The sequence below is a fragment of the Sphingomonas sp. HF-S4 genome, assembly GCF_032911445.1.
In the GTDB taxonomy this organism is placed as follows: Bacteria; Pseudomonadota; Alphaproteobacteria; order Sphingomonadales; family Sphingomonadaceae; genus Sphingomonas; species Sphingomonas agrestis.
This window is the reverse complement of sequence record NZ_JAWJEJ010000001.1, coordinates 1718992-1776662: the sequence shown is the minus strand read 5'-3', so window position 1 is coordinate 1776662 and position 57671 is coordinate 1718992. Positions and strand designations below refer to the sequence as shown.

At 64.9% G+C, this 57671-nt stretch carries 39 protein-coding genes and 1 riboswitch (1 of these 40 running past the window's edge); of the genes, 27 read left to right on the top strand and 12 right to left on the bottom strand.

The features are described from left to right. The 17 genes from RZN05_RS07720 to RZN05_RS07640 form a co-directional block, all read left to right on the top strand. Positions 1-515: the 3' portion of an amidohydrolase gene (locus RZN05_RS07720; RefSeq protein ID WP_394804792.1), read on the top strand. Its footprint begins 1078 nt before the window's first position; 515 of the gene's 1593 nt are visible here — the last part of the coding sequence; the start codon falls outside the window, past its left edge; it ends in the stop codon at positions 513-515. Between the two features lie 45 nt (positions 516-560). Next, positions 561-3044, top strand: a complete 2484-nt coding sequence (locus RZN05_RS07715) for a zinc-dependent metalloprotease (RefSeq protein ID WP_317226033.1) — start codon at positions 561-563, stop codon at positions 3042-3044. Between the two features lie 53 nt (positions 3045-3097). Further along, positions 3098-3206, top strand: a riboswitch (SAM-I-IV-variant riboswitch). A gap of 54 nt (positions 3207-3260) precedes the next feature. Further along, positions 3261-4322 carry a threonine aldolase family protein gene (locus tag RZN05_RS07710; RefSeq protein ID WP_317226032.1) on the top strand — a complete coding sequence of 354 codons (1062 nt, stop codon included), beginning with the start codon at positions 3261-3263 and terminating at the stop codon, positions 4320-4322. 896 nt (positions 4323-5218) lie between these two features. Further along, positions 5219-10978 carry a M10 family metallopeptidase C-terminal domain-containing protein gene (locus tag RZN05_RS07705; protein WP_317226031.1) on the top strand — a complete coding sequence of 1920 codons (5760 nt, stop codon included), beginning with the start codon at positions 5219-5221 and terminating at the stop codon, positions 10976-10978. 348 nt (positions 10979-11326) lie between these two features. Then, positions 11327-11539, top strand: a complete 213-nt coding sequence (locus RZN05_RS07700) for a hypothetical protein (protein ID WP_317226030.1) — start codon at positions 11327-11329, stop codon at positions 11537-11539. 158 nt (positions 11540-11697) lie between these two features. Further along, positions 11698-12249 (top strand): PRC-barrel domain-containing protein, encoded by a 552-nt coding sequence (locus tag RZN05_RS07695; protein WP_317227586.1) that lies wholly within the window; start codon positions 11698-11700, stop codon positions 12247-12249. Then, the gene (locus tag RZN05_RS07690; protein WP_317226029.1) at positions 12246-15362 is read left to right on the top strand and encodes a helicase-related protein; all 3117 of its coding nucleotides are present in this window, start codon (positions 12246-12248) and stop codon (positions 15360-15362) included. The genes RZN05_RS07695 and RZN05_RS07690 overlap by 4 nt, the downstream gene beginning before the upstream one ends. Before the next feature lie 151 nt (positions 15363-15513). Next, positions 15514-16122, top strand: a complete 609-nt coding sequence (locus RZN05_RS07685; RefSeq protein WP_317226028.1) for an SRPBCC family protein — start codon at positions 15514-15516, stop codon at positions 16120-16122. Then, the gene (locus RZN05_RS07680) at positions 16122-17312 is read left to right on the top strand and encodes a zinc-dependent alcohol dehydrogenase (RefSeq protein ID WP_317226027.1); all 1191 of its coding nucleotides are present in this window, start codon (positions 16122-16124) and stop codon (positions 17310-17312) included. Before RZN05_RS07685 ends, RZN05_RS07680 begins: the two co-directional genes overlap by 1 nt. Positions 17313-17319: 7 nt before the next feature. Then, positions 17320-18105, top strand: a complete 786-nt coding sequence (locus tag RZN05_RS07675; protein WP_317226026.1) for an SDR family NAD(P)-dependent oxidoreductase — start codon at positions 17320-17322, stop codon at positions 18103-18105. Between the two features lie 5 nt (positions 18106-18110). Further along, positions 18111-18266 (top strand): hypothetical protein, encoded by a 156-nt coding sequence (locus tag RZN05_RS07670; RefSeq protein WP_317226025.1) that lies wholly within the window; start codon positions 18111-18113, stop codon positions 18264-18266. A gap of 116 nt (positions 18267-18382) precedes the next feature. Continuing rightward, the gene (locus RZN05_RS07665; RefSeq protein WP_317226024.1) at positions 18383-20470 is read left to right on the top strand and encodes a catalase; all 2088 of its coding nucleotides are present in this window, start codon (positions 18383-18385) and stop codon (positions 20468-20470) included. Next, positions 20467-20886 (top strand): hypothetical protein, encoded by a 420-nt coding sequence (locus RZN05_RS07660; RefSeq protein ID WP_317226023.1) that lies wholly within the window; start codon positions 20467-20469, stop codon positions 20884-20886. Before RZN05_RS07665 ends, RZN05_RS07660 begins: the two co-directional genes overlap by 4 nt. Before the next feature lie 80 nt (positions 20887-20966). Continuing rightward, positions 20967-21968, top strand: a complete 1002-nt coding sequence (locus RZN05_RS07655; protein WP_394804791.1) for a glycosyltransferase — start codon at positions 20967-20969, stop codon at positions 21966-21968. A 20-nt stretch (positions 21969-21988) separates the two neighbouring features. Further along, the gene (locus RZN05_RS07650) at positions 21989-22957 is read left to right on the top strand and encodes an acyl-CoA dehydrogenase (protein ID WP_317226021.1); all 969 of its coding nucleotides are present in this window, start codon (positions 21989-21991) and stop codon (positions 22955-22957) included. After that, positions 22954-23613 (top strand): PIG-L deacetylase family protein, encoded by a 660-nt coding sequence (locus RZN05_RS07645; RefSeq protein ID WP_317226020.1) that lies wholly within the window; start codon positions 22954-22956, stop codon positions 23611-23613. Before RZN05_RS07650 ends, RZN05_RS07645 begins: the two co-directional genes overlap by 4 nt. After that, positions 23595-24182 (top strand): class I SAM-dependent methyltransferase, encoded by a 588-nt coding sequence (locus RZN05_RS07640; protein ID WP_317226019.1) that lies wholly within the window; start codon positions 23595-23597, stop codon positions 24180-24182. The genes RZN05_RS07645 and RZN05_RS07640 overlap by 19 nt, the downstream gene beginning before the upstream one ends. 79 nt (positions 24183-24261) lie before the next feature. On the opposite strand, the gene RZN05_RS07635 is transcribed toward RZN05_RS07640, so the two are convergent. The 6 genes from RZN05_RS07635 to RZN05_RS07610 all read right to left on the bottom strand — a co-directional run bounded on the left by RZN05_RS07635 (position 24262) and on the right by RZN05_RS07610 (position 31629). Next, positions 24262-24441, bottom strand: coding sequence for a hypothetical protein (locus RZN05_RS07635; protein WP_317226018.1), 180 nt, complete (start codon positions 24439-24441; stop codon positions 24262-24264). 115 nt (positions 24442-24556) lie between these two features. Continuing rightward, on the bottom strand, positions 24557-25414 hold the full coding sequence (locus tag RZN05_RS07630) for a transglutaminase family protein (RefSeq protein WP_317226017.1): 858 nt from the start codon (positions 25412-25414) through the stop codon (positions 24557-24559). Beyond that, positions 25411-26418 (bottom strand): extracellular catalytic domain type 1 short-chain-length polyhydroxyalkanoate depolymerase, encoded by a 1008-nt coding sequence (locus RZN05_RS07625; RefSeq protein WP_317226016.1) that lies wholly within the window; start codon positions 26416-26418, stop codon positions 25411-25413. The genes RZN05_RS07630 and RZN05_RS07625 overlap by 4 nt, the downstream gene beginning before the upstream one ends. Positions 26419-26667: 249 nt before the next feature. Further along, positions 26668-29340: a TonB-dependent receptor gene (locus RZN05_RS07620; protein WP_317226015.1), complete on the bottom strand. Its 2673-nt coding sequence runs from the start codon at positions 29338-29340 to the stop codon at positions 26668-26670. A 130-nt stretch (positions 29341-29470) separates the two neighbouring features. Then, positions 29471-30559 (bottom strand): ABC transporter ATP-binding protein, encoded by a 1089-nt coding sequence (locus RZN05_RS07615; RefSeq protein WP_317226014.1) that lies wholly within the window; start codon positions 30557-30559, stop codon positions 29471-29473. Beyond that, on the bottom strand, positions 30556-31629 hold the full coding sequence (locus RZN05_RS07610; RefSeq protein WP_317226013.1) for a LacI family DNA-binding transcriptional regulator: 1074 nt from the start codon (positions 31627-31629) through the stop codon (positions 30556-30558). Before RZN05_RS07610 ends, RZN05_RS07615 begins: the two co-directional genes overlap by 4 nt. A 222-nt stretch (positions 31630-31851) precedes the next feature. Between RZN05_RS07610 and RZN05_RS07605 the strand changes: the two genes are divergently transcribed. From RZN05_RS07605 to RZN05_RS07580, 6 genes are all read left to right on the top strand, one after another. Further along, the gene (locus tag RZN05_RS07605) at positions 31852-33090 is read left to right on the top strand and encodes a hypothetical protein (protein WP_317226012.1); all 1239 of its coding nucleotides are present in this window, start codon (positions 31852-31854) and stop codon (positions 33088-33090) included. Then, complete coding sequence (locus RZN05_RS07600) at positions 33087-34370, top strand: ABC transporter substrate-binding protein (RefSeq protein WP_317226011.1); 1284 nt, start codon at positions 33087-33089, stop codon at positions 34368-34370. The genes RZN05_RS07605 and RZN05_RS07600 overlap by 4 nt, the downstream gene beginning before the upstream one ends. Further along, positions 34367-35245, top strand: a complete 879-nt coding sequence (locus RZN05_RS07595) for a carbohydrate ABC transporter permease (protein ID WP_317226010.1) — start codon at positions 34367-34369, stop codon at positions 35243-35245. Before RZN05_RS07600 ends, RZN05_RS07595 begins: the two co-directional genes overlap by 4 nt. Further along, positions 35242-36090, top strand: coding sequence for a carbohydrate ABC transporter permease (locus RZN05_RS07590; protein ID WP_317226009.1), 849 nt, complete (start codon positions 35242-35244; stop codon positions 36088-36090). The genes RZN05_RS07595 and RZN05_RS07590 overlap by 4 nt, the downstream gene beginning before the upstream one ends. Positions 36091-36103: 13 nt before the next feature. Continuing rightward, positions 36104-37162, top strand: coding sequence for a glycoside hydrolase family 130 protein (locus RZN05_RS07585; RefSeq protein WP_317226008.1), 1059 nt, complete (start codon positions 36104-36106; stop codon positions 37160-37162). A 579-nt stretch (positions 37163-37741) separates the two neighbouring features. Continuing rightward, on the top strand, positions 37742-39241 hold the full coding sequence (locus RZN05_RS07580; protein ID WP_317226006.1) for a globin-coupled sensor protein: 1500 nt from the start codon (positions 37742-37744) through the stop codon (positions 39239-39241). 114 nt (positions 39242-39355) lie between these two features. Here RZN05_RS07580 and RZN05_RS07575 read toward each other — a convergent pair whose 3' ends face one another. Together RZN05_RS07575 and RZN05_RS07570 are read right to left on the bottom strand one after the other, a co-directional pair. Continuing rightward, positions 39356-39979 carry a response regulator transcription factor gene (locus RZN05_RS07575; RefSeq protein ID WP_317226005.1) on the bottom strand — a complete coding sequence of 208 codons (624 nt, stop codon included), beginning with the start codon at positions 39977-39979 and terminating at the stop codon, positions 39356-39358. 73 nt (positions 39980-40052) lie between these two features. Continuing rightward, a complete protein-coding gene (locus RZN05_RS07570; protein WP_317226004.1) occupies positions 40053-41570 on the bottom strand; it encodes a two-component system sensor histidine kinase NtrB in 1518 nt (505 codons plus the stop codon). Between the two features lie 241 nt (positions 41571-41811). Between RZN05_RS07570 and RZN05_RS07565 the strand changes: the two genes are divergently transcribed. The 3 genes from RZN05_RS07565 to RZN05_RS07555 all read left to right on the top strand — a co-directional run bounded on the left by RZN05_RS07565 (position 41812) and on the right by RZN05_RS07555 (position 45932). Then, complete coding sequence (locus RZN05_RS07565; RefSeq protein ID WP_317226003.1) at positions 41812-42468, top strand: response regulator transcription factor; 657 nt, start codon at positions 41812-41814, stop codon at positions 42466-42468. A 400-nt stretch (positions 42469-42868) separates the two neighbouring features. Then, a complete protein-coding gene (locus RZN05_RS07560; RefSeq protein WP_317226002.1) occupies positions 42869-44632 on the top strand; it encodes a putative bifunctional diguanylate cyclase/phosphodiesterase in 1764 nt (587 codons plus the stop codon). A 145-nt stretch (positions 44633-44777) separates the two neighbouring features. Further along, on the top strand, positions 44778-45932 hold the full coding sequence (locus RZN05_RS07555) for a GGDEF domain-containing protein (RefSeq protein ID WP_317226001.1): 1155 nt from the start codon (positions 44778-44780) through the stop codon (positions 45930-45932). A 74-nt stretch (positions 45933-46006) separates the two neighbouring features. Here the strand turns inward: RZN05_RS07555 and RZN05_RS07550 are convergent, their stop codons facing one another. Next, a complete protein-coding gene (locus tag RZN05_RS07550) occupies positions 46007-47065 on the bottom strand; it encodes a serine hydrolase domain-containing protein (protein ID WP_317226000.1) in 1059 nt (352 codons plus the stop codon). Positions 47066-47184: 119 nt separating this feature from the next. Then, a complete protein-coding gene (locus RZN05_RS07545) occupies positions 47185-47766 on the bottom strand; it encodes a helix-turn-helix transcriptional regulator (protein WP_317225999.1) in 582 nt (193 codons plus the stop codon). Between the two features lie 1077 nt (positions 47767-48843). On the opposite strand from RZN05_RS07545, the gene RZN05_RS07540 reads away from it, so the two are divergent. Then, positions 48844-54963 carry a DUF3320 domain-containing protein gene (locus RZN05_RS07540; protein WP_317225998.1) on the top strand — a complete coding sequence of 2040 codons (6120 nt, stop codon included), beginning with the start codon at positions 48844-48846 and terminating at the stop codon, positions 54961-54963. A gap of 540 nt (positions 54964-55503) precedes the next feature. On the opposite strand, the gene RZN05_RS07535 is transcribed toward RZN05_RS07540, so the two are convergent. Both RZN05_RS07535 and RZN05_RS07530 read right to left on the bottom strand, forming a co-directional pair. Further along, positions 55504-56259, bottom strand: a complete 756-nt coding sequence (locus RZN05_RS07535; protein ID WP_317225997.1) for a hypothetical protein — start codon at positions 56257-56259, stop codon at positions 55504-55506. 165 nt (positions 56260-56424) lie between these two features. After that, entirely contained in the window at positions 56425-57540 is a 1116-nt protein-coding gene (locus RZN05_RS07530; protein ID WP_317225996.1) for a hypothetical protein, read from the bottom strand. Between the last annotated feature and the right edge of the window lie 131 nt (positions 57541-57671).

The window sequence follows — 57671 nt, the reverse complement described above, 5'->3', positions numbered from 1 at the left end:
CGCAGACCGCCAACGGCCTCAAGCTCAAGCCGCTCGAGACCGAAGTCGGCAAGCTTTCGACGCCCGAGAGCCGCGGCGAATCGATGGGCGGCGGCTCGGACGATATCGGCGACATCATGTGGACCGTGCCGACGATCACGATCCGCTTCCCCTCCAACATCCCCAGCATGATCGGCCACAACGTCACCTCGGCGATCGCGATGGCGACGCCGATCGCGCACAAGGGCGCGGTGTCGGGCGCCAAGGCGGTGGCGATGACCGTGCTCGATATCGCCACCACGCCCAAGCTGGTGACTGCCGCCAAGGGCTATTTCACCGATGTCCAGACCAAGGAGGTCAAATACGCCCCGGTGCTGAGCGCCGAGGACACGCCGGCGATCTGGCTCAACGAGAAGATCATGAAGGAGATGCGCCCCGAGATGGAGAAATATTACTACGATCCGGCCAAGCACCCGACCTATCTCGACCAGCTCGGCATCAAATATCCGACCCTCGAGACCGCTGCACCGAAATGACCGGCTGAGCCGTCCTTCCGATCCCACTAGCTGCCGAGGAACATCATGCCGCGTTCGACGAATTCCCGCCTTCGCCGATTTTCCGTCCTGCTGTTCCTCGGCACCGCGCTGGCGCCGCTGCCTGCGCTCGCCCAGACCGCGCCGCTCGGCGCGATCGCTAAGCGGACCGCAGGGCTGGAGCGGTCTGCCGGCTTCCTGCCCTTCTGGTTCGATGCCAAGGCGGGCAAGCTGCTGCTCGAAGTTCCGCTCGGGCAGGACATCCTGTACTATGTCTCGGCGGCGAGCGGCGGCGGCTCGGTCGAGCTGCCGCTCGATCGCGGCATCCTAGAGACCGCAGTGATCCGCTTCGAGCGCATCGGCAGCCGCGTCCTCGTTCGCCAGGTCAACACCGACTATCGCTCGCTGCGGGGCGATGCCGCGCATGCCGAAGGCGTCGCCGAGTCCTTCCCCGGATCGGTGCTCGCGGTGCTGCCGCTGGAGGCGGAGGGCGACGGCCGGCTCGTCGTCGACGCCACCGGGCTGTTCCTGCGCGACGCCGCCAATATCGAAGGCGACCTCAAGCGCGCCAACCAGGGCGGCTTCCGCTACGACGCGGCGCGCAGCAGCTTCTACCCCGCGCGGATGAAGGGCTTCCCCGAGAATACCGAGATTGAGACGCTCGCGACGTTCGTTGCCGATACGCCGGGCGGGCTGGTCGCCAATGTGACCCCCGACGCGCGCATGGTCAGCCTGCGGGTGCATCACAGCTTCCTCAAGGCGCCGAGCGGCTACACCTCGCGCGCGGCGGATCCGCGCATCGGCGTCAGCACGCTTTCCTTCCATGATTATTCCAAGCCGTTCAGCGAAGGGCCCGAGACCGAATGGATCACGCGCTGGCGGCTGGAGAAGAAGGATCCTGCCGCAGCGCTGAGCGAACCGGTCAAGCCGATCGTCTTTTATTTTGATCCCGCGATCCCCGCGCCGATCCGTACCGCGATGAAGCAGGGCCTGCTCTGGTGGAATAAGTCGTTCGAGGCGGCAGGCTTCGTCAACGCGATCGAGGCGCGCGACGCCGCGGCCGACATGGACCCGATGGACATCCGCTATGCCTATGTCTTGTGGATCAACCGCGACGAGCGCGGCTTTTCGAGCGGTGGCACGTATCGCGATCCGCGTACCGGCGAGATCCTCGGCTCGAAGACGCGGATGGACACGCACCGCATCCGCACGATCGCCAATTATTGGGACGCCTATGCCGGCGGCCTTCCCGGCGACGGCAGCGGCATCACCGTCGCCGATCCGGCGATGCTCACACCCGGCGCGTTCGAAGGCATGCCCGCGGGCCAGCGCGACATGGTGCTGCTCCGCCAAGCGCTGCTCACTGCGCACGAACTCGGCCATGCGCTCGGCTTCGGGCATAATTTCGCGTCGAGCCTCAACGATCGCGCCTCGGTGATGGAATATCCGACGCCGCGGGTGAAGGTGACCGATGGCCGGATCGACCTGAGCGACTCTTTCATGAAGGCGATCGGCGCCTATGACACTGCGATGGTACGGTATGCCTATACGCCGCTCGCTCCGGCGGGAGAAAAGGCGGGGCTCGATCGCGTGATCGCCGACATGCGCGGCGCCGGCCTGCTCTACGTGCCGCAAAGTGACCCGCGCTGGACCTGGTACGACGATCGCGCGACGCCGACCGAGAATCTGCGCGAGGCGATGGCCGCCCGCGCGATCCTGCTCCAGACCTATGGCGAGGCAGGCACGCTCCAGCCCGGCGAGCCGACCGGATCGCTGCGCAACGCGCGGCTGTGGATGGTCTATCTGCACCACCGCTATGCGATCGAATCCGCGATCAAATATGTCGGCGGGCTGTTCACCAACATCACGGTGAAGGGCGACACGCTGCCGCCGACCGAGTTCATCCCCGGCACGTTGCAGCGCGAGACGCTCGAGCTGTTGCTGGCCGCTATCGAGCCGCGCAACCTGGCGCTACCGGAGGCGCTGCTCGCGCGACTGACGCCCGATCCCGGCAACAACCTAGAGGACCTCTCGAAGGACGATGCGTTCGACCAGCTTCGCTCCGCGCGTATCCTCGCCGCGATGGTGATTGCGCCGCTGTTCGACGGCGACAAGGCGGCGCGGATGATCGCGCTCGGCGCGCGGCAGAAGGATGCGGTGACCTTCGCACAACTGGTCGACGGCGTGTTCGATCGCACCTGGGGGGCGACGGTTCCTGCCGGCGCCGGCGAGCAGGCGCTGCTGCGCGTCACCCAGAGCGTCGCGCTCCAGGCGGCCGAGATGCTGGCGGCCGACGCCGATGCGCCCCCGGAGGCCCGCGCCTATGTCCTCCAGAAGCTGGCAGGCTTGGCCGACGGCCTGCGGCGGCGCTCGGGCAGCGACGCGTTGGCGACCGCCTTCTACCGCCAGACCGCGCTCGACGTGGATCGCTACCTGGCCGACCCGATCACGCACGCGCCCAAATCGGTCGAGCCGCTATGGGGCAAGGGCCCGCGCTCGCGCTTCCCGCAACCGCCTGGGCCGCCGCTATGACGGTTGGGTTTCTCCGTCGGGTTGCAATTTCGGATCGCCGCCCGTACCGCGCTGCCATGCATCAAGAGTCGGGCGGCGCCCGACACCAACCTGCTCCCGGGCAAGGTGGTGCTTGCGTGAACACGCAAGGATGTGGCCTTAGTGGCAACCCCCGGGTGTTCTCTAAGCCACGCGTCGCACGGTTCCTGATGCTAGGACCAGTATGAGAGAGCGCGCGTGACCTACGAACCCCAACAATTCGCCAGCGACAATTACGCCGGAATCTGTCCCGAGGCATGGGCTGCGATGGAAGCGGCCAATGGCGGCCACGCGCCTGCCTATGGCAACGACGATTGGACCCAGCGGGCCGCCGACGCCTTCCGCACCTTGTTCGAGAGCCCGTGCGAAGTCTTCTTCGCCTTTAACGGCACCGCGGCCAATTCGCTTGCGCTCGCCTCGCTCTGCCAGTCGTATCACAGCGTGATCTGCTCGTCCTCGGCGCATGTCGAGACCGATGAATGCGGGGCTCCCGAATTCTTCTCGAACGGATCAAAGCTTCTCGTCGCGAGCAGTGTCGATGGCAAGCTCACCCCGGACGCCATTCGCGCGCTGGCGACCAGCCGATCCGATATTCACTTCCCGAAGCCGCGCGTCGTCACCATCACCCAGCCGACCGAGACGGGCCAGGTTTATACGGTCGATGAGATCCGCGCGATCGCGTCGGCATGCCGTGGGCTCGGGCTGAAGCTCCATATGGACGGTGCCCGCTTCGCCCAGGCCTGCGCCTATCTAGGCTGCGAACCCGCGGACATCACCTGGCGCGCCGGAGTCGACGTGCTGTGCTTCGGCGGTACGAAGAACGGCATGGCCGTGGGCGAGGCGATCCTGTTCTTCGATCGCGCGCTCGCCGAGGATTTCGACTATCGCTGCAAACAGGCCGGGCAACTCGCGTCGAAGATGCGATTCCTGGCTGCGCCCTGGGTCGGGATGCTCGAGAGCGGCGCCTGGCTGCGCAACGCCGAGCACGCCAATCGTTGCGCGACCCGGCTGGCCGCTGCGATCGCCGATGTGGCCGAGGTCGAGCCGATGTTCCCGGTCGAGGCCAATGCAATATTCCTCCGCGCGCCCGATCCGTTGCTCGACGAACTGCGCACGCGCGGCTGGCGCTTCTACACCTTCATTGGCGGCGGCGCCCGCTTCATGTTCGCCTGGGATGCCGAGGTCGCTCGCGTCGACGTGCTGGCGAAGGACATCCGCGCGGCCGCGATGGCGACGGCCCGAACCGTGCAAGCGGCCTGAGCGGCATGTGCGAGCCGTCGGCATGAGCCAGCGAAAAGACGAAGCGGAGGAGCCGCTGCCGGGTGACCCGGCAGCTCATTTTTTCTGGTTGGCCGAAGCGCCAATGGGGTTGGGGGCCGCTAGGTCCGGGGTCGGGCGAGCCTGGGGGCCGCCGGGGCGGGCGGCCGCGACCTCGGCATATCCGCCACAATACTCGGCGCCTGCCTGGTCGCCGAGCACCTGCCTGCCGCAGTATTTCTTGCGCCGCATGACGACATTGCGGAGGACCAACGCGTTCCCGTCGTTCCGCTTCACGGTCAGTAGTCCGTCGGGGCCTATCCCTACGAAGGCGGTCGACAGAGTGCGGCGACCTTCTGCCTCTGCGGACAAATCGGTCGGCAGGGCAGGGGCAGGATTTTCTGCAGCGGAGATCGGCTGGACGGCCGGGCCCAGGGCAGCCGCTTCCTGATCTACGCTGCCTTGCGCCGCGGAGCGGGGGGCGCTTGCCCCAGCCTGGCTCATGCTGCTTGGCGCAGTCCGGGGATCTTGGCTGGGGCTAGGCATGGCGGCATCCTGGGAAGAGGGCGAGCATGCAGCGAGCGCCGCTGCGAAAGATGACAAGATACGGATCACCGCGCGCCTCCACCACCTCGAACGCATTCCTGATACGCCAACCCCGGCGCCGAGTCACATCGGTCGTTGGTTCCGAGTCGCTGGCTCCAGCGTGCCGCAACGGATCGCGCCATCCGGGCTTGCGGACGCAAATCGATCCGAATGTCCCTCGCGCGATCGGTGGCGCTTGACAATGTTAAAATTTAGTCAAGCATGGAGCTACTTGGCTCCGTCCCGCAAGTGACTGCAAAGTTGCGCTGCGCGGCATGGAACTATGCAATCGCGCGTCGCACAGGGGACCACGCATGAGCACTTCCGAATTCGGCAACAACAATTCCACCGGCCAGCTGTCTTGGGATACATTAGGGGAGATCACCCATGTCGAGGCTGTTGCGGGGTGCGGTTGTGCCGCCTGCCAGGACTTCCGTGCCGACAAGAAAGACGATGATGACAACGCGGCCGGGGGCGGCAGCCCCAACGGCGCCAATCCCGAGGGCAACAATCTCGGCGTGCTGCTGCCGCTGGTCACCAATTCGGACGGAAGCAAGTCGTTCACCGGTATCCGCAACATCGATGCGGTCCTGATCGGCGCGAAGTGGGGCACGCAGAACCTGACCTACAGCTTCCCGACGTCGGGCACGAACTACAACGGCTCGGGCTATGACACCAATGGGGTGAGCAGCTATCAGCTTGAGCTTGGCTCGCTGCAGCAGGCGGCGGCGCGAGCAGCGTTCGCGCAGATTTCGGCGGCGACCGGCCTGACTTTCACCCAAATCAACGAGACCGACGCGGTCCACGCCAATATCCGCATCTCGCAGACCGCCGACACCGACGTTGCGTCGGCCTATGGCGGGTTCCCCTCGGACACGCGCGGCGTCGCGGGCGACATATGGTTCGGGCGGAACAACCAGCCCTTTTACGACATGGCGGCGCAGGGCACCTGGGGCTTCGCCACAATGATGCACGAGATCGGCCACACGATGGGGCTGAAGCACGGGCACCAAGACTATACCTTCAGCGACCTGTCTTTCTATTTCGGCGAGTTCCCGCGCTTCGGCACCCAGTCGCTGACTCCGGACCGTGATGGCCAAGCCTGGTCGCTGATGACCTATACCCCTGCGCCGTTCACCAACAGCAACTTCGCCGGCGAGAAGGTCAACCAGCCCCAGACGTACATGCAGTACGACCTGGCAGCGCTGCAGTACATGTATGGCGCCAACTACACGACCAACGCCACCGACACCGTCTACACTTGGAGCGCGACTACCGGTGAGATGTTCGTCAACGGCGTCGGCCAGGGCGCGCCGGCCGGCAACAAGATCCTGATGACGATCTGGGATGGCGGCGGCAACGACACGCTCGATCTCAGCAATTATGGCAAGGGTATTACGGTCGATCTGCGCCCGGGCGCCTTCTCGACTTTCGACCAGGACCAGCTCGCCAACCACCTCGCCTATCAGGGCCTGACCGCGCTGGCGCCGGGCAATGTCGCGATGTCGCTGCTCTACAATAACGACGGCCGCTCGCTGATCGAGAATGCCAAGGGCGGTATCGGCAACGACATCTTCGTCGGCAACGTCGCCAATAACATCCTCGATGGCGGCGCCGGCAGCGACACGGTGATCTTCACCAATACCACCGGCATCACCGTCACGCTCAACGATACGAACGCCGACGTCATCGTCATCCATGATGGCGAGACCGACACGCTGCGCAGCATCGAGAATATCGGCGGCACCAGCGGCAACGACAACATCACGGGCAACAGCCAGGCCAACGTCCTGGTCGGCGGCTCGGGCGGTGCTGACGTCCTCACCGGCCTCGGCGGCGACGACCGCCTGATCGGCGGCGGCTTCACCACCACCACGACCTACTCAGCGCCCTCGCAGGCGGACATCACCAAGGCGCAGTCGACCAGCAACGGGTCGATCGCCACTGCGGTGGACACGACTGGCGCCTTCGACGTGGATACTGATCCGAACATCACCAGCTCCACGACGTTGCCGCACGCGACGATCAATGCGACGGCTGCCGGTGGCGTGCTCGAATATTACAAGGTAGTCGTGACCCAGGCGGGCGCGCAGGCCGTGTTCGACATCGACGGCGAGGGCACGCTGGGCGACAGCATCATCGAACTGGTCAACAGCTCGGGCGTGCTCCTGGCAACCAACGACACCGGCCCGGGGGATCCCGGCTCGACGATCAATGACGATGCCTACATCACGTACACTTTCGCAGCGCCTGGCACCTATTATATCCGGGTCGGCCAATACAACCCTGCCACGGGCAGCGTCGCTCAGCCACTAAGCGCAGGGCAGACCTATCAGCTCAACATCTCGCTGCAGGGTGCCGCGGTCGTCACCACGACGGTCAGCGCCAACAACACCAGCAGCGCAGTGCTCGATGGCGGGGAGGGCAACGACTTCCTCCAGGGCACGATCGCCAACGACGTGATCATCGGCGGCAACGGCAATGACACTGCGTCGTTCGTCAATGCGTTCAGCGGCGGCTCGACCACGGGCGTCACCGTCGACCTCAACCTCCAGGGCGCGGCGCAGAACACCGTCGCGGCCGGTTCGGACACGCTGACCGGCATCGAGAATCTGGTCGGCTCGGCGCTGAACGACACGCTCACGGGTGACGGCAACAACAACGTCATCGAAGGCGGTCTCGGCAACGACGTGCTGGTGGGCGGCGGCGGCATCGACACCGCGTCCTTCGCTGGCGCCGCGAGCGGCGTGACGGTGAGCCTCGCCCTGCAGGGTGCGGCACAGAACACCGGTGCCGGCTCGGATACGCTCAGCGGCTTCGAGAACCTTGAGGGCTCGGGCTTCAACGACAGCCTGACCGGCGACGCCAACGCCAACACCATCACCGGCGGTTTGGGCGACGATACGCTCAATCCGGGCGCAAACACGGCGGGCGTGATTGATCTGCTTGATGGCGGGGCGGGCAGCGACACTGCGTCGTTCGGCGGCAGCACTTCGGCAGTGACGGCGGTGCTGACCGGCGCGACCGACGGCATCGCCTTGGTTGGCGGCATGATGGTCGCCACCCTGCGCAGCATCGAGAACCTGCGCGGCGGCTCCGGCGCCGACTTCCTCGTCGGCGACGCGAACGCCAATGTGATCGACGGGGGGCTCGGCGACGACGTCCTGAACGGCGGCGATGGCATCGACACGCTCTCCTTCGCAGGCAGCGGCGTTTCGGGCATCACCGTCAATCTGGCTACGTCGGCCGCCCAGAACACCGGCGCGGGTACCAAGACGATCATCGGGTTCGAGAATGTCCGCACCACCGCGGGCGCCGACACCGTCACCGGCAACGCCGGCGACAACGTCTTCTACGAAGCCGGCGGTGCCGACTCCTATAACGGCGCCGAGGGCTCGGACACGGTGGATTATTCCGCCGCGACCTCGTCGGTGAGCGTCAACCTGAGCCTCGCCACGGCCCAGAACACCGGCACGTCCACCGGCCTCGATACGCTCACCAATATCGAGAACCTGGTCGGCGCGGCGGCGTTCGCCAACACGCTGCGGGGCAACACGGGCGCCAATCGTTTCGTCGGCGGTAGCGCCGCCGATTACCTGGAAGGCAATGCCGGCGACGACACGCTGGTCGGCGGCGATGGCGCCGACATCCTGAACGGCGATCTCTACAACTCGCTGGCGAGCGGCAACGACACCCTCGAAGGCGGCGCAGGCAACGACTTCCTGATCGGCGGTGCCGGCAACGACATTCTGCGCGGCGGCGATGGCGACGACACGCTGATCGGCGGCATCGCCAACGGCACCACCCTCGGTGTGTCGCAAGTCTTCACCAACGACGGCGGCCAGGACACGTTCGATGGCGGTGAAGGCACCGATACTGCTTATGCCTATTACACCGACCAGACCGGCGGGATCGCGTTCGACCTGGCCAACGTGGCCGGCAACAGCGCCATCACCATGGGCGGCGTCGCGGCGGGCTCTTTCACCAGCATCGAACGCGTGATCTTCCGCGGCGGCACGGGCAATGACGTGGTGCGCGGGACAGGCTTCGTCGACACGCTGGTCGGCAACGCCGGTAACGACGTGCTCGACGGCTGGCTCGGCAACGACACGCTGTCCGGCGGGCTCGGCGACGATACGCTGAACGGCGGCGAGGGGCTCGACACGGCCACCTATGTCAATTCGACGGCTGGCGTGAACGTCGATCTGCGGATCGCCGGCGCGCAGGACACCGGCGGCGAGGGCGTGGATACGCTGATCAGCATCGAGTATCTGACCGGCTCGAACTTCGGCGACACGCTGCGTGGCAATGACGCCTTCAACCTCTTGATCGACAATGCCGTGTCCGGCGCGGCGGGGCAGACCGACTCGCTATTCGGCTATGGCGGTAATGACAGCATCCTCGTGACTCGCGTCGCCGGGACGGTGGCCACCAACGTCAACATGGACGGTGGCGACGGCGACGACTTCATCGAGTTGCGCTCCGGGACGCTGTCCTCGGCGCTTGCAGCCAATGCCTCGGGGCTGATCGGCAACACCTATGCGGCGTTGGGCGCGACGTCGAACGATCGTAACCTCGACACCGTGACCGTCGATGGCGGCGCGGGCGATGACCGCATCATCCTCACCGGCGTCGCCAGCGCGACGGTGAATGCCGGGTCGGGCGCAGACGTGGTCAGCATCAGCATGCGCGGCGCCTCGAGCGTGAACAATTACCTGCTTACGCTGGGCACCGGGGCCGACATCATCCAGTTCGGCGTCGGGGCGTCCGCCGCGACTTCGACCGACGTGGCCACTACGGCCCGTACCAACCGGGTCACCGATTTCGAACGGGGCGACGCCGGCGACAAGTTCGAAATGTCGGACTTCCTGTCGCGGGGGCTGGTCGGCTATTCGGCGAGCGTAGGCGCGTTTGCCAGCGGCCATCTCCGCCTGGTCCAGTCGGGGACCGACCTGCTGCTCCAGGCCGACCGCGACGGGGCTGGCGCGACCAACAGCTTCGTGACCATTTTCGCGATCACGAACGGCTACACCGGCGGCTTCACGGCTTTCAACTTCGACGGCTTTATCGGCGACTTGGTCCTCACGGGCTTTGCGTCCGATGAGACCATCACCGGCGCCACCGGCAATGACGTCCTCAGCGGCGCGGGCGGCAACGACGTGCTAGTCGGCCTGGCCGGCAACGACACGCTGGACGGCGGCGAGGGCAACGACACGCTGATCGGTGGCGCGGGCAACGACGTCCTGATCGGCGGTGGGGGCACGGATACCGCCAGCTACGCCGATGCGACTGCCGGCGTGACGGTCAATCTCGGCCTCGCCGGCGCCCAGGCGACCGGCGGAGCGGGTTCCGACACGCTCAGCGGCATCGAGAACCTGACCGGGTCGGCGTTCAACGACGTGCTGATCGGCAATGCTGGTGCCAATCGCATCGACGGTGGCGCCGGGCTCGACACGGTCAGCTACGAGGCGTCGACCCAAGCCGTGATCGTCTTCCTAGCCGAGGCCGGCATGGGGGATATGGTCAACGGCTATGGCGGCACCGCGACCGGCGACCAGCTGGTCGATATCGAGAACGTCACCGGGTCCGCGTTCAACGACACGTTGCTCGGCAACAGCGTCGCCAATGTGCTCTCCGGCGGTAACGGCCGCGACACGCTCTTTGGCCAGGGTGGCGACGATACGCTATACGGCGGCGCCGGCCAGGATACTCTGCTCGGCGACGAGGGTAGCGACTGGCTCAACGGCGGCGTCGGCGACGATCTGCTGTCCGGCGGGGCAGGCAACGACGTGTTCGCGTTCACCGATCTCGGCGGCCTGGACCGGATCCTCGACTTCAGCATCGGACAAGACAGGATCGACCTGACCGGGATCGATGCGAACAGCGGAACCGTCGCCGACGATGCGTTCACCTGGATCGGCTCGGGCGCGTTCAGCGGCGTGGCGGGCCAGCTACGGACCTATAACGACCAAGGCGAATATTTCGTCGCCGGCGATGTCAATGGAGACGGCATCGCCGACTTCATCGTCGGATTGGGCAACGTCCAGGTCACGCAGAGCGACTTCTTCCTCTAAGGGGAAGCAAGGAGGGGCGGGGCCGGTTTCAACGATCGGCCTCGCCTCATCCAGCATGATTGCGGACATGGCGCCTTCCCAGGGAGGCGCGAACGACTGGGTGGGGCGCTGCATCGGCGTGGCGCATCCTGCTGCCGACCCCCTAATCGCCGCGTCGATGGCGTGCGGCTCTTCTACGTGCAGCACCAGTCCGAACACACCCGTTGGGTCGCCGACGATGGCTGGAAGTTCAACAAGGCCACGCTGCACGGAAGCTCGCATCATGCGCTTCCACCGGAAAGCAGTAGGCGCCCTTCAATTATTACTCCGGATCATGACGTGGCGCAGCTGTTCCGCTAGGGTCAGGCGATGACTGGAAAAACACTGATGGAGCGCGCTTTCGAGCTCGCACGCGCGAGCAACTGCAAGGATGTCGACGAAATCCGGCGGACGCTCAACGCGGAGAATTTCGCCAATGTCGATGCCCATCTGAGCGGAAGCACGGTTCGCAAACAGCTTCGCGCATTGATCCAGGCCCGCAACCTGTCTGCCAGGCCCGCGGACGAAGTCGCCAGCCTTTGAGCAGCCGCGCTTCGGAACCGCTTATATTTTAGCGCGATACGGGGCCCTAAGGCGCTCTGGCACGTTCTCGCTCACCTGCTGCGTTGTTGCGCGGGCGGAAAGACGGGGAGGACGGGACGGTGGGATCGATTGCAGGATGGGTCGCGCCGATCGCGACGATGATCGCCGCGATGATGACCGCCGCCAATCTCGGCGCCCGCGTCACCGGCTGGGGCTTCGTGGTATTCGCGGTCGGATCGGTGTGCTGGTCGATCGTCGGATTCGGTTCCGGTCAGACCAACCTCGTCGCGACCAATCTATTCCTCACGCTGGTCAACCTGGTCGGCATCTGGCGCTGGCTCGGCCGGCAGCGCGCCTATGAGGACGGCGCGAAGACTGCCACGCATGCGAGCCGCCGCTCGTCCGCGCCGAGCCTGTTCACCGCCACCGGGTTGGCCGGAATGCCCGTCGCGGATCGGGGAGGCGAAGTGATCGGCAAGTCGGTTGAGGCGCTGATCGAATGTGCCTCGGGCAGCGTGAGCTATGTGGTGGTTGCTTCGGGCGGTATCGGCGGTGTCGACGAGCAACTGCGCGCCGTGCCGCGTGGCCGGATCGCGTTCAGCGGGGAGCGCCTCGTGCTGGACCTGCCCCGGCAGGCCTTCGAGACATTGCCGGTGCTCGCGCCGGGGGAATGGCCCGCCAGGGCGTCGGGCGCGGAAGCCGCGGCATGAGCGGGCTTGCCTGGATTGCGACGCGGATTGCGCGGACACTGGCGCGCGACGACGTGCTCTACGTGGCCGACGACGATCAGCAGGCGCAAGCGCTGGCTGCGGCATTGCGGGCGCTGGTGCCCGATCATCCCGTCTATTTCATCCCATCCAGTGACGCGTTGCCGGGCGATCTCGCGCCCGCGTCGCCCGCCAATGTCGGTAGCCGGGTCTCGGCGCTGCACGGCTTGCGGCTTGCGCAGCAGGATGCCGCACGACCACGGCTGGCAGCGGTGCTGAGCGGCGAGGCGGCTGCGCGGCGCTATCCGCCTCCCGAGGCGTTCGATCGCGCGCTTCCGCGGTTGGGCATCGGAGAGACCGTCGATATCGAGCCTTTTGCCGAGATGCTGGCCGAGATTGGCTATTTCGCCGACGACCGTGTCGACGAGCCCGGCGAAATCGCGGTCCGCGGCGATGTGGTCGACATTTTTCCGGCCGATGCCGGGCTTCCGGCGCGCATCGATATCGAGGACGGCCGCATCGTTGCGATCCGTTCCTATGACCCGATCACGCAGCGTACTGTCGGCATGCTCGACGCGCTCGAGATCGGCCGAGCGGCCGAGCCGGCGATGGAAAATGCCGGTTCGATCCTGGCGCATTTCACGGCAGGCGTGGTTGCGCTGTCGGAAAAGGCCGAGCATCGTCGGCGCCGCTTCGTGCAATTGGCGTCGGACGCGGCCGGGGGGAGGCAGGCCAGTATCGATGCCGTCACCGATGCTGCCTGGGCCGAGGCGCTGGCGGGGTGGCGCGTTGAGGATTTCGGCAGCGCGCCGGAGGCAATTCCGCGCTTCGCCGAGACGCGGAATGCACTCGCCGCGCTGGTGCGCTATGCCAAGCCGTTGCTGGACAGCCGCAGCTTCGTATTGGCCGGAAGCGAGCGCGACTTGCGCTTCCTGCGGGCACGGATCGCCAAACGGCTCGGCCGCGACCTGCCCGTGCTTGCCGACTGGCGCGAAGCCGAAGCGCTCGCACCCGGCGCTGCGGGCACGCTTGCGCTCCCCGTCGATGCCGGCTTTGCCGACGACGCGATGATGCTCGTCGCGGCGGCGGACTTGCTGGGCAGCCGAGCGCTGGTGGGCGACGCTGCTGCGGCCACCCCCAATCCCTGGCTCGGGGGCGGCGAGATCCGGATCGGCGATGTCGTGGTGCACGAGGATCACGGAGTCGGCGTGGTTGCAGGGCTGGCGCCCGTGCCCAACGGAGGCGCTGCCGGCGGCGAGATGATCGCGCTCGAATATGCCGCGGGCGCGCGCCGGCTGGTCGCCATCGACGAAGCCGACCGGATCTGGCGCTATGGTGCCGACGCGGATGCCGTGACGCTGGACAAGCTCGATGGCTCGTCCTGGATCAAACGGCGCGCGGATATCGATGCGGCGATCACCGAAAGCGCCAAAGGCCTTGCCGCGCTGGCTGCGGCGCGCGCGCAACTGGTCGCGCCGGTGATGGAGCCCGACGCCGCTGCCTATGAGCGCTTCGCGAACAGTTTTCCGTTCAACGAGACCGCCGACCAGGCGCGCGCCATTGCCGCGGTTCGTGCCGATTTGGCGAGCGGCAAGCCAATGGACCGATTGGTCGTCGGCGATGTCGGCTATGGCAAGACCGAGGTGGCGTTGCGCGCTGCGGCGATCGCGGCGCTTGCGGGATATCAAGTCGTAGTCGCAGCGCCGACCACGGTGCTGGTCCGCCAGCACCTTGCCGGCTTCCGCAAGCGACTCGAAGCTTCGGGGCTGACCGTGGCCGGGCTTTCGCGGCTGTCGAGCGCAGCCGAGCGGAAGGCGACCAAGGCGGGGCTTGCCGACGGTTCGATCGACATCGTGATCGGCACGGGTGCGGTGATGGCGAAAGGGGTGCGCTACGCGCGGCTCGGGCTGGTGGTGATCGACGAGGAGCAGCGCTTCGGTGCTGCCGACAAGACCAAGCTGCGCGGCTCGGGGGAGGTGCACCTGCTCACGCTCAGCGCCACCCCGATCCCGCGGACGCTGCAGATGGCGCTGATCGGATTGCAGCAGATCTCGGTAATCACCACCCCGCCGGCGCGCCGCCAGCCGATCCGCACCAGCCTCGACCAGTTCGACGAGGGCCGCATCCGTACCGCACTCCAGCGCGAAAAGGGGCGGGGTGGCCAGAGCTTCGTCGTCGTGCCGCGGATCGAGGACATGGCAGCGTTGGCCGCGAAGCTCCGCCGCCTTGCGCCCGAGCTCAAGCTCGTCGAGGCGCATGGCAAGATGCCGCCTGCCGAGATCGATGCGGTGATGGTGGGGTTTGCCGAGGGGGAGGGCGACATCCTGCTCGCGACCAATATTATCGAGGCGGGGCTTGACGTGCCACGCGCCAATACGATGATCGTCTGGCGCGCCGACCGTTTCGGGCTTGCCCAGCTCCATCAGCTGCGCGGGCGCGTAGGGCGCGGCAGCCGCCGTGGACAGGTCATCCTCTTGACCAGCGAAGAGGACGCTATCGGAGAACGTACCCTGAAACGGCTCCGAACGCTCGCTGCGTTCGACCGGCTCGGCGCGGGTTTCGAGATCAGCGCACAGGATCTCGACATGCGCGGCGCCGGCGATCTGCTCGGCGAAACCCAGGCCGGGCATATGAAATTGATCGGCATCGACTTGTACCAGCATCTTCTCGGCAGGGCGTTGCGTGCGGCGCGGGGCGAAGACGTCGAGCGCTGGGCGCCGGAGCTTAATCTTGGGTCCGCGGGCAGCCTGCCGGAGAACTGGATTCCCGAGGCCGATGTTCGGCTGACGCTATACGTCCGCGCGGCGCGGCTGGTTGGCGATGCCGAAGTCGATGCCTTCGAAGAGGAGCTGGTCGATCGCTTCGGGCCGCTTCCCGAGGAGGCTGCCACCCTCATGGCGAAGTTGCGGATCGGTATCGCGGCGCGGCATGCGAGGGTAGGGCGAATCGACGCGGGTCCGTCGGCGATCGCGCTGACGCCGCGCAGGGATTTCACCGGCGACGCGCGCGTCCACGGCCTGACGCGCAAGGACGACCGGCTGTTGCTCGTCGAAGCCCTCGACGACGGTGCGCGCGTCGAGCGAGTCCAGGCATTGCTGGAATCCCTTGCGGCCTGATCGGAACCGGTGACCCGGTCTCGGGGCAGCGAGGGGATAGGTGCTAACCTGTTTCAAGATTTGTCCTTTTTCTTTTCCGAACGCCGACAGAACCGGAACAGGCGTCATCGCGCATCGTTCAGCTGGAAACCCGAAAATGAGGATCCAGCCGATGGCCGACACGATCGACTCGACGCGCGCCGACGACGCGCCGCTGAGCACTTCGAAGCATCGTTCCGCGGCGGTCGATGCAGCTACCGAGGCGCTGATCGACAAGCCTGGCCAGGGCAATGCCGACACGCTGGTCGGCCGCACCGTGACGATCAATCGCCCTCGCGCCGAGCTGTTCGCCTATTGGCGCGACTTCGCCAACCTCGCGAGTTTCATGGACAATGTCGAACGCGTCGATGTGCTCGACGCCAAGCGTTCGCATTGGGTGGTCAAGGCGCCGGCAGGAAAGACCGTCGAATGGGATGCGACGATCACCGAGGAGAAGGACGGCGAATATATCGCCTGGCGTTCCGAGGAGGGCGCCGACGTCCCCAATAGCGGCCGGATTGACTTTCGCGATGCGCAGGGCGGCCGCGGCACGATCGTCACTGCGACGATCCTCTATGATCCGCCGGGGGGCACGATCGGCAAGCTGATCGCCAAGATGTTCCAGCGCGAGCCGGCGATCCAGGCGCGGCGCGACCTTCGCCGCTTCAAGCAACTAATGGAAACCGGCGAGATCGCCACGAGCGCGCGCACCCGTGCGCAGCTCGACGAGGAGAAGAACTGATGCGCGCACTCGCCTGGCACGGGAAGCACGACGTCCGCGTCGACAACGTCGACGATCCCGAAATCCTCAACCCGCGCGACGCGATCATCAAGGTCACCGCAACTGCGATCTGCGGCTCCGACCTCCATCTCTATGACGGCTATATCCCGACGATGCAGTCGGGCGACATCCTCGGTCATGAATTCATGGGGGAGGTGGTCGAGATTGGCCCCAAGTCGACGCTCAAGAAGGGGCAGCGCGTTGTCATCCCGTTCACGATCGCGTGCGGCAGCTGCTTCCATTGCGGCAAGCATCAATACTCGGCCTGCGATAACGGGCTGCCTGCGGACAACCAGGATATCGGCCAGGAGCTCTACGGCCAGCCGATGTCGGGATTGTTCGGCTACAGCCATTTGACCGGCGGCTATGCCGGCGGCCAGGCGGAATATGTCCGCGTGCCGTTCAGCGATGTCGGGCCGCTGGTGATCCCCGACGGGATCGAGGACGAGAAAGTGCTTTTTCTTTCCGACATCCTGCCGACCGGCTGGATGGCGGCGGAGAATGCCGGGATCGAACCTGGCGACACGGTGGCAGTATGGGGCTGCGGCCCGGTCGGGCTGTTCGCGGTGCAATCGGCATTCCTGATGGGCGCCGAGCGCGTGATCGCGATCGATCACTTCCCGCGCCGGCTCGAACTGGCCAGGAAGTTCGGCGCCGAGACGATCAACTTCGAGGAAAGCGCAACCTATGAGGCGCTGATGGCGATGACCGGCGGGATCGGCCCCGACGCCGTGATCGACGCGGTCGGGCTCGAGGCGCACGGCATGTTCGTCGACAACGTCATCGACCAGATCAAGGCGTCGACCTTTCTGGGCACCGATCGCATTCACTCGATCCGCCAGGCGATCCTCGCCTGCCGCAAGGGTGGCCGGGTATCGATGCCGGCGGTCTATGGCGGCTTCGTCGACAAGTTCCCGCTGGGCGCCTTCATGGAGAAGGGGCTGACGCTTAAGACCGGGCAGACGCACGTCCAGCATTACATGCCCGCGCTGCTCAACGCGATCCTGGAAGGCAAGATCGATACGACCTTCCTGATCAGCCACACGCTTCCGCTCGAGGAGGCGCCCAAGGGCTACAAGATGTTCCACGACAATCAGAACGAAGTGACCAAGGTGGTGCTCAAACCCGGCCTGGCACTGGCGGCGGAGTAATAACGACATGGCAAACAAGCTCGCAATCGTCACCGGCGCCTCGACCGGCATCGGCTTCGAACTCGCCACGCTGGCGGCCAAGGACGGCTACGACCTGATCGTCGTCGCCGACGAGGCATTGATCGATGCCGCGGCGGATGACTTCAAGCAGTTCGGCACCCAAGTGGAATCGGTTCAAGCGGATCTCTCGACGATCGATGGCGTCGATACTCTGCTCGCCGCCGCGCGCGGCCGCACGGTCGATGTGCTGATGGCCAATGCCGGCATCGGCACCGGCGGCCCGTTCCTGGAACAGGCGGTCGCGAGCTGGCGGCATTCGATCGACACCAACGTCACCGGCACGGTCTATCTGCTCCAGAAGGTGCTGGGCGAGATGGTCGCGCGCGGCGCCGGCAAGGTGCTCGTGACCGGCTCGATCGCCGGCTACATTCCGGGCAGCTCCAACGCCATCTACAACGCCACCAAGGCGTTCGTGGACAATTTCACCGAGGCGTTGCGCAACGAGCTCAAGGATGTGGAGGGCGTCACGCTCACCACCCTGATGCCCGGCGCGACCGACACCGAGTTCTTCGCGCGTGCCGACATGCTCGACACGTCGGTCGGCCAGGACGACAATAAGGCTGATCCTGCCAAGGTGGCCAAGGACGGCTGGGACGCGCTGTTTGCCGGCAAGGGCCATATCGTCTCCGGGTGGAGCAACAAGCTTCAGGTCGCCGCGTCGGGTGTCGTGCCGCAGGCCGTCCTCGCGCAGATGCATCGCGGTATGGCCGAACCCGGCTCGGGCACGGAGTGAGTGTGATGGGTGACCTGCAGGAAGGCGGGGTCCCTGCCGAAAAGCCGCGCGACCCGGACTCGACGACGCCCGGCGGCCAGAAACCCGAAAAGGTGGAGGATCGACCCTCGGTCGACACGGTCGATCCGGAGGATTATCCGCTGGACCGGCCGGATCGCTGAGCAATCGGGGCAAGCCCTGAGAAATCGTACTGATCCACAGCAAGTCTGCCGTTCTTCGCGGACCTTCGGTGCTCGGGAGCCGTTAACGTACCGAAACAAAGCGATCGGAACAAGAAATGGCGACCCGCGACAAATCGACCGGAAACGGTGGCGAAGTCCATCAGCACGCGGACGATGAAACCGATATCCTGACCACTAATCAGGGCATTCCGGTTTCGGACAACCAAAACCAGCTCAAGGCCGGCGTGCGCGGTCCCGTCCTGCTTGAAGACTTCATGCTGCGCGAGAAGATCTTCCACTTCGATCACGAGCGCATCCCCGAGCGGATCGTCCACGCGCGCGGTTCGGCTGCGCACGGCTTTTTCGAAGCTTATGAGGACCTCTCGGACCTCACCCGCGCCGACCTGTTCAGCGAGAAGGGCAAGCGGACCCCGGTGTTCACGCGCTTCTCGACCGTGGCGGGCGGTGCCGGCTCGGTCGATACGCCGCGCGACGTGCGCGGCTTTGCGGTCAAGTTCTACACCCAGCAAGGCAATTGGGATCTGGTCGGGAACAACATCCCGGTGTTCTTCATCCAGGACGCGATCAAGTTTCCCGACCTGATCCATTCGGTGAAGATGGAAGCCCAGAGCGGCTATCCGCAGGCGGCCTCGGCGCACGACACCTTCTGGGATTTCGTGTCGCTGATGCCCGAATCGACCCATATGATCATGTGGGCGATGTCGGACCGCACAATCCCGCGTTCGCTGCGCACGATGCAGGGCTTCGGCATCCACACCTTCCAGATGGTCAACGCCAAGGGCAAGGCGACCTTCGTCAAGTTCCACTGGAAGCCCAAGCAGGGCGTGCAATCCACCTGCTGGGACGAAGCGGTCAAGATCGCCGGCGCCGATCCCGATTTCCATCGCCGCGACCTGTTCGAGGCGATCGCCCGCGGCGATTTTCCCGAATGGGAACTGGGCATCCAGGCATTTGACCAGGCGTTTGCCGACAGCCTGCCCTATGACGTGCTCGATCCGACCAAGATCATTCCCGAGGAGGTTCTCCCTGTCCGCCCGATCGGCCGGATGGTGCTCGATCGCTATCCGGACAATTTCTTCGCCGAGACCGAGCAGGTCGCCTATTGCCCGGCGAACATCGTGCCGGGGATCGACTTCTCCAACGATCCGCTGCTCCAGGGGCGGCTGTTCTCCTATCTCGATACCCAGCTCAAGCGGCTGGGCTCGACCAATTTCCACCAGTTGCCGATCAATGCACCGAAATGCCCTGTGATGAACTTCCAGCGCGACGGGCATATGCAGATGGCGGTGCCCAAGGGACGCGCCAACTACGAGCCCAACAGCCTCAACGAGAGCGATCGCGATCCCGAGGGCGGGGGCCCGCGCGAATGCCCGGTGCAAGGGTTCCAGACCGTCTCCGGGCGTAGCGACGAGGGCGAGCAGGGCGACAAGCTGCGCATCCGCCCGGCGAGCTTCGCCGATCACTACAGCCAGGCGCGGATGTTCTTCCGCTCGCTGGCCGCGCCCGAACAGGCGCATCTGGCCTCGGCGCTGGTGTTCGAGCTGTCCAAGGTCGGGCTTGAACATGTTCGCGAACGGGTGGTGGCGAACCTCGTCAATGTCGATGTCGAACTGGCAACGCGTGTCGCCGACGGCATCGGCATGCCCGTGCCCAAGGGCTCGAAGCCGGCCGTGCCGGTGCAGGACTTCGACCTGTCACCCGCGTTGCGGATCGTCGAGGGGCCGCTCGCGCCGCAGGACATTGCCGGGCGCTCGATCGCAGTGCTCGTCGCCGACGGTTCGGACGCCGGTGCGGTCGCCACGCTGACCGAGGCGATCACCGGCGGCGGCGCACGCGCGGTGATCGTCGCACCCAAGGTCGGTGGTGCGACGCTTTCGGACGGCACGCTGCTCAAGGCCGATGCCCAGCTCGCAGGCTACCCATCGGTGCTTGCCGATGCCGTGGCGGTGATCCTGTCTAAGGAAGGCACGGCAGCGCTGCTCAACGAAGGCGCGGCGGTCCAGTTCGTCATGGATGCGTTCGGTCACCTCAAGGCGATCGGGCACACGCCCGAAGCGCAGCCGTTGCTCGACAAGGCCGGGGTAGTGCCCGATGCCGGCGTGGTGGGTATCGACAAGGCGTTCGTAGACGCCGCCGCGCAGCGTTTCTGGGACCGCGAACCCGGCGTGCGGCAACTCGCATGACGCACGGCACGCCCGCCGGTCTCGTCACTGCAGGTATCGAGGATTGGGGCAGGCTGATGCGCGGCGGCCTCGATCTGTGGCACCTGTCGATGGAGCTGGCCGAAACGTTGGTGGCGTCGCAGGCGGTGATCGGCGCACGCATGCAGATGCTCGACGCCGGTCTGCGCGGTGCCGGGCGTATGCCGCATGCCGAATTCGGCGGGTTGATCCGGGAAAAGACCGCCGCGTTCGATAAGGCGGGCACCGCGGCGGCGCGTGTGTGGACGACGCCCGCCCGAGGCGCGAACGGCGCGCCGCGGGGTGCGATGAGCATGCTCGACGGCTGGGAGCGCTCGATCGCATCGTCGCGTGCATGGTGGGCGCCTCTCCACGCCAAGGCCATGTCGAACGCCCGCCGGCTGGCCGCGCGCGGATGAGGCCGGCGGCGATGCAGGCCGGCCTCCCGCCTCGGCTCGGCGCGGGGTGGAGACCGGCCGCAGTTGCCGTGTGCATTCCGGTGCGCAACGAGGAAGCCGAGCTGCCCGTCACCCTCGACGCCCTCGCTCGGCTCGATGTGGAAAGCGGCCTGGACGTGGCATTCTGCTTCCTGCTGGACGGCTGTACCGACCGCAGTGCCGATATCCTCACCGATTTCGCGCGCCGTTCGGCAAACAGCGTCGTTATCGAAGCGGTGCCCGACCGAGGTGCCTCGAACGCTGGCATCGCCCGCGGCCGAGCGATGGCGCTTGGACAACGTGTCCTGGGCGATATGCGTCGGGCGGCGCTGCTGACGACCGATGCGGACACCCGGCCGGCGGGCGACTGGATCGGCAAGACGTGCCAGGCGCTCGCTTTATGCGATGTCGTTGCTGGCCGGATCCTTCGGGAAAGCCCGGGCGATCAACCCGTACAGACCCGGCTCGAGGACTATTTCGATCGGCTTCACGCGCTTCGCCGGGCGCACGACCCGGTGGATTGGGAGGCGCGCCCGGCGCACCATCATGTCGGCGGAGCGAGCCTGGCCTTCCGTGCCGAGGCCTACGCCGCGCTGGGGGGCTTCGATCCGGTTCCCAATGCCGAGGACGCTGCGATCGTCGATGCGGCCCATCGCGCGGGATTGCGCGTGCGGCGCGATCGCGACGTGCTGGTGCGCACCTCCACGCGGCGCGAGGGGCGCGCGCTGCGCGGTTTCGCGGAGCATCTGCGCGCGCTCGCGCCTGACGCGGACCAGATCCTCGTCTCGGATCCGTGCCAGGCCGCATGGCAATATCGCGGGCACGCGCTCGCACGCACCCACTATGGCGCGCTTGAAAATCCGGATGCACTGCGAGAGCTTGCCATCCAGCTGAACGTCGACATGGATCACATCCGTCGTGTCGCCCGGCATGCGCGGAATGCGGAGGCATTCGTCACCCATGTGGTGCCGTCGCCGCCTGGCCCGGACCGCAAACTGTCGCTTCCCGCCGCGGAGCGTGCACTCAAGCAGCTCGAACCCATTGGACATCCATGCGCGGCATGAGCGGGACGCCTGCACGCGCCATGTCATCGGCCATCACGCAAGCGCAGGCGGAGTTGGTATCTTTCGCGGATCCGTCCGACGCCGCCGCACTCCAGCAATTGCTGGAGCTGCTGTATGCGCTCGGTCGCCGAGATTTGCCGCTGGGCCGGCTGTTCGAAGGCCATGTCGATGCGTTGCAGATCATCACCCGCTACGCCGCGCCGGACCTCGCCGATGCCGCCGTCGCCGCCGCCCGGCGGGGCGCGACTTTCGGGGTGTGGAACGCGGGGTTGCCGGGCGAGCCACTGCGACTGGCCGAAGACCGACTGTTTGGCGGCAAGAGCTACGCGTCGGGCGCCGGCATCCTGTCGCACGCGTTGGTGACCGCCGATACCGATGCGGGGCCGCAATTGCTGCTGCTCGACCTCGCCCTAGTACCGCCCACGATCGATGCGGAGTGGTGGGACGTGATCGGCATGGCACGGTCGCAGACGCATATCGTGCGCTGGGACGGAGCGCCGGTCGATGCGGCGGCGCGGATCGGCGCTCCCCAGGACTATATCCGCGAACCCTGGTTCAGTGGAGGAGCGCTGCGCTTCGTCGCCGTCCATGCCGGGGGGGTCGCGGCGCTGTTCGATCAGGTGCGCGACCATTTGAATGCCGCCAGCCGCGCGGGGGATCCGCATCAGCGCGCCCGGCTCGCCGATCTGTTCGGCCTTGCGGATCTTGCGGCATCCGCCGTGCGCGCGACGGCCACGGCCTGGTTCGACGAGCCCGATGCCACCCGCCTGCCGCGCGTTGCGGCGGCCCGGCTGCAGGTGGCGGACCTGGCGCAGCGCGCGATCCTGCTCGCCCAGGAAGCCGTCGGCCTGCCGGGACTGTTCCATGCGCATCCGCTATCGGCTACGCTCACCGATCTGATGGTCTATCTTCGCCAGCCCGCGCCGGACGCTCAGCGCGCAAAGGTGGGTGCCGCCGCTGCCGCGGGCGATCTCGGGCCGAAGCTTTGAGCCCGCTACGGATCGGCAATCCGGCGGTCACGCTGGTCGTCGCGCCGCACGCCGATGACGAGACCATCGGCGCCTATGGCCTGATCCGTCTGCTACGGCAGCGCGGACGCGAAGTACGGGTCGTGGTGGTGACCGACGGTGCGGTCTCTCACCCGTCGAGCCCCGGCTGGCCCCGTGCCCGGCTGGTTGCCGAGCGGCGGCGCGAGACCCGGCGTGCGATGCGCGGATTGGGAGTGCCGGCGGGGAAGATCCGCTTCCTCGGCCTGCCCGATGGTGGGCTAGGCGAAGTATCCGCTCATTTTCGCGCGATCGCGCGCGCCGCGCGCCGCATAGCCGGCCTGCAGTTGGTGATCGCCCCGACGCGGGCCGACGCGCACCCCGATCATCGGGCAACAGCAGACGGGCTGGCGCATGCCTTGCTGCCCGGCGTGCGCCGCCTTTCCTATCTCGTCTGGGGCGACAAGATGCAGGGCCATTCGCTGTTTCTGCGCGAGGGCCGGGCGATGAAGCGTGCCGCGATCCGGCGATATCGCACCCAGATGGGCTGGATCGCGGACGATCCGAGTGGTTTTCAGATCGCGCCACAGGAATTGCGCGCCTTCTCGCGCCCGGCCGAGCTTTTCAGGGAGGAGCGGCCATGCGGCCGATCACGCTAGACGGGTTCGAGGCGAAGTTCGCCGCCGATCCCGATCCCTGGTTCACATTCTCCGACCGAGACGAGGCGCACAAGCGGCAAGCGATCCTGCACGCGCTCGGTTCCGGCAAGCGAGGCCGCATCCTCGAGCTTGCGGCCGGCAACGGCTCGAACAGCGCCACGCTCGCGCGCCGCACGTTGCGCCTCGATGCCACGGAAGGGACGGCGGAGGGGACGGCGCTGGTTGCCAAGGCGATCGCAGATTGTCCCGGCGCGCGCGCGTTGCGCCTTGCGCTTCCGGATCCCTTCCCGAGCCCGCGCTACGATGCGATCATCGTGGCCGAAGTACTCTATTACCTGACCGCGCGGGTCATGGCAGAGACCGCCAGGCGCGTGTCCCGCGCCTTGCCTGTCGGCGGGCGGCTGGTGCTGGCCCACCACCGCATCGATTTTCATGATTTCGTGCAGCATGCTGCCGGCATCCATGCCGACTTCCTGCGCGATACCGGCGCGCGCTGGCATGTTCTGTCCGAAGTCAGGACCGGCCGATGGATCGTCCAGGGCTTGGCGAAGGCGCCTGCGGGCCCATAGCTTTCTTCCACGCTACCGGGGCCGATACACACGCAAAAACGCCGCCCGATGGGCGGCGCTTTCTCGTGTTGCAGATCGCTTATTCGGCGCCGGTGCCCGGCGTCGTCGTCTTGGGCGGCTTGCCGTCCTCGATCCGGCCCTCGTTGCGCAAATCACGGCCTTCTTGCGCCTTTTGCTGGCTTTCGGGTGATTTGCCGTGCTCGAAGGCTTCTTCCTTCACGAAGCCGGCAGCTTCCTTGATCTTGCCCTCGATGCTCATGAGACTCTCCTGGATTTCAAGAACTTGATTGTCCTGCTGTACCAACCAAGGGGACGCGCGGCCGTTCCGTGCCGTGCCGTCGATTTGCTTCCTGATCCCGATGCGATCGGCCGGGCTATGGGCAGCGCACCACCGTCACGTCCGCGTGCATCTCGAGAAAGTCGGATCGATCGCCGAGAAAGCCCCCGATGATCGGCACGATGGAAGCACTGTCGACCCCACAGGCAGTGGCGACGAGCCCCGCGGATCCGATGCGTTGCTGGGTTGGATCGAAGGCGACCCACCCGGCCTCTGGCAGGAATATCTCGGCCCAGGCATGCGTTGCGCCGACGTCGCCTGCGGCCATGCCGGGATCGAACAGATAGCCCGAGACCGCCCGTACGGCGAAGCCAAGACGGCGCGCGACCGCCACGAACAGCGCCGCGATGTCGCGGCATGAGCCACTCGCCAGCGCCAATGTCCGCGATGGCGATTGCGTGCCTTCCTCTTCGCGGACCCGATAGGCGATCGCGCCGCCGATCGCCGCGTTGAGCGCGTTGAGCAATTGCAGCGTGTCGCGCGGCGCCGTCGCGAGAAAGCTATCCGTCCATGCCTCGACGGGATCTCCCGTCTGCTGGCCGGGGGCCATCAGCCCCGGCGCAAGCAGCGCCTCGTCCTCGGGGGAATAGGAAAAGGGATAGCGATGCGCGGCGGGCGCGATCCGGAAGAGGGGATAGGCTGCTGCGCGATGCTCGACTTCATGTTCGGCCAGGATCGAAAGCGACGCCGCCGCCGCATCGAACGTCGCGGTCGCCACCAGATTGTCGAGCACATCTTCGCGCCAGTCGAGCATCGCCCCCGGCGCGATCGAAAGTCGCGTCGACAGCACCGTGATGTCATGGCGCGGCCTTGGCGAAAGCAGCAGCCGATGCTCGAGGAACAGGACCGGCCGTGCGTAGCGATAGATCGTCTCGTGACGGATGCGCAGCCTCACGGCCGGAGGAGGCCGGCGGCCCGCAACGCCGCGTTGATCGACCGCCCGGGATCGAAGCCGTGCGCTTCGCCATGGCGGGCCGGCGCCGCGGCCGGCGTCGCGTCGCTCGCTGCCGATTCGGGTCGCGCCGGCGCGACGGCGGGAACGATCTCCCAGGACGCGGCGATCCGATAGGTCGAGGAGATACCCGCCTCCAGCATATAGGGAGCCGGCACGCCAAAGGCCTCCGGCCCCGCGCTGGTGATCGGCGTACCATGGCCAAGGCCAGGGATCAGATATTCCTCGAGCACCAGCCGGCCCGTGCTATCGTGCCAGCCCCGATAGCGGTGGCGGTCGCCCGACTGGCTCTGATCCGGAAGATCGACGCCGTGGATAGCGCGCCACTGTTCGACGAGCATCGCCGCATTGGCGGGGGCGACCGTCGTATCGGCGGTACCCTGCCATATGGAAACGCTCGGCCAGCGGACCGGGGAGGGCGCTGCGTCGCGGACGAGCGCGCTCAGCCCGGCGCTGTCATAGCCGTGGCCACGCATCCGGTCGAAGGCTTCGGGCACGCTCTTCGCCACGCCGAACGGCAGCCCCGCGATGATCGCTCCGCCGGCGAACAGATCGGGGCAGGTCGCCAGCATTGCCGAGGTCATCGCGCCGCCCGCCGACAGTCCGGTGACGAACACCCGAGCGGGATCGAGCGCGTGGCGCTCGATCACGGTGCAGGCCATCTGGCGTATCGACTCGGTCTCGCCGGCGCCGGCACGCGTGTCGGCCGGCGAGAACCAGTTGAAGCAAAGATTGGGATTGTTGGCGCGCCGCTGCTGGGGAAACAGCACCGCGAAGCCGAACCGGTCCGCCAATGCCGACCATCCCGACCCCTGGTCATAGGCCGACGCCGTCTGGGTGCAGCCGTGCAGGACCACCACCAGCGGGGCATTCTGCGGCAGATGCGCGGGCGCAAATAGAAACGCGTCGAGATCGCCCGGATTGGTCCCGAAGCCGTGCAGGGGCATCAGCCGGGATGCAGCAGCCGGGATGGAGTCGAAAGCGCGTGGCTTGCTTACGTGCTGAAGCCGTCGGATCGTGTCGGAAATCGAACGCATCTTCACTCCTTCGGGACAGTTAGGAGCGTCGACCGGCACACGACTGCCGCGTGCGCCGAATTTGTGCGGTGCACAATAAGTGGGGAGAATGCGCGACATTGCAAGCGGTTCGCGCCCGAAGGGCGGCATCAGGCCGATGCCGCCCTTCGGGCGCGAAGATCAGAAGTTGGCGCGGATGCCCAGCGCGTAGCGGGGCCCGTAGCTTTCGTAGGTGATCACCCGCTCCTGATAGACCGAATAGAGGAAGGTCTTTTCGTTGAACAGGTTGAGCCCCTGCGCGAACACCGTGAAGTGGTCGTTGAGCGCGAAATTGATGCTCGCGTCCCAGATCCCGTACGCAGCGACATTGACCGGCTGGCCGCGATTGCCGCGTGCGGTCTGCTCGTACGCGTCACGATGATTGTAGGCGAGCCGCATCTGCAGTGGTCCCTTCTCGTAGAAGCCGACCAAATTGTAGGTGTTGCCCTCGTCGCCGACAAAGCTGACGTTGCCCTGCACGCCCAGGCCATCGAGCGGCGCGGGCAGGCCGGTAAAGGTGTACTGGCCTGAGAACTCGACGCCGCGGATGCGATCGTCGCCGACATTCTCCGGTCGGGTACGCCTGAAATCGAGGCCGAGGATCTGAACGGTGGTGGTGACCGACTCGCTCAGGTTCTTAAGGTCCTTCTGGAAGACGGCGGCGCTCACGAAGCTCGAGCGGTCGATATACCAGGTCAGCGCGGCGTCGTAGTTCCACCCGACCATCGGCTGGAGACCGGGATTGCCGTCGGTGATCGCCCGCTCGCGCGGTCGCGGGTTGATGTTGCGGATGAGCAGCAGGTCGCTCAGCGTCGCGCGGGTCAGCGTCTTGGCGACCGCCGCCTGGAAGACGACGTCCTTGAACAGGTCGACCTTGACGTTCGCGCTCGGCAGCCACTCGTCATACTTGCCCTTCTCGGTGATCGCCTGGGGGGCGGAGAGGTTGACGATCGGATCGAGCCCGGGCGGCGTGGTGATGCTCACGATCTCCTGCCCGAACCCGCGCGAGGTCACGTCGGTGCGGGTGTAGCGCAGCCCGATATTGCCCGACCAGGCGCGCGAGCCGAGATCGCCGGCAAACGAGGCCTGGACGAAGCCGCCGATCGTGCGCTCCTGTGCCGAGCCGCTGTTGCTGGGCACCAGCGCGACGCCGAAGTCGCCGCCATTGGCGGCGAGCGCGGCGCGCGTCGCGGCGGGGTTCGACGAAGCGTTGATCCCGGCATCGGTGAGCAGATACGCCGCGAGATCGGCCGCGGCATATGCCGGGAAGCCGTTCGGGAACATGTCGATGCCGAAGAAATTGCTGGCGTCGGCCGGCTCGCCGAACACGCTCTGCGGCACCAGCACGCCGCCGAACACGCTCTGCAACGCATCGGGAGTCTTGTAGGAGAAGCGCTCCTTCTTGCGGTCCGAATAGTTGAACCCGGCGGTGATGGCGCGCAGCAGCCCCGTCGTCTCGTATTTGAGCTCGGAATTGATCTGGTAGATCTCGTCGGCGACACTGACGCCTTCGTAGGTCAGATAGCCGACCTTGGCGTTCGATGTGTCGAAGGCGCCGAGCCCGGAATACATGGGTAGCCCGTTCTGCAGTTTGAAGCTGACCCCGACGGGCGAATAGCCCGGCGCTGCGAGATTGCTTTCGAACCAGGCCTGGTTGCCGCCGGTGTCGTCGGTTGCCTTGGACCAGGACAAGTCGAGGAAGCCGGACAGCGGGCCGTTGCCCTTCCACTCCAGATTTCCGCCGACCTGATAGGTCTCGGCGAGGCGCGGGCGGATCTGGTTGGTGAACATCGGCCCGGAAGCGATGCCGGTATAGCTGGTCAGCGTGTTGTTGGCGTCGACCGTTCCCGAGCGCACGTCGCCGGGCCCACCATAGACGAAGAACACCTTGTTATCGTCGTTGACGTCGAGTTTCGAATAGAGCCCATCGACGGTAAAGACGAGCGAGTCGGACAGCCGCGCCTGCGCGGTGAGCAGGCCGGAGAGGCGTTTGCGGTTGGTCTCGTTGACGCCGTATTCGACATAGGTCGGCAGCGAGACGCCGGTGAGTTCGGGCGTGCCGTCGCGGTTGAAGTCGAGGTTCTGATTGGCTTCCCAGCCGTCGGTGAAGATGCGCCGGCCCTCGATCTTGCGGTCGATGTACGAGAAGGCGCCGAGGATGCCGAAATTGCCGCCGCCGAAGGTGGTGCTGAACAGCCCGGAAGCCTGGGGCGAGACCTCGCCGCGCAACTTGTCGTAATTGCCCTGTGCCGAGACGACGAGCTTGGTCTTGCCGAAATCGAAGGGGCGGGCGGTGTACATGTCGACGGTCGAGGCGATGCCGCCTTCGACCTGCGACGAGGTCGGCGTCTTGGAGACGTCGACGCGATTGATCAGCTCGGCGGGCAGGATATCGAAGCTGAACTCGCGGCCCTGGTTTTCGGTCGCGAGGATGCGGCCGTTATAGAGCGCGGTGCTGAACGCCGGACCGAGCCCGCGGACGGTGATGAACTGGCCCTCGCCATTGTCGCGCGAGATGGTCACGCCCGGGATGCGCTGGATCGCCTCGGCGATGTTCTGGTCGGGGAGCTTGCCGATGTCTTCGGCGACGATCGAATCGACGATGTTGTCTGCCGAGCGCTTGATATCGACCGCGCGGCGAAGGCTCTCGCGCAGGCCGGTTACGATAATCTCCTCTTCGCCGGCCTGGGTGCTGTCGGCGGCCTGGCTGTCCTGCCGCTCCGCCTGGCGCTCCTGGGCGAGGGCTGCGGGGGCGGCGAGGATCGTCGCCATTCCGGTCATGGCGATCAGGCGGAATCGTGCGTTGCGCTTCATGAAGCATCCTCCTCTGGGACCCGGCGGTCATGCCCGTCTGCGCGGGCAATTTCTTCCACCGGAACACCTACGTTTAACGATCAACCAAACGTCTATCAAGTCGCGCAATCATCAAACTCTCGGCGCCGTTTCAGCGGGTTGTGGGTGGGATCGCCTGGCCGGCGGCGTCGAACAGCAGGATGCGTCCGGGATCGGCGTAGAGCGTCAGCATTCCAGGAACCGGCACGGCGTGATGTCCGTCCAGCTTCGCGCGGAATTCGCCCGCCTGGTCGAGGTGCGCGTAGATGAAGGTCGAGTGGCCGAGTGCCTCGACTGCCTCGACCGTCAGCGGAAAGGCAATCCCCGCGTCCGGATCGGTGCCAAGATGCTCGGGCCGCAACCCAATGGTAACGCGGTCGCCCGCGCGGACGCCGCCACACGGCATGGCAAAGCGGATGCCGCCGGCGATTTCGAGCAGCGCTTCGTCGCCGCGCCGTTCGATCACGAGCGCGTCGAGCAGGTTGATCCGGGGGCTGCCGATAAAGCCCGCGGTAAAGACGTTGTCCGGGCGTTCATAGATATCAAGCGGCGTGCCAACCTGCGAGATGCGGCCGCGGTCGAGCACGACCAGCCGGTCTGCGAGTGTCATCGCCTCGACCTGGTCGTGCGTGACGTAGATCATCGTGCTGCCCAGCCGCTTGTGCAGCCGCGCCAGCTCGTGGCGCATGCGGACGCGAAGGTCGGTGTCGAGGTTCGACAGCGGCTCGTCGAACAGGAAGATCGTCGGATCGCGAACGATCGCGCGGCCGATCGCCACGCGCTGGCGCTGGCCGCCCGACAATTGGTTCGGCAAGCGGTCGAGCAGCTCGCCGAGTTCGAGGATATCGGCAGCGTGCGCGACCTGCGCAGTGATCTGCGCGCGCGGCATGCGCATGTTGCGCAGTCCGAAGCTCAAATTCTCGCGCACCGTCATGTGCGGATAGAGCGCGTAGGACTGGAACACCATCGCCACGCCGCGCGCGGCAGCGGGGGCGTAAGTGACGTCGCGGTCGCCGATCCGGATGGTGCCGGCCGAAACGTCCTCGAGCCCCGCGATCATCCGCAGCACGGTCGACTTGCCGCAGCCCGAAGAGCCGACAAGCACGACGAATTCGCCCGCTGCGACTTCAAGGTCGATGCCGCGGATCGTCTCGACTCCGTCATAGGATTTGCCAAGCCCCGCAAGCGCCAATGCCGTCATTCCGTACGCAACTCCCATGCTCCAGCGGTGGTGTCGCCGACCACGAACTCGGCCTCGATATCCACTTTGAGTCCTGCCGCGCCGCCTTCGCGCAACAGGATCTCGGCTGCCTTGCGGCCCTTCTCGAATGCGTTCTGGCGCACGGTGGTGAGCCTCAGCGTCTCGGGTTGCCGGCCGGGCGGATCGAGCCCGTCGAAGCCGGTCACCGAGACGCGCTGCGGCACCGACAGCGCATGCGACTGGCAATGCACGATCGCGCCGCGCGCCAGTCGGTCGGAAAAGCACACCAAGGCAGTGAGGTCCGGCCGGCGGCGCAGCAGCCGCTCCGCCGCGCGCTGCCCGCCATCCTCGCTGTTGACCGTTTCGCAAACCAGTATCTCGGCCTGGGCCAGCCCGGCCGCGTCGATTGCGTCACGGCAGCCCTGGATGCGTTCGCGCACGACATGGTTCTCGTCCGGGACATCGCGATCCAGTGCGAAGATCTCGCCATGATCCTCCGAGAAAGGAAAGGTCACGATGGCGATCCGGCGGTGGCCCAGCGCCAGCAGATGGGCGACTGTGGCGCGCATCATCGCGCGGTCGTTGGTCTGCACGCTGGCGAGATCGGGCGCGTCGAAATCGACGACCACCGTGGGCAGTCCCCGCGCCAGCGCCATGCGGATCGTCGGATGGCTCTTGTACGGCGCGTTGAGGATATAGCCGTCGACGATCGCGGTCAGCGTATCACGCTGTTCGGGATGCTTGTCCTTGAGCGGGATGAGCACGAGGTTCGCGCCTTCCTCCTCGCATACCGACGAGATCCCGTGCAGGAAGGTGATGTCGTGCGCGTCGGTGAAGGCGTAGCTCAACTGATCGTTGAACAGCACGCCGATCGCGCCACAGCGGCCTGTGCGCAGCGATCGCGCCGCAGGATGGGGGCCGTCATAATTGACCGATCGGGCATGCGCGATGATCCGCTCGCGCAGTTCCTTGGAGACCTTGGCGGGGTTGTTGTACGCGTTGGAGACCGAGGTGGGCGTGACGCCAAGCTCCGATGCGATCGATTTGAGAGTGGCCCGTTTCGCCCGCACCGTTTCCTTACCTCTCCGTCTGCCTGCTATCGTTGTCGGCGAGTCTAGCCCGCCAGCTTGACACGTACAACCGCGCCTGTTTATCGTTTAACTAGCCACTTGTTAATCAGGGGCAGGAGGGGTCCGCACCTGATGGTCAGCGCGTCCGAAACTTTGCGGCACGATATTTCGGCGGCGCCTTGCACGGCGCGGCGGAGGCGTGCTGCGGCCCTGCTTGCCGCATTGGCATTGTTCGCATGCGCCGCGCCGCAGGGCGCGGTCCCGCCAAGCCCGCACGCAGACGCGGCCAGCAGCGCGCGGCCGATCACGCTCGCCCATTTCGATCATCTTTTCGCCGAGGCCAATGTCGGCGGTGAGCGAGTGGGGGTGGTCAACATTTACAGCACTGCGCCCGACTTCGCCTTCGCGATCGAGCCGCGCGAAGGCTATGCCTGCGTCGACGACGTCGCGCGGGCGATCGTGCTGCTCGCGGCGGAACCGCAGCCGGACGCAAGGCGGCTGCGTCAGATCGAACTGATGACCCGATTCGTGGTACGGATGCAGGCCGAGAACGGCTATTTTCACAATTTCATCTGGGCCGGCGGGCGGATCAACCGCGAGTATCGGACATCGCTTTCGGAGCTCAACTGGTGGTCGCTGCGCGCCTTATGGGGACTAGAGGCGGCACTGCTGCGTCTGCCCGAAGGGTCGCAAACAGCCGCGCGCGCACGCGCCGCCGCGAATCGCGTCGTCGGAAACCTCAAGCGTGACTTGCCGGTGGACCGGCGTGGGTTGGAGACGGTCGAGGGCGTGCAGGTCCCCACTTGGCTGCCCTTCGGCGCAGGTGGAGACGCCGCCTCGACAGCTATTCTCGGCTTGGTACCGCACTATCAGCGCACCCGTGATGCGGGGACGCGCGCGCTGGTCGAACGGCTCGGAGATGGGCTGGTGCAGATGCAGGCGGGCGATGCGCGCACCTTCCCACACGGCGCGCATCTGAGCTGGCGCAACCAGTGGCACGGCTGGGGCAACGCACAGGCCTATGCGCTGCTGCGCGCCGGGGCCGCGCTTAACCGGCGCGACTTCACTGCGAGCGCGCTCCGCGAAGTCGATCTTTTCTATCCCCATCTGCTCAAGCACGGCATGCTTTCGAGCTTCGCGCTGCGGGCGAAGGACGGTCGAATCGAGACGAGCGAAGTCCAGCGCTTCCCGCAGATCGCCTATGGGATCAGCCCGATGGTGCTCGCCGCGACCGAAGCCTATCGCCAGACTGGCCAGGCGCGGTATCGTGACACCGCACGCCGGCTCGGCGCCTGGCTCTCGGGCGCCAATGATGCCGGCCGACCGGTCTATGATCCCGCCAGCGGTCGCGTGTATGACGGGATCAACGGTCCGGGCTCGATGAATCCCGATTCGGGTGCCGAATCGACGATCGAGGGCCTGTTCGTGTTGCGCGCACTCGACGGTGTACCGCTGCCGTGACCGCGCGGCGCGAGGTTCTCCAGCTCGCGCTGGGCGGTGCGGCCCTGCTCGCCGGCTGCTCGTCGCGCCGTGCCGAGAAGCGTACCGACCGGATCCGTCTATGGGTTGCGCCCAACGAGGCCGAGGAAGGGTTCTGGAAAATCGCCGTCGCGCGCTGGAACGGGCAGGGACGGGGCCTGCCCGTGAGCTTCACGACGATCCCCACCGCAGGAGCCTCGGAAGATACCGTTCTGTCGGCGCTGGTCGCCGGCACCGAGCCCGATCTCAGCACCAATATCTTCTCCGGCTTCGCGGTCCAGCTCGCCGCGCTCGGCCAAGTCGAGAACCTTGCCGCGATGCCCGGCTATGCCGAGCTGGTCGCGCGGCGCGACATGGGCGCGATCGTGCCCGGCTGGACCCAAAGCGGCCAGGTCTGCGCGCTGCCGATCTATTCGAGCCCGACCCTGCTGTGGTGGCGCACCGATTTGCTCGAGAAACATGGCTTCTCGGCGCCGCCGCGGACCTATGACGAAGTCTACGCCTTTTGCGAGCGCTACGGCGTCGCGCGGTCGCGCTATGGGATGCAGGTCATCTCGGGCCGCGGCTGGGCGGACCGCTGGTTCGACTTCATCTCGTTCTACTATGCCGCATCGAACGGCGCCCCTTATCTGGAAGGCGGGCACGCGCTGTACGACAATGCGGCGGGGCTGCAGGCGGCGGGGTTCATCGACCGGATGTTCCGACGCGGCTGGACCGCGCTCGATTTCGATGCCGAGGAGCCGCTCGTCTCGGGGCTGGCGGCCGGGGCGGTGCGCGGTCCCTGGGACGTCGAGCGCTTCGCCAAGATCTATCCCGAGACGCTGGCGCGGATCGCGGCCGGGCCGATCGTTTCCCAGACGGCGGGGCAGGGGGCGGGTGCGACCTTTTCGGACAGCAAGGGCGTGGTGATCTTCAAGAGCAGCCGCGTCGCGCGCGAGGCGTTCGAATTCTTGTCCTGGGTGCTCGGGGAGGAAGAATTGAACCTGCTCTGGCTGCAGCGGACCGGGCTGTCGCCGGCGCGCGGTGACCTGCTCGAAAACCCGCGCTTCGCCGATTATTATCGCGGCAACCAGATCGCGCAGGCCTATGCCGAGCATGTCGCGAGCGCGAAGCCCCCCGCGCTTTCGGAGCACACCATCGACATCCAGAAGATCATGACCGCCAAGCTCGTCGAGCCGCTGATGACCGGGCAGCGTACGCCCAGGGAAGCGCTCGCAGAAGCAGCTGCGGCGACCGACCAGATGCTCCGGGTGCGGGCATGAAGCGGCCGAGGCTTTCGCGCGAGGCATGGATCGGGCTGTCGCTCGCGTCGACCTATCTGGTTTTCACGGCGATCTTCTGGGCCTATCCCTTCTTCTGGCTCGCCAAGCTGTCGGTCACCCAATGGCGCTTCTTCGACGACCCCGTATTTACCGGAACGCGCAACCTCGTCCTGACCGTGCAGGATCCGCAATTCCTTCAGGCGCTGTGGAATGTGCTGCGTTTCCTGGCGATGTACGTGCCGATCGCGTTCGGCGGCGCGCTGGTCGTCGCGTTCGGGCTCCAGCATGTCGGGCGCGGCAAGGCGTTCGTCGCGCTCTGCTTCCTGCTCTCGAACGTGTCGTCGGGAGTCGCGCTCTCGCTCGTCTTCACCAAGATCTTCAGCTCGACCGGCCCGCTCAATGCCGTGCTGTTCGACTTGCTTGGCATCCGCATCCCCTGGACCAACCACCCCACGCTGGCGATGCTCGCGATCGCGCTGGTCGTCGCGTGGAAGTTCGTCGGCTATTACGGGCTGATCCTCTATTCGGGGCTGCTTACCGTGCCGAAGGAAATCTACGATGCGGCGCGGCTCGATCGTGCCGGGCCGCTTACTCGACTGGTCCGCATCACGCTGCCGATGATCAACCCGCAATTGATGATGGTGCTGGTCTTCGCGATCCTGGTGTCGTTCGGGTTGTTCACCGAGCCGTTCCTGATCACCGGTGGCGGCCCTGCCGACAGCACCGCGACGCCGCAGATGATGATCTACGAAACCGCGTTCCGCCGGCTCCAGCCGAGCCATGCGGCGATGATGAGCATTCTCGTCTCGGCTGCGACGTACCTGCTGGTCCTGGTCGCGCGGCGGCTGTTCGAGAGGAAAGTTGTGCTCGCATGATTGGGATCAGGGGTTTTCTCGGGTCGCGCAGCCTCGGCGGCTGGGCGGCGACGATCGGGATCTACGCGCTCGCGCTGACCTGGCTTTATCCCTTCGCCTGGATGGTCGCCGCGTCGCTGAAGCCGACCGCGCAGATCTACACCACGGGCTTGTTTGCGGGGAACTTCACCCTCGATAATTTCCGCTTCCTCTTCGCCACCGCCGACAAGCTCGACCGGCCTTTTCTCCAAGCACTGGGGATCTCGGCCATCGTCACGCTGACCGTGACGGTGTCGGTGCTGATCACCTCGGCGTTCGTCGCCTTCGCGCTCGCGCGGCTGCGCTTCCCCGGCCGAAAATGGTTCGGCGATTTCCTGCTGCTGCAGATGGTGATCCCGACGACGATGTTCATCCTGCCGCTGTTCGTGCTGATCAAGGAGCTCGGGCTGCTCAATTCGCTCGGCGCGCTGATCCTGCCGTCGCTGATGTCGGGCTGGGGCATCTACATGATGTCGCAGTCGTTCAAGGCGATGCCGGAGGAGTATTTCGACGCGGCGCGGCTCGATCGCGCGAGCCTGTGGCAGACGGTGATGCGGATCGTCGTCCCGCTCAACAAGTCGATCATCGCGATCGTCGCCTTGTTCACTTTCACAGGTACCTGGGACAATTTCCTGTGGCCGTTGATCGCGATCTCCGACACCGACCGGATGCCGCTGTCGGTGCTGCTCGCCACCTTCAGCAAGCAATATGGCGGCTATGCCGGCCCGGTGATGGCCGGCGCGGTGCTCCAGACGCTGCCGCTCGTCCTGCTGTTCGTGCTGTTCCGCCGCCATTTCCTGCAGGGCATGTCCCTGTCGCTCAAGTAACGAGAGTTTTGACATGCTGAAGCGCTGGCCAGGCAATCCCATCGTCGCGCCCGAAGACGTCCGCCCCAGCCGGCCCGGCTGGCAAGTCGACGGCACGTTCAACGCCGGAGTCGCGCGCCTCGGCCACGAGACAATCATGCTGGTGCGGGTGGCCGAGAGCGTCGCCCGGGCCGGGCCCGGCGAGGTCCGCGTACCGGTGCTGGAGCCGGAAGGCACGGGCTGGCGCTGCGCCACGCGCAGCTTCCGCGCCGACGATCCCGACTATGACTTTTCCGACCCGCGCATCGTCCGCTCGCGCGCCGATCCACGCCACGTCCATCTCACCTCGATGTCGCACCTCCGCGTCGCGCGGAGCGGCGATGGCGTGACATTCGCTGTCGCCGACACGCCGTTCCTGTTCCCGGCAAACGATACCGAACGCTATGGCTGCGAGGATGCGCGGCTCACCGTGATCGAGGGGCGCTGCTACATCAATTATACAGCAGTCTCCGACTTCGGGATCACCACGGCGCTCGCGGTCACTGACGACTTCGTCTCTGTCGAGCGGCTGGGGATCATCCATGCACCGGACAATCGCGACGTCTGCCTGTTCCCGCGCCGGATCGGCGGTAGCTATTGGTGCCTCCATCGTCCCGCGCCGCTCCATTTCGGCGCGCCCGAGATCTGGATCGCGCGCTCGCCTGACCTCATCCATTGGGGCGCGCACCAGCGCCTGGCCGGCTGCACCGCGCACCGTTGGGAAAGCCACAAGATCGGCGGCGGCGCGCAGATGCTCGAGACGGACAGGGGCTGGCTCCAGGTCTATCACGGCGTCGATGCCGAGCAGCGCTACAGCCTCGGCGCGCTGCTGCTCGACCTCGACGACCCGCGCATCGTCAAGGCGCGGCTCGCGCGGCCGCTCGCCAAGCCGGCCGAAAGCTATGAGGTCAGCGGCTTCTTCGACAACGTCGTCTTCGCGTGCGGCGCGCTGATCGAGGGCGACGCGTTGCGCGTCTATTACGGTGCCGCCGACCGGGTTATGGCGCTGGGCACGGTCCCGCTCGCCGATCTGTGGCAGGCGATGGAGGCCTGACGCGCCCACCGGCGCGGCGCGCACATACTTAAAGACGGGGCCTGGACGTGTCTGTTCGTCGATCTTCGCGTACCGCAATCGCGTTGATACATTAAGCGGCGCTCGCCCGACCCGGGCATGCTCCGAACTTGGGCGGAGCTGGCGAGGGCAACTGCGACTGCCGATGGAGCTCGGCAGAGAGAACTCGGCACCCCCATTCGCTCGATCTAGTTGAGATGCCCGATCTATTCGTCGAACATTCCGTCAATATCGAGGAAAAAACGGCGGAGATATCCTTGATAAGCCGACTGTTTTTCATCTCTCTGCTCAGAAGCTGGCCGGCATCCCAAGCGGTGCAACAACGGTTGATCGGATCGCGGGACAAACTGCCAGTCGACAAAGCCTCTAATTGCTGCCGTTCGATCCAGCTTTCGACTCTTGCAGTAGCAAGGTGGACAGTCTCCGAAACGCGCCTCCGTTTGAGCACATGATAGAGTAGTTATACGACTTTGCAGATAAGAACGATCGTTCTGCTATCGTTCTGTCTACATAAATCAGCAAAGGAGAGGCATTCAAGCCAACTTCATAAAGGACCGTCCAGTGATCAATCCAGAGCTGCAAAGCCGACTTGATTTTGCATATTTCACTGCCGAGCAGCGGAGCATCCTCGCCGGGTCGCAATCGCGAATCTCCGAACTTCTGTCGCCTGCTCTGGATCGATTCTATGAAATCGCAGGCCGAACCCCCGAGACGGCGCGCTTCTTCCGCGACCCCGCACACATGGCGACCGCCAAGCAGGCGCAGATGCGACATTGGCAGCATCTGTCGGCGGGCACCTTCGACGAAACCTATCACGCCAGCGTACGGAGAATCGGGGAGCGTCATGCGATCATCGGCCTCGAGCCGCGATGGTATATCGGGGCCTATATGATCGTCATCGAGGACCTCATCCGGGGGCTGGGGCCGTCCGGGGCGTTCCGGCCCGGCACAAAGAAATCGGTGGAGGCAGTGGTCGCCGCGGTCAAGGCTGCGCTGATCGACATGGAACTCTCGGTATCGATCTATTTCGAGAGATCCGAGGCAGCGCAGAAACTGGTGGTTGAGACACTAGAACAGGGGCTCGCAACCCTGGCGAGTGGCGATCTAACGGTGCAGATGACCGAGAAATTCGAGCAAGGATATGAGCCGGTACGCCATAATTTCAACGCCGCCGTGGATCAGCTTCGTGACCTGATCAGCAATGTCTTGCATAGCGCCGGAGAGATCAAGACGGGCGCTCAGGAAATCGCGCAAGCCTCCGAGGACCTCGCAAAGCGGACCGAGGCAAATGCGGCGAGCCTCGAGCAAACCACCGCCGCGATGGCGCAGATGCGCGATCGTGTCGAGAGCACCGCGCAGGGCTCCGCGCGCACCGTGGATCGCGCCAATGGCGCGATGGCAGCCGTCGCGGATGGCCGAAACGTCGCGCAGGACGCGATGTCCGCGATGAACCAGGTATCCGAGAGCGCCAAGGGCATCGACAGCGTCATAGAGGGTCTCGATAAGATCGCCTTCCAGACCCGCGTTCTCGCGATGAACGCCGCCGTCGAAGCCGGCCGCGCAGGGGAAGCAGGTCGCGGTTTCGCCGTCGTCGCCGATTTGGTTTCCGCCCTGGCGATGCGCGCCGAGGAAGAGGCCGGGCGCGCGCGCGATCAGCTTACAGCGACACAGCGCGATATCATCGGCGCCGTCGAGATGGTCGGACGCGTGGATGCGGCGCTGGGAAGCATTTCTGGAGATGTCGGGGAAGTCCATGGGCTGCTGGCGCACATGGCCTCGGACAATCAGGCTCAGTCCGCCGCCATAGGTGAGATCAGCGCCGCGGTGCTGCATATGGACCAGGCCACTCAGCAAAATGCCGCGATGGTCGAGGAAACATCCGCCGCCGCCCGCAATCTTTCGTCGGAAGTTGCCGGCCTCGCGGACCAAGCCGCGAAATTCGCCATTGGGGAAACGCCACCGGCGCAGAAGCCCGCCCGCTCCCACCGGGCGGTTGCACCTCTGCGCGGGCCTGCCCCGCCGCCCGCGGCAGTTGCATCGGTGGAATGGGCGACCTTCTGAAAGCAGCCCGGGCGGAAGGTGGTGGCGACGCATTGTCCACCAGATCGCTTTGAGGTGTCCTTGCCGCGCGCCTACGCCCGGGTGCTCATCCCACTGCCAGCGGCAACCCTGCGACTAGGGGTTCGCGTCCTGCTCGAAGATCGAGGTATCTAGCCCGGCCGCCAGCGCGAACCGAACGGCTTCCGCCGTGCCGCGCACGTTGAGGCGCGTGAGGAGCTTGGCGCGATAGGCCTCTACGGTCCGGGGGCTCAGCCCGAGCTTGAACGCGATAATCTTGTTCGGATGCCCTTGGGCGATCCCGGCGAGGACCTGTTGTTGGCGCCAGGGCAGCCTGCGCAGGGCGGCCGCGGCGGCGTCATCGGGGGCGGCCGTGCGTGGCAGCGGTGACATTTGAAGCGCTGCCTCGATGGCGTGGAACAAGCGCTCGGGGGTGTAAGGCTTCTCGACGAAGTCGGCGGCACCCAGTTGCATAGCCTCGACGGCAATCGGAACATCCCCATGACCGGTCATCATGACGACCGGCGGGACCTCAGTGCGGTTGCGCAGCGCTCTCAGGACGCCGAGGCCATCCGTGCCGGGCATGCGGATGTCCAGAAGGATGCAATCGGCCTCCGCCATATCGTCGGCCGCGAGCAATGCGTCGCCATTTGCGAAAGTGCGGACACAATGGTCCTTACGCAGCAGCAGTCTTTCTGTCGCAGCGCGAACCGCTTCGTCGTCATCGACAATCAGGATCATCTTAGAGGACATGCGCAGTAACTGCGGTATTATCCTTATTGTAGATACTCAGGAACTTTGCGGGTGCAGGAGTTCATCGGTCCAGGGGCAGGCTTACTCGAAAACTCGCTCCCAGTTTTGTCGGCTCGAGCATGATCGTTCCGCCATGTGCCTCGACCAGCCGCTGGCAAACCGAGAGTCCCATGCCCATCCCGTGCGATTTCGAGGTGAAAAACGGTTCGAAGATCGATTGTCGCAGCCGGTCGGGAATGCCCGGGCCGGTATCGGACAGGGTGATGTGAAACTGTCCTGCAATGTCGCTCAAACCGGTAGCGATGCGAATCTTCCTCTGAGCCCCCTTGGGCAGGGTGAGAAGCGCATCGACTGCATTACGTAGCAGATTGACCAGCACCTGCTTAAGCTGAATCGCATCGATAGTGGCGTGAAGGTCCTGCCCGTCGTCCGCCATCTCCACCTCGATGCCATGCGCCGGCGCATCGATCAGCGCAAGGTCGCGGGCCGCCTCGATCAGGGGCGTGATTGCTTCGAGCCGTCGCTCGCCAGTCGTCTTGCCGACGAATTCCCGCAGGCGGCGAATGATCAGTCCCGCTCGTATCGCTTGGTCGGCCGCCGCCTTCATGACGATCCGCGCCTCAGCCGACGCTTCGATGGCGTCGCAGGCCTCGATCGCATAGAGCCCCGCGTTGAGGTTGTTTGCGATCGCGGTCAGAGGTTGATTGATCTCATGAGCGATCGCGGACGCCATTTCCCCCATCTCGGTCACCCGGGCGAGGTGGGCATATTCGGTCTGGAGCGATTGCAGATCATCCCGGCTCTGGAGCAGTGCTGCCTCGGTGGCCCGGCGTTTCGATACGTCGCGCATGGTGCCGGTGAAATAGGTACGGTCGTCATGTGTCCATTGGGCGACGCTCAGGTCCAGCGCGACAAGGGTACCGTCCTTGCGCCGGCCCTCGACGTCCCGGCCCTTGCCGATAATTCCTGGCACGCCTGTCCTTCTGTATCGCTCGAGATACCCGTCATGCTTCGCCGCGATAGCGCGTGGCAGAAGCACCTTGATGTTTCGCCCGACAAGTTCCTCGGGTTGGTACCCAAAGATGCGCTCGACCGCAGGATTGACCGACTGGATCGAGCCTTGATGGTCGATTACCGCCATGGCCTCTACCGCCGCATCAAAAATCGAGCGATACCGGGCCTCGCTCGCGATCAGGTCTGCCTCGAGCGCCTTGGCCCTGGATATGTCGGTGATCAGCGAAATGAAGAAGTCGGGAGCGCCGTCGGGCTTCGAGACGAGGGTGACCGACAGGTTCACCCATATCAGGCTCCCGTCTCTTCGGACGTAGCGCTTCTCCATGGAGTAGTGCCGGCCCTTCCCTGAGAGCAGGCGTTCGATATTCTCCAGATCCGATCCTAGATCATCGGGGTGGGTAATCTCTTGGAACCGGCCCTGGAGCAATTCCTCCTCGGTACAGCCGGTAATCTCGCAGCAGGTGCGATTGACGCGCAGCCATCTGCCGTCGAGGCCGACATGCGCGATGCCAACTGCGGCCAGCGCAAAGGTCGCTACAAAAGGATCGCAGGGTGAATCAGGCACGCCCGCGTCGCTTCCTGCGAGACACGTTGCCCACCCGCGTCACCGACTCCCTCCTGCAAACTCGCTGTCAAAATACGCGAATTGGAGGGTATGCCAATGCAGTAGTCCTACGTTCTCGAACGGAGTGCTAGATATGCTCAAAGTCCGCCCGGTCCCGATGCTGGTCAGCGTATAAATGCCATATCGTACGCTCTGATGGTATAGTGCAAAACCTAGCTGACGGACAGTATCGGAGTGCACGATGAGCACCGCGCGACAGCTGAAAAGGAACCTATATATTGTCGATGACGACGATGCGGTTCGCCACTCTCTGGCGCGGTTGCTAGGCCGTATTTCGGATTGCCTTGTGCAGTGCTTTGCGTCTGGCTCCGAATTTCTTGCGCGGTCACCCGCACTGGCGGAAGGAGTGCTTCTTCTCGACCTCAACATGCGCGGGCACAACGGCATGGCCGTACTTTGCGAGGTGCAGCCCCAGCATAAATATTTGCCCATTATCCTGACGGGTCACGGCACAGTCGGTCACAGCGTCAATGCGATGAAGGCCGGTGCCTTTGACTTTCTCGAAAAGCCTTGCGACCCCGTGCTCCTTCTTGATTGCCTTGCTCGGGGTTTCGAGGCGCGCGCCCTGATGTGTCAGGCAGAAAATGGCAGGAAAGAAGCGCAACTGCGGCTCGCGGTCCTGTCCCCGCGCGAAGCGCAAGTTCTGGACGCCCTGCTCGATGGGCTGATCAACAAGCAAATCGCCCATCGGCTGGGCATCAGCGCTCGGACGATCGAAGTCTATCGGGCCAATATCCTGCGAAAACTCCTTGCCAAGACCCTGGCGCAAGCCTTCCACCTTGTCTTTGCGGCTTACGGTCCCGACGGGCGAGTCTGCCGGGGCGCCGCTAACGGCTAGGGCTGCGCATCAAGCGGGTCTTGGCTGCGTGGCCCGCATCGACCGCTTGCCGACAGATGACGCGAGCGACCACGCGTGCGGTTCCGCGGCGTACCTCGACATAGGCTCCCCGACGAAGCGGCTGGCGCGTTTCAAGCATCAGGCCGTGATGCGATGTTACGTATAACGACATCGTTCGAAGCGTCGCCATCGGAAAAACGAGCGGCAAGCGTGACGGTGTGGCGGTGTTCTCATTTTTTGCATGGTGCATCTCGGCATCCCGTGCGGTGCATATCTCCGGCGCGGGCCTAGGGGGCAGCACGGTATTAGTACTTCGGCACAAATGCTGGAGCGGCGCTTTGCCCGGCGTTTACCCGTTGGAGGGACGATAGGGCATCACATCCTTTGTTTGAGCGATGCCATGAAGATCGACCTAGACTTTGGGGGATCCCCTGCGGCGCGGCGCCGGCGGCGCGATACACGCGAGAGCGAGCTCGAAAACCTGGCGGCGTTCCACCGCGAGGCGCTGGACCATGCCGCCATCGTCGCGGTGACCGACGCACACGGGACGATCACTTCGGTCAACCAGAAGTTTTGCGACCTGAGCGGGTTCAGCGAAGCCGAGCTCATCGGTGCCAATCACCGCATCGTACGGTCCGGCTTTCATGATCGCAGCTTCTTTGTCGATCTGTACCGGACGATCTCGCGCGGCAGGGTCTGGCATGGAACCTTGTGCAATCGGTCCAAAAACGGCGCGCTGTATTGGGTCGACACTACAATCGTACCGCATCGCGACACGCAGGGTCGCATCGCGAGTTATACGGCCATCCGGTTCGATGTGACTCCGCTGAAGGAAGCCGAGCAGAGGCTATGGAACCTCGCGAACGTCGATCCGCTGACGGGTCTGCCCAACCGCCGGCGGGTTCTCGAGCTGATGAGTCATGCCATCGAAGCGGGGGAGCCGCTCGCCATCGCGATACTTGATCTGGACCATTTCAAGGAGGTGAACGACACCGCAGGGCATGATGCAGGCGACGCACTGCTGGTCCATGTTGCGACCCAACTCGGCGATGCCCTGGCGGAAGGGGATGCGATCGGGCGCCTCGGCGGGGACGAGTTCGCCCTGATCGTCCAAACCAGCGGCATTTCCGTCGGCTCCCGCATGGCGGAAATTCTCGAGACACTCGATCCCTCCCGGGAGATCGTGCCGGGTTTCGCGGCGAGCGCCAGCATGGGGTTCGCCTGCTTCCCGGAAGACGGATCTAGCGCGGCGGAGTTGCTGAAATGCGCGGATATGGCGCTGTACGCTGCGAAGCGAAAAGGAAGGAATCGCACGCAGCGCTTCGAGCTCGCCTATAGAACCGAGGCGGACCGGATCGCCGGGCTGCGAAGCAGGGTCCGGCACGCTCTTGCCGCGGGTGAAATGACCTTGCTTTACCAACCGATCATCAGCACCGAGGCGCCGGGCGAGATGAACTTCGAGGCACTGCTGCGCTGGGACGACCCGAAAAGCGGGCGCGCATCGCCGGCTGCGTTTCTAGAGGCGCTCGAAGACGAGCATACTGCGTCTGAGATCGGGCGCTTTGTCGTCAATCGCGCTTTGGGCCAGATTGAAAGTTGGACAGCCGCCGGCATCGACTTCGGCTCGATCGCGATCAATGCGACGCTGGCCGACTTTCGTGCAACCGGATTTATCGAATCCATCCTTGCGGCCGTGAATAGCCGCAGGATCGCGCCAGAACGCCTTTGCGTCGAGATCACCGAAGGAATGCTCCTCGATCGCAATGGCGGCATCGTCAAGCGCGCGGTCGATCGTCTCCACGATGCCGGAATTCGCATTGCCTTCGACGATTTCGGCACCGGTTTCGCATCGCTTACCCATCTGCGGTCGCTTCCGATCGACCATGTGAAAATCGATCGCAGCTTCATCGATGCAGTTTGCCGCGACAGCAAGGATCGGGTGATCGTCGAGAGCGTAATCCGCCTGGCGCATCGGCTCGGCCTGGGGGTGGTCGCCGAAGGCGTCGAAACCAAGGAGCAGCTCGAGGCGCTACGGGATTTTGGATGCGACCGCATTCAAGGTTTCCTGATTGCCCCAGCGCTTGAGGCGGACGAGGCAGTTTCCTTCGGTCGAAGCGTAGATTGGCGCTTAGCCGAACCGGTTGAGTGCCATTCAATCGACTAGCGCAAGGAACGCGTACGCTCACTGACAACCCTCTCTTAAGGATTTGCTTCGTAACGCAGCTGCTCCGCTGACGGGGCGCCGAGGCGGGAGGGGAGCGGGCACTTTGTTAAGAACTGATATGGCGTTCAGTGCGCCACGCGCTAGAGTGACTCTCTGGCTCACCAATCCTGGCCTTGCCGTGCCGAACGATATCCGGATGGCGTTGCTGAGCACGCTGTTCGGCACACTGCCCATCTTCGCCGGCGGCGTCCTCAATACCGTTGCCGTCGCGGCGCTTGTTTCGTTTCGCCAACCAGGACCGCTTTTCCAGTTTTGGTTGTGGCTCGAGCTCGCTTTGTGTGCGGTGCGGCTGGTCGTGCTCGTGCTCAGCTTGAAAGCAGCCAAGGCGGGACGGAAAACACCGACCGACCTCTATCTGTGCCTGGCCGTGCTGTGGGCTGCTAGCGTCGGTTACGGTTGCTGCGTCACGATCGCGAGCGCGGACTGGGTGGCGAGCACGCTCGCTTGCCTCTCTGCCGCCGCGATGGTGGGCGGGATCTGCTTCAGGAACTTCGGAGCGCCCCGTCTTGTCGCGGTAATGATCGCGCTTAGCCTCGGCCCCTGCGCCATTGCGAGCCTGCTGTCGGGGCAGCTGATATTGTTGGTGGTTGCGGCGCAGATCCCCTTTTATCTGATCGCGATGACCAAGGCATCGTACCGCCTGAATCAGATACTGATCACCACCATGCAGGCGGAGCGCGATAACGACCGCAGGGCGCGCCATGACGGGCTGACCGGGCTCGTCAACCGAATGGGGTTGCAAAGGGCGTTCGAGCAGCGACGAGCGACGGGAGGCTCGCTCGGCTTGCTCTATCTCGATCTTGATGGCTTCAAGTCGATCAACGATACGCTCGGCCACGCCGCTGGCGATTTTCTCTTGGTGCAGGTTGCGGATCGGCTCCGCTCCGCAGCCGACGGCGACGCCGTGCTTTCGCGTATAGGCGGCGACGAATTCATCGCGCTGGTTCCGGCTGACGATGCCCAGGCGGCCTACCGCGCTGCGGGCGCCATCGCCTCCGCGCTGAGGCACCGTCCATTCTTGGTCGCGGGGGCGAGCGTGAACCTGGCCGGGAGTGTCGGGGTGGCGTTCGGTCGCTATGGCGAGCAATCGCTCGCGCAGTTGATGCAACAGGCCGACATCGCCCTGTACCAGGCAAAATCGGCTGGCGGAGGCGTTCGGCTCGGCGATCAACCAGAGGCGCTGGAGCACAAGCCCGATTGGGTTACCAATGCCGCTTCTGGGTTTAATCTCGCCGCTTAGGCTGGCGCTCCAATAGCGCGCGAGAGCCAATGGCCCGTGAGTATGCCTGCGCGCGTCGCACGCTGAACCATCTCTTACTTTGCGTCGAGCGCGAGCGGCAGGATATATTCGGTAAGCAGTCGCTCCGACAGCGCGTGCGAATTCGGTACGCCGTAATTGGTCGTGGTGATCACCACGACCAGGTCCAGCGCGGGCGCGATGACAACTTTGTTGCCGCCATTGCCGTACATCGCGGCCGCGTCGATCTTCTGCCCTCTGATCGTGAAGGTCGGCAGCCAGGTGAGGTAGCCATAATTGCCGCGTTGGTCATCGACCTGTGCATGCGGGCTGATCATGGCGGCGACCCAAGCCTGCGGCAGAAGCTGCGCGTGTCCATGGCGGCCCCGGTCGAGCAGAAGCTGGCCAAGCGACAGCAGGTCGCGGCTACGAAGCTCCAATCCGCCGCCTCCCTGAAGGAAGCCCGTCGGCGCGTGCTGCCACCTCTCGCCGGTCACGCCCAGCGGGCCGAACAACGTCTCGCGGGCGAACGCATCCAGAGGTTTACCGGTGGCGCGCTCCAATAGGGCACCGAGCGTCGTCACGCCCGCGGTGCAGTAGCTCCAGGCGCGACCGAACGGCGCGTCAGCAGGCTTGGTGGCCCAGCCTGGAAAGCCTTTAATCGGCAAGTCCAGGGTGAACCGCACCCAGTCCTCGACGAGGTACATCCGCTCCTCGTTGCCGCGGGAGAAGGAATTGTCATCATCGCATTCCAGCAGCGAGCTCATGGTCAGGAAGTCTTCGATCGTGATCGCCGCCTTGCGCGGATCCGCGGCCGCGAACGGTGCCATGTCCGCGAAGAACGGCATCACGCGCGCATCGACGCCCTTCAGCCTGCCGCGCTCGATCGCCGCACCGACGAGCATCGCCGTGACCGTCTTCGTCACCGAACGCGTGTTACGCCGCGCTTCGGCGCCCCCTTCGTCAAAATAACGTTCATGGAGAAGCTGGCCGCGCCGCGCGACCAATATGCTGGTGACCCGCTTGAACGCGCCTTCCCGAACGGCCGCGTCCATCGCGGCAAAGGACAGGGTTTGGGCTTTTTGTGATAGTGCTTCCTGTGCTCCCGCGGGCGCCGTGGCCCAGAATGCGGCCACCGCCGCCGCCCGCAAGCCAGTCCGCCATCGCATCGCCGCGTGCTCCTCAGCCGATCGAGAACCACACGCTAAACCGTCCTTGCGCCTTCTGTCTTGAACGGATGCAACATCGCCGCGAACTAATCGAAGGCTGCGCGAAATGCGGCGGGCGGCACGCCATATGCAGCGCGGAAGCATCGTGTGAGGTGCGCGTGGTCGCTGAAGCCATGCTCGGCGGCAAGCCCGGCCAGCGAGTGGCCCGTGGAAAGCGCCGCGGCGGCTCGCTCCACACGCGTGCGCCGGATCACCTCACCTGGTGAGCAGCCCAAATGCCGACGGAACACACGCGCAAGATGGACAGGGTGCACCCCGGTCAGTTGGGCAAGATCGTGAACCCTTAGCTCTGCTTCGTTCGCGAGATCCGCGAGCGCCTCGACGGCGACACGCAGCCAGGAAGGCAAGGTCCGATTTTCGTCTCCAGCACCCTCCAGGCTGGCCGACACACCAAGAAACGCATCCTGGAGCGCCAGATCCGAGGCCCCAGACAGCATGACCGCAGCAACCCGCATCGCCGCGCTTCTCGCTTCTCCACGGTCTAGAACCACCGCGTTCGCGATGGTCGCTGGCTCGGACCCCGGAGGGAGGTCGATTGAGAGGAATCGCCCCCCAGTAGTCGCGAAGCGATCCCGATGCTGCGTCTTGGGGGGATTATAGACCAGCATCGCCGGAGATCGCCACGCATCCGCGCGACCGCACCGCTCACATATTCGGCATCCACCGCGAGAATTAGATGCGCAGTCTCGTGCACGTGCTCAGGAACCTGTTCAGGCGGCACGGTCGCGCGTCGCAACGCAGCCTTGAAGCCGTGACTTTCGCGCTCGAGAGCGACCGCACCAAGAAACGAGCGGGAAAGGACCAATGGCATGATCCCAACCTACCGATTTTCAAGAGCGGCACTAGTATCTTGGCAATCGAACAACGTCAGCTACAGGGACGGCATCAAATAGAATAAACGGTCTACTCGCAGCCGTTTCACTTCAAACAATCCCTGGCTCCGATCCTCCGCCGGCGCTTCGGCGTGCCGGCTCGGGTGTCCTTATGGCCATGCGTGAGATCCGCCCATCGCCCGGAACGATTCGGGCGAGCATCTCAAGCAGAGGCGACCTCGAAGTTTGGCCGGTGCACCGGTTAAAGCCCTACGGCCAACACTGATGGCTTGCTGCGTTCCCGCCAGCGGCTTGAGCCACCGACCAAGGCCGTATCCCTCGGTCCGAAAGCGTAGAGGCATGGATCAGAAGCAAATCCTGTCGGCGGACCGAAACGGCTCTTTTCCAGCTACGGTTTTCCAGTAAATCTGCACTAAAGTTGCACGATTTTGTAGCTAACCGCCGGCTAAGCCGCTCAAACGCTGGTGACCCCTACGAGAATCGAACTCGTGTTTTCGCCGTGAGAGCGCCGCTCAGAGGGGGTTTCTGGTCCATATGGACGTGTATGTATTCGTGTTTCATCAATCACTTAGCAAAATCGGTCCTTCCACGTCCACACCATTTCTGCTACGGTTTTGCAGTGAATTTGCAGTGAGATCGCGAGGTTCCCGATGGCGCGAATTATCCGCAATCAACGGCTCGACAGCAGAACCGCGCGAGCGCCGCTTGCGAAGCGGAACGCTCCCTACTGGCACGCGCTGACGCGGGGCAGGGCGCTTGGCTACCCGCCACTGCCAATAAAGATGGAATTCGACTCGACTTACCACTTCTGACGCGGAATCATCGACTTCGGGCGATTTGCAGGGGGTTGGGGTGGCGACGAATCTGAATGACGAACAGACGGGCGAAATCCCGTCCGTGTTCCAGAGCAACCTGCCGCTGCGAGAGAAGCTCGATAGGGCGCGCACCGAACTACTGGATCTGTCCGCCAGGAATCGGCTTCTCAACATGCCGCGCTCATCAAAGAGCGTCCGCGCCCTCGAAGTTATCGATGAGGTCAGCGCTGAGGTGTTCCGGCTGCTGGTGCGGGAAAACCGTCCCTTCACCTTCGTTGCGGGCAAGTCAGCGGGTGACGAACAGGCAGCAGACGGGGAACAGGAGGAAGTCGACGAGATCGTCGACCTTGCGCAGCCCGAGGATGATGAGGTCGACGAGCGCGGCGTTCTTGCCCGCCACTCCGACACTAGACTGCAGACCCGGCTGACGCCGAAGGGACTTCAGAAGCGCCTGCTCGACCTTTTCTTCGACGCACGCACTCTGGAAGAGGAGCAGGGCGTCAACATCCTCTATCTGACGCTTGGCGCGCTCAAGTGGATCGATCCTCAGAACGCGGCCAACATCCGCTACGCTCCCCTCGTACTTGTCCCTGTGTCGCTGGAACGCGGAAACGCCGGCGAGAAGTTCAAGCTGCGCGCGCGTCAGGAGGACTACGCCTCCAATCTGTCTCTCGAAGCCTTCCTTGAGAAGGTGCACGGCATCCGGCTGCCGGGGTTCGAAGCGAGCGACGCCTTCGATATCACATCTTACTTCGACGAGGTCGCGGAAGCGATCTCCGCGAAGCCGGGTTGGGAGGTGATCAGCGACAACATTGTCCTCGGTTTCTTCTCCTTCGCCAAGTTTCTCATGTATCGCGACCTCGACCCGGATGTCTGGCCGGAGGGTCGCAGGATTGTAGACCGCGATCTGATCAGGGGCCTCATCTCGGATGGGTTCGAGGGATCCGACGCGATGATTCCCGAAGATTCGAACATCGACCCGTTCATCCCGCCCAGCGAAATGCTCCATATCGTGGATAGCGACAGCTCGCAGGCGCTGGCGGTGCACGAGGTCCGGCGGGGCAGGAACCTCGTCATTCAGGGTCCGCCCGGAACCGGCAAGAGCCAGACCATCGCCAATGTGATCGCCTCGGCCGTGGCGGACGGCAAGACGGTCTTGTTCGTCGCCGAGAAGATGGCGGCGCTGGAGGTGGTCAAGCGGCGCCTCGACGCGACCGGCGTCGGCGACGCCTGTCTCGAGCTCCACAGCAACAAGGCGAACAAGCGCGCCCTTCTGGAGGAGCTGCGCCGGACGTGGGAACTGGGCGCTCCGCGCGGCCAGGCTCCGGGGACGCTGAACGCGAGGCTCACCGAGGCGCGCGATCGTCTCAACGCACATGTCCAGCGAATGCACGCTGCCCACGGCACCTCCGGTTTGACGCCGTTCCAAGTCGTCGGTCAGCTGAGCCGTCTGCGGCTCGACGGCGAGAAGCCTTCCGACTTGGAGCTTGAAGGCGCCGCAGATTGGACTGCCGACGATTTCGCAGAGCGCCATTCCCTGCTTGCGGATCTTGCCGAGAGGGTTGTCACGCTGGGACGACCGGACGAACACCCTTGGCTGGGCGTCGGCCTTTCATCCATCCTGCCGACCGACGTTGAGCGACTCATGGTGCGGCTGTCGGACCTGGTAGCGAGGATCGGCGTATACGATGCCGCGCAGGGGGATCTTGCCGCCAAGGTTGAGACCGATAAGCCCAGAACGCTCGCCGGCCTGTCGTCGCTCACCAACCTAGGAGCGCGAATTGTCGCGGCTCCGGCGATAGCGGCCGAGGCCCTGTCCGCGGCCGTCTGGGAGGCGGATGCGGCCCGCATCGATGACCTGCTCACGGTCGGTGCCCGGCATGCCGGCCTGAAGCTCGAGCTAGAGTCGGCGGTTTACGATGCGGCATGGGCCGCCGACCTCGACGAGACCATCAACGCGCTGTCGCTGCTCCCAGGTTCCTGGTCGCTAGAGGCGTTCGACCGGATGGCAGCATCCGCCGCCGACCTGCCTCGTCTGATCGCGGACAGCGCGGCACTCGCCCGCGCGCTCGGCCGCGATGCGCCCATCACACTCGCCGACGCCGGGAGGCTGGCGCGCGTGGGCGAGCGGGTCGCGGCGGCCCCCGACGCCAGCCCCGAAGCCTTCGCCGCGGATCTGTGGGACAATGGCGTCGAACGCGCTGCAGATCTCGCCCAGGCGGTCGCCCTCCTCGAACGTTCGCGGGTGGAGATCGACGGGCGGCTATCCGATGCCGCGTGGTCCCTCGACCTCGGTGAAGCGCGTGCCGTCCTGGCCTCGCATGGGAGCGGCCTCTTCAGATTTCTCAGCGGCGAGTGGCGGCGCTGTAACCGCTTGGTGAGGTCCGTCCTGACGCGGTCCGACATTCCGCTGGGCGATGTCCTGTCACTTCTGGATTCGCTCGCAGCGGGGCGGAAGGCGATGCGAGCAATCGAGACCGACGAGGAATTCGGCCGGAGCGCGTTCGGCGTTGATTGGCGCGGCGAGCGCTCCGCCTCGGCTCCGCTGCTGGCGCTGGTCGAGTGGATGCGCTCGCTGCGGGGACTCGGCGCCGAACCACGGCTGATCGCGGCGAAGCGCCCGGAGAAGCCGGAAGTAGCGAACCGCGCCGCCCGCGTCGCCGAATTCGAGGCGGGCCTTTCCGCTATCGTATCGCGGCTGTGGGACGATCTGGCAGATATCCGCGGGCTTGCCTTTGGCGATGCCGACGACGCCAGACGGGCAAACCTCGCCGCAGTTCTCGCGTTCGCCGACCGGATCGCAACAGCCCGGCGGGTGTCTGCGAGCCTACTGAAGGCTGAGCCGGGCGAGATCGAGGCGCGCATCCGTGTGCTGCAGACGGTCGTCGCTGGGCAGCGGGCTGCCGCCTCGATCGAGGAAGGCGAGACGGCCGGCCGCTCTGCTTTCGGCGAGCGCTGGAGCGGGCAGGCGTCGGACTGGACGTTTCTGCGCGAGGTCGCCGACTGGATCCGGCGGAACGGCGACATCCGTCTGCTCGTCGGCCGGATCGAAGATCGGGGCGAGCCGTTGCGTAGGGCACGTCAACTCGATGAGGAGCGCGCGACGCTATCCTCTAACCTGTCCGCCCTCTTCGATCTGCTGCAGCTTGATCGCCAGCTGGCGCTCGGTTCGGCCGATCCCGAGGCGACCGAAATCTCGGCTCTGCAGGCCAAGCTCACCCTATGGGCGGCGTCCAACGAGAAGCTGTTCCAGTGGGTCGCCTATCGCGACCGAACCGGACGAGCCGCTGCGCTAGGGTGCGGTGAGGTGGTGCGGCGGCTCGCCGACGGGCGCTTGGCGCCGGATGCTGTGATCGGCGCTTACGAGATGGCCTATTACGAGGCGGTCTATGCCGATCAAGTGCAGTCCGATCCCGAGCTCGGCACGTTCGACGGAACGCTGCATGGTCGTCTCGCGCGCGAGTTCGCCGACATGGACCGCCAGCGCATCGCCGCGGCGAGCTACGAGGTCGTGAAGGCGCACCATCAGGCAGTGCCGCCGCGCGACGGCGGCTCGGTCGGGCCGCTCGGCGTTCTGCGCGCCGAGATCGCGCGCAGGCGCGGACACATGCCGATCCGCAAGCTCATGGAACGGGCCGCTCCTGCGGTGCAGGCACTGAAGCCTGTCTTCATGATGAGCCCGCTCTCGGTCGCCCAGTTCCTTGCGCCCGGAATCTTCGACTTCGACCTTCTCGTCATGGACGAGGCGAGCCAAATCCAGCCGGTCGACGCACTGGGCGCAGTGGCGCGGGCCAAGCAGGTCGTTGTGGTGGGCGACCCCAAGCAGCTGCCGCCCACGGCCTTCTTCTCGAAGATGACCGGCGCGGCGAACGACGAGGACGACGATGCCGGCAGCAGGGTCGCCGATATCGAGAGTGTGCTCGGCCTGTTCACCGCTCGCGGCTTGCCGACGCGAATGCTGCGCTGGCACTACCGCAGCAAGCACCAGTCCCTGATTGCCGTCAGCAATCGCCAATTCTACGAGAACAAGTTGTTCATCGTGCCGAGCCCCTACACGGCGGAGGCCGGCATGGGTCTGCGCTTTCACCAGATTCCGCAGGGTATTTGGGACGCCGGCGGCACGCGGACCAACGCGGTCGAGGCCAAGATGGTGGCGCAGGCGATCGTCGCGCATGCGCGCGAGCACCCGAACCTCTCGCTCGGCGTCGCAACCTTCTCGACGTCCCAGCGCCGTGCGGTCCTCGACCAGCTCGAAGTGCTGCGCCGGTCCCTGCCGCCGGAGGTCGAAAACTTCTTCCAGTCGCACCCTTCCGAACCGTTCTTCGTCAAGAACCTCGAAAACGTGCAGGGCGACGAGCGCGACGTGATCTTCATCTCGGTGGGCTATGGACCGACGGTTCCCGGCGGCCGCGTGCCCATGCGCTTCGGACCGCTCGGGACCGAGGGGGGCGAGCGTCGCCTCAACGTGCTCATCAGCCGCGCGAAGCAGCGCTGCGAGGTCTTCTCTTCGATGACGGACGAGGATATCGAGCCCGACTTCGCGCAGACCCGCAAGGGGGTGTTCGCCTTCAGGCTCTTCATGCACTTCGCGCGCACTGGGCAGATGACGATGGCGGAGAGCACCGGCCGGGATCACGACAGCGTGTTCGAGGAACAGGTCGCCAAGGCGCTCCAGGCTCGTGGCTATCAGGTGAGCCGGCAGGTCGGACTGGCAGGCTTCTTCATAGACCTGGCCGTGGCGGACACGGAACGGCCGGGCCGATATCTGCTCGGCATCGAATGCGACGGCGCCTCCTACCACGGAGCACGGTCCGCCCGCGACCGCGATCGGCTCAGGCAGTCGGTGCTGGAGAGCCACGGCTGGAACATCCATCGAATCTGGAGCACGGACTGGTTTCAGCGGCCGAACGAGCAGTTGGACCTCGTCATCGCGCGGATCGAAAGCGCTAAGGCGGAATACGACGCTCAGGCCGAAGGATGGCGCTCGACCCGTGCGGTCCCGATCGAGATCGTATCGGTAGAGCGCGAGGGGCTCACGGAGATCGGCCTGGTCGCCAACGACGATCAGCCGGAGGTCTCCATCTATCAGGAGGCGGCGCTTACGATACCCGCCCACGTGACCACCGAACTCCACAGCACGCCGCGCGGCATCCTGTCCTCGCTGGCCGAAGAAGTCGTGGCCGTCGAAGGCCCGATCCACATCGACGAGATCGTGAACAGGATCCGGGAAGCTTGGGGCCTGAAGAGGGCGGGCGGTCGCATCCAGGAGGCGATCGAACGGGCGGTCGAGATCTCGGTTAAGGTCGGTCGATTGTCGGAGGACGGCGACTTCCTCTCGATTCCGGGCAGCAAGCTGAAGGTCCGGGATCGCGGTGCCGTCCGGTCGGCGACGCTGCGCAAACCGGACATGTTGCCGCCGGCCGAGATCGAAGCCGCCGTGATGGACGTCGTTCGCGCGAATTTCGGAGCGACCGAGGAGGAGGTCAGCACCGTCGTCTGCCGCACGCTCGGCTTCAAGTCGACCAGCGCGCAACTGCGCAAGGTCGTTGCCGACGCTTGGACGAAGGCGATTGCTAAGGACTGGCTGGCACGACGCGACGACCGGCTTGTCCTAGGAGCGTCGGCCCCGGTCGCAGAACCGCCGCGCTCCGCATCGCCGATCCAGGTGCTGATCTCCGAAGGAGAACACGAACGACTCGAGTTCAAGGAGACGATCCGCTGGGATGTTCGGCTGGGGGGTGAGAATAGGAAGCTCGAGGACATCGTGCTGAAAACGCTCGCCGGCTTCGCCAACCGGGTGGGCGGCACGCTTCTGATTGGCGTCTCGGACGAAGGCGAGGCGAAGGGCCTCGAGCGCGACTTCTCATGCCTCGGCGGAAATCGTGACAAGTTCGAGCTCCACCTCACAAACCTCTTCGCCAAGCATTTCGGACAGGCCTGCCGGGCCTCGAAAATCAGGATCACCTTTCCTGAAGTCGACGGGATGGCCCTATGTCGCGTTGACATGGACGCGTCGGCGCAACCGGTGTTCATCAACGTGGCAGACCGTTCTGGTAGCGTGGCCGAGCGCTTTTATGTTCGATCGGGAAACTCCACCCAGGAACTGAAGCTCAGCGAGGCGACAGGCTATATCCGCGACCATTTTCGGACTGCTTGAAATTTTCGTTGCGAAACTGGTCCGCGCGAACACGGCGACCGCGCGGTTTCAGTCGACCGCCTATTGGCTGTCGGCTTTAGCGCTGTTTGAGTTTGGAAGCTGCCAGTCCGCTGACGGCCCAATTCCGGCCATGGCCTAGCGCCTTCGAATCGCCTCCCCAGGGAGGCAGGGCAATGCTTCGCGAAATGCCAATTTTGTCCGCGCGAGGCCGCGCGCATCCGCAGAAAGATATTTGATGAATATTTGACACGCGGGTTACTGAGATAGCTAACCCATTGAAATCATTGGTGACCCCCACGGGAATCGAACCCGTGTTTCAGCCGTGAAAGGAGAGGGGGAAGGCGGCTATTGGGCCAGCTGCGGACTGGCAGATTCCGACCAAACAAGGACGACAGCGGACATCCCCCTTACGTCAGTGAGAGAACGGAGCTGCTTTCTTGCGCGCTATTGCGCGTAGCCCACCAGCAACTTTCGCTGGTCGGGCTGCTAGAATTTGCCCGGCTCGCCCGTGCCGGCTTGCCCTTTCCCTTCGACGCGAAACTAGGTCGCGGACGGACCATCGTTCTTTTCGAGGAAGGCGCCAAAAGCTCGCGCCTGTTCGACCATCTGCTTCAAATCCGGGCGCCGTGCATACTCGGCGATCTCCCTTTCGAGGTCGACCTGCCGCGGCCCGCTTCGTGGACTAAATAGTGTCACGACGGCGCCTGTGCCGATCGGGTATTGCGAGTTTGCTACCTCGCCCCTGCGCGAGCGCATAAGCTCGGCGGTGAGATCCTGAACGATGTCCTGGTATGGCTCGGAATCCAGTCTTGCGAGGACCGGTGCCGCGCAGGCGCATACGGCCTTTCCAAATTTGATAGCATCCGGTCGGCCCGCGAGCTTACCGCCATGGACCACGTCATTGCGCAGCTTGACCAGTTTCTGATCGAGCAGATCTGGGGCCTCGCCGACTTCAAACATATAGGCCGTGACAAAGGCGCCGAGCTGCCGCTCGGAGAGTCGGAGGCTCTTCCTGCCCTTGTCGGTCGCTGCAGCTTTTACGCCGTGTTTGCGAAGGGTGGCGGTCGTGAAGAAATCATAGAGCCGCTCAAGCGAGGCTGCGAAATTTGAGATAGCCCCCCGATAGTCTTCCTCGACCAACGCCCTTATCGCCATGTCGGCCAGCAACTCGAACTTGGTGTTCTGCACGACTGTGAAGGTCTGATGCCCGCGGTTGCACCGGTGCTCGAAGATTCCGCCTTCCGGAACCTGCACCACCGCCATCGACGCGAGATTGGGGGAGCCGTCTTCGGCCAAGCATTGCATACAGCTCGCGAGTGTTTTCATCGCGCGATCTTAGTCGGTAACAGCGACAGCCAAAAGAGATCGACCGATTTCGCCTCCCTGCGCGGCCGCCCTGATGTTGAGAAGTTGTTTCCCTGCGGGGAATCCTGGTCCGTCCGCGGGGCCGCCCCCGCCTTATTAGCCGAGCGCCGCTACCCAGCGCTCGTTGTACGGCTCCGGCAGGATCGCCGCATTCGGCGTGAAGGACGCGCTCATCATTGTCCCATCCCAAGCCATGTCCGAGGCGCGCAACCCGACCCAGAACAAGGCGAGGTTGCGGTCGCCGGTACAGAGTTGCGTGTTGAGATCGGGAGCCAGTGCGAAGCAATAGATCAGCACTTTCAATGTGTTGAGGTCCGACAGGGCGTTATAGGCGTCCGCGTCGGTGTAGGCCGCGTGGAACTTAAGAAGCTTGCGTGCTGGGCATGCCCCTGAATTGGCCACCGTGCTGAGTGCGGCGATCACTGCCAGCGAGTCCATCGGCACGCCAGTCTCCCGAGCCGCTTCCAGCACCTCGTCCCACCGGGCATCGACCTTATTTCGAGCGATCTGGTTCGCCAGCATTGGAGCCACCCGCCGCAGGAAAGCCTGCTCTCGCATCATGATCGGCCGAATGTCTTCGATCAGCCCGAGTAAGCCCTTCAAAGATTCAGGCCCCACCATCAGCGTCGCGGTGGGCAGCGCCTTTCCTAGCTTGATTACGGCCTCTTCCAGTTGCGACGTAGCGAGCGTTGCGTCAGGCAATGATCGGCCGTTCCCTTCTAGCGGAAAGAGCATCGGGTTGATCTGTACCTGACTGTTTTCGAATAGGTCGAGGAAGTCGGGATCGCGGCCGGTCTTCTTGCCATCATCGAAGCGTCCAACGATCTCCGAGACGATATTGCGATCGGGAAGGACTACCGAATTGCTCCGCGATGCCGCGAGGCCGGAAGGTAGCCAGCCTCCGCGCACCAGCCCGATGGCCTTTGCGGTGAACGGACTCTCGAGCTTCGCCTTCAGGTTGGCGTATTTGCTGACGTCGATGCCCTCGATATTGGTCTCAAGGATGCGGCCATTGTACATCTCCAGCGGGATCGAGATCGCTTGGTGAAGCTTGGCAGACGCTAGTTCCTCATAGCTTCGCGGTGCGATATCGACTTCCGTGAAACCAATCCTACGTGACTCTCCGCCTCCCGGATTCTCGATCTCTTGGAAGACGAAAAGCGTACTGCCCGGTGGTGGCGCGGAGACATTCGGCTCAACTGTTTCGTTCATCTAACGAATATAGGTTGCGTGCTGCGCGGAACCAGACCGCCTGATCGTACGACCAACGCACTATTTGCGCTTGTCGCGATAGGCATCGTTCCCCGGCATGGCGTTCAAGATGCGCGAACGACAGGTTTCGT

Coding starts and splice junctions, on each gene's coding strand:
- RZN05_RS07715 (WP_317226033.1), top strand. CDS start 561: ATGCCGCGTTCGACGAATTCCCGCCTTCGCCGATTTTCCGTCCTGCTG.
- RZN05_RS07705 (WP_317226031.1), top strand. CDS start 5,219: ATGAGCACTTCCGAATTCGGCAACAACAATTCCACCGGCCAGCTGTCT.
- RZN05_RS07700 (WP_317226030.1), top strand. CDS start 11,327: ATGACTGGAAAAACACTGATGGAGCGCGCTTTCGAGCTCGCACGCGCG.
- RZN05_RS07695 (WP_317227586.1), top strand. CDS start 11,698: ATGATCGCCGCGATGATGACCGCCGCCAATCTCGGCGCCCGCGTCACC.
- RZN05_RS07690 (WP_317226029.1), top strand. CDS start 12,246: ATGAGCGGGCTTGCCTGGATTGCGACGCGGATTGCGCGGACACTGGCG.
- RZN05_RS07685 (WP_317226028.1), top strand. CDS start 15,514: ATGGCCGACACGATCGACTCGACGCGCGCCGACGACGCGCCGCTGAGC.
- RZN05_RS07680 (WP_317226027.1), top strand. CDS start 16,122: ATGCGCGCACTCGCCTGGCACGGGAAGCACGACGTCCGCGTCGACAAC.
- RZN05_RS07675 (WP_317226026.1), top strand. CDS start 17,320: ATGGCAAACAAGCTCGCAATCGTCACCGGCGCCTCGACCGGCATCGGC.
- RZN05_RS07670 (WP_317226025.1), top strand. CDS start 18,111: ATGGGTGACCTGCAGGAAGGCGGGGTCCCTGCCGAAAAGCCGCGCGAC.
- RZN05_RS07665 (WP_317226024.1), top strand. CDS start 18,383: ATGGCGACCCGCGACAAATCGACCGGAAACGGTGGCGAAGTCCATCAG.
- RZN05_RS07660 (WP_317226023.1), top strand. CDS start 20,467: ATGACGCACGGCACGCCCGCCGGTCTCGTCACTGCAGGTATCGAGGAT.
- RZN05_RS07650 (WP_317226021.1), top strand. CDS start 21,989: ATGTCATCGGCCATCACGCAAGCGCAGGCGGAGTTGGTATCTTTCGCG.
- RZN05_RS07640 (WP_317226019.1), top strand. CDS start 23,595: ATGCGGCCGATCACGCTAGACGGGTTCGAGGCGAAGTTCGCCGCCGAT.
- RZN05_RS07635 (WP_317226018.1), bottom strand. CDS start 24,441: ATGAGCATCGAGGGCAAGATCAAGGAAGCTGCCGGCTTCGTGAAGGAA.
- RZN05_RS07625 (WP_317226016.1), bottom strand. CDS start 26,418: ATGCCCCTGCACGGCTTCGGGACCAATCCGGGCGATCTCGACGCGTTT.
- RZN05_RS07620 (WP_317226015.1), bottom strand. CDS start 29,340: ATGAAGCGCAACGCACGATTCCGCCTGATCGCCATGACCGGAATGGCG.
- RZN05_RS07615 (WP_317226014.1), bottom strand. CDS start 30,559: ATGACGGCATTGGCGCTTGCGGGGCTTGGCAAATCCTATGACGGAGTC.
- RZN05_RS07595 (WP_317226010.1), top strand. CDS start 34,367: ATGAAGCGGCCGAGGCTTTCGCGCGAGGCATGGATCGGGCTGTCGCTC.
- RZN05_RS07590 (WP_317226009.1), top strand. CDS start 35,242: ATGATTGGGATCAGGGGTTTTCTCGGGTCGCGCAGCCTCGGCGGCTGG.
- RZN05_RS07585 (WP_317226008.1), top strand. CDS start 36,104: ATGCTGAAGCGCTGGCCAGGCAATCCCATCGTCGCGCCCGAAGACGTC.
- RZN05_RS07575 (WP_317226005.1), bottom strand. CDS start 39,979: ATGATCCTGATTGTCGATGACGACGAAGCGGTTCGCGCTGCGACAGAA.
- RZN05_RS07565 (WP_317226003.1), top strand. CDS start 41,812: ATGAGCACCGCGCGACAGCTGAAAAGGAACCTATATATTGTCGATGAC.
- RZN05_RS07560 (WP_317226002.1), top strand. CDS start 42,869: ATGAAGATCGACCTAGACTTTGGGGGATCCCCTGCGGCGCGGCGCCGG.
- RZN05_RS07545 (WP_317225999.1), bottom strand. CDS start 47,766: ATGCTGGTCTATAATCCCCCCAAGACGCAGCATCGGGATCGCTTCGCG.
- RZN05_RS07530 (WP_317225996.1), bottom strand. CDS start 57,540: ATGAACGAAACAGTTGAGCCGAATGTCTCCGCGCCACCACCGGGCAGT.